General features: G+C 55.6%; 47 protein-coding genes (1 of these 47 running past the window's edge). 17 read left to right on the top strand and 30 right to left on the bottom strand.

The features are described 5' to 3' along the window. Positions 1 to 85 precede the first annotated feature (85 nt). From AC13D2_RS07870 to AC13D2_RS07880, 3 genes are all read right to left on the bottom strand, one after another. Positions 86 to 364: a hypothetical protein gene (locus tag AC13D2_RS07870; protein ID WP_300500604.1), complete on the bottom strand. Its 279-nt coding sequence runs from the start codon at positions 362 to 364 to the stop codon at positions 86 to 88. Positions 365 to 398: 34 nt separating this feature from the next. After that, positions 399 to 1,691, bottom strand: coding sequence for a tyrosine-type recombinase/integrase (locus tag AC13D2_RS07875; RefSeq protein ID WP_482938442.1), 1,293 nt, complete (start codon positions 1,689 to 1,691; stop codon positions 399 to 401). 282 nt (positions 1,692 to 1,973) lie between these two features. Next, a complete protein-coding gene (locus AC13D2_RS07880) occupies positions 1,974 to 2,720 on the bottom strand; it encodes an NYN domain-containing protein (RefSeq protein ID WP_041333893.1) in 747 nt (248 codons plus the stop codon). Positions 2,721 to 2,899: 179 nt separating this feature from the next. Here AC13D2_RS07880 and AC13D2_RS07885 point away from each other — a divergent pair, with 179 nt between their 5' ends. Then, the gene (locus tag AC13D2_RS07885) at positions 2,900 to 3,871 is read left to right on the top strand and encodes a calcium/sodium antiporter (RefSeq protein ID WP_300495461.1); all 972 of its coding nucleotides are present in this window, start codon (positions 2,900 to 2,902) and stop codon (positions 3,869 to 3,871) included. A gap of 7 nt (positions 3,872 to 3,878) precedes the next feature. Here the strand turns inward: AC13D2_RS07885 and AC13D2_RS07890 are convergent, their stop codons facing one another. From AC13D2_RS07890 to dctP, 8 genes are all read right to left on the bottom strand, one after another. Beyond that, positions 3,879 to 4,328 carry a DUF4124 domain-containing protein gene (locus tag AC13D2_RS07890; protein ID WP_300495464.1) on the bottom strand — a complete coding sequence of 150 codons (450 nt, stop codon included), beginning with the start codon at positions 4,326 to 4,328 and terminating at the stop codon, positions 3,879 to 3,881. Between the two features lie 94 nt (positions 4,329 to 4,422). Next, complete coding sequence (gene glcF / locus AC13D2_RS07895; RefSeq protein WP_300495467.1) at positions 4,423 to 5,631, bottom strand: glycolate oxidase subunit GlcF; 1,209 nt, start codon at positions 5,629 to 5,631, stop codon at positions 4,423 to 4,425. 196 nt (positions 5,632 to 5,827) lie between these two features. After that, the gene (gene glcE / locus AC13D2_RS07900) at positions 5,828 to 6,892 is read right to left on the bottom strand and encodes a glycolate oxidase subunit GlcE (protein WP_482938443.1); all 1,065 of its coding nucleotides are present in this window, start codon (positions 6,890 to 6,892) and stop codon (positions 5,828 to 5,830) included. After that, positions 6,885 to 8,357: an FAD-linked oxidase C-terminal domain-containing protein gene (locus AC13D2_RS07905; protein WP_292050220.1), complete on the bottom strand. Its 1,473-nt coding sequence runs from the start codon at positions 8,355 to 8,357 to the stop codon at positions 6,885 to 6,887. The genes glcE and AC13D2_RS07905 overlap by 8 nt, the downstream gene beginning before the upstream one ends. Before the next feature lie 39 nt (positions 8,358 to 8,396). Further along, positions 8,397 to 8,822 carry a GlcG/HbpS family heme-binding protein gene (locus tag AC13D2_RS07910; RefSeq protein ID WP_007153417.1) on the bottom strand — a complete coding sequence of 142 codons (426 nt, stop codon included), beginning with the start codon at positions 8,820 to 8,822 and terminating at the stop codon, positions 8,397 to 8,399. Positions 8,823 to 8,842: 20 nt separating this feature from the next. Next, on the bottom strand, positions 8,843 to 10,381 hold the full coding sequence (locus AC13D2_RS07915; protein WP_300495477.1) for a TRAP transporter large permease: 1,539 nt from the start codon (positions 10,379 to 10,381) through the stop codon (positions 8,843 to 8,845). Next, positions 10,378 to 11,091 carry a TRAP transporter small permease subunit gene (locus AC13D2_RS07920; protein ID WP_007153419.1) on the bottom strand — a complete coding sequence of 238 codons (714 nt, stop codon included), beginning with the start codon at positions 11,089 to 11,091 and terminating at the stop codon, positions 10,378 to 10,380. The genes AC13D2_RS07915 and AC13D2_RS07920 overlap by 4 nt, the downstream gene beginning before the upstream one ends. 99 nt (positions 11,092 to 11,190) lie before the next feature. Next, the gene (gene dctP, locus AC13D2_RS07925) at positions 11,191 to 12,330 is read right to left on the bottom strand and encodes a TRAP transporter substrate-binding protein DctP (protein ID WP_041333885.1); all 1,140 of its coding nucleotides are present in this window, start codon (positions 12,328 to 12,330) and stop codon (positions 11,191 to 11,193) included. A 249-nt stretch (positions 12,331 to 12,579) separates the two neighbouring features. Here dctP and AC13D2_RS07930 point away from each other — a divergent pair, with 249 nt between their 5' ends. The 6 genes from AC13D2_RS07930 to astE all read left to right on the top strand — a co-directional run bounded on the left by AC13D2_RS07930 (position 12,580) and on the right by astE (position 17,691). Continuing rightward, positions 12,580 to 13,338, top strand: coding sequence for an FCD domain-containing protein (locus tag AC13D2_RS07930; RefSeq protein WP_041333883.1), 759 nt, complete (start codon positions 12,580 to 12,582; stop codon positions 13,336 to 13,338). A 152-nt stretch (positions 13,339 to 13,490) separates the two neighbouring features. Further along, complete coding sequence (locus AC13D2_RS07935; RefSeq protein ID WP_041333880.1) at positions 13,491 to 14,261, top strand: ABC transporter ATP-binding protein; 771 nt, start codon at positions 13,491 to 13,493, stop codon at positions 14,259 to 14,261. Positions 14,262 to 14,398: 137 nt separating this feature from the next. Further along, positions 14,399 to 15,151: a transporter substrate-binding domain-containing protein gene (locus tag AC13D2_RS07940; RefSeq protein WP_292050223.1), complete on the top strand. Its 753-nt coding sequence runs from the start codon at positions 14,399 to 14,401 to the stop codon at positions 15,149 to 15,151. 51 nt (positions 15,152 to 15,202) lie between these two features. Further along, positions 15,203 to 15,907, top strand: a complete 705-nt coding sequence (locus AC13D2_RS07945) for an ABC transporter permease (RefSeq protein ID WP_482938444.1) — start codon at positions 15,203 to 15,205, stop codon at positions 15,905 to 15,907. A 3-nt stretch (positions 15,908 to 15,910) separates the two neighbouring features. Beyond that, positions 15,911 to 16,633 (top strand): ABC transporter permease, encoded by a 723-nt coding sequence (locus AC13D2_RS07950; protein WP_041333874.1) that lies wholly within the window; start codon positions 15,911 to 15,913, stop codon positions 16,631 to 16,633. A 38-nt stretch (positions 16,634 to 16,671) separates the two neighbouring features. Further along, positions 16,672 to 17,691, top strand: a complete 1,020-nt coding sequence (gene astE, locus AC13D2_RS07955; RefSeq protein WP_482938445.1) for a succinylglutamate desuccinylase — start codon at positions 16,672 to 16,674, stop codon at positions 17,689 to 17,691. 8 nt (positions 17,692 to 17,699) lie between these two features. On the opposite strand, the gene AC13D2_RS07960 is transcribed toward astE, so the two are convergent. Together AC13D2_RS07960 and AC13D2_RS07965 are read right to left on the bottom strand one after the other, a co-directional pair. After that, positions 17,700 to 20,729, bottom strand: coding sequence for an efflux RND transporter permease subunit (locus AC13D2_RS07960; RefSeq protein ID WP_482938446.1), 3,030 nt, complete (start codon positions 20,727 to 20,729; stop codon positions 17,700 to 17,702). Next, a complete protein-coding gene (locus AC13D2_RS07965) occupies positions 20,729 to 21,808 on the bottom strand; it encodes an efflux RND transporter periplasmic adaptor subunit (RefSeq protein ID WP_482938447.1) in 1,080 nt (359 codons plus the stop codon). The genes AC13D2_RS07960 and AC13D2_RS07965 overlap by 1 nt, the downstream gene beginning before the upstream one ends. Positions 21,809 to 21,971: 163 nt before the next feature. Between AC13D2_RS07965 and AC13D2_RS07970 the strand changes: the two genes are divergently transcribed. Beyond that, complete coding sequence (locus tag AC13D2_RS07970) at positions 21,972 to 22,613, top strand: TetR/AcrR family transcriptional regulator (protein WP_482938448.1); 642 nt, start codon at positions 21,972 to 21,974, stop codon at positions 22,611 to 22,613. A gap of 21 nt (positions 22,614 to 22,634) precedes the next feature. On the opposite strand, the gene astB is transcribed toward AC13D2_RS07970, so the two are convergent. The 5 genes from astB to AC13D2_RS07995 are packed head-to-tail and all read right to left on the bottom strand — an operon-like array spanning position 22,635 to position 28,829. Beyond that, entirely contained in the window at positions 22,635 to 23,975 is a 1,341-nt protein-coding gene (gene astB, locus AC13D2_RS07975; protein WP_482938449.1) for an N-succinylarginine dihydrolase, read from the bottom strand. Positions 23,976 to 23,988: 13 nt separating this feature from the next. Then, complete coding sequence (gene astD / locus AC13D2_RS07980) at positions 23,989 to 25,464, bottom strand: succinylglutamate-semialdehyde dehydrogenase (protein WP_292050230.1); 1,476 nt, start codon at positions 25,462 to 25,464, stop codon at positions 23,989 to 23,991. Positions 25,465 to 25,469: 5 nt separating this feature from the next. Next, a complete protein-coding gene (astA, locus tag AC13D2_RS07985; RefSeq protein WP_292050231.1) occupies positions 25,470 to 26,516 on the bottom strand; it encodes an arginine N-succinyltransferase in 1,047 nt (348 codons plus the stop codon). A gap of 28 nt (positions 26,517 to 26,544) precedes the next feature. After that, positions 26,545 to 27,561: an arginine N-succinyltransferase gene (locus tag AC13D2_RS07990; protein ID WP_292050232.1), complete on the bottom strand. Its 1,017-nt coding sequence runs from the start codon at positions 27,559 to 27,561 to the stop codon at positions 26,545 to 26,547. A gap of 50 nt (positions 27,562 to 27,611) precedes the next feature. Then, on the bottom strand, positions 27,612 to 28,829 hold the full coding sequence (locus AC13D2_RS07995; RefSeq protein ID WP_292050233.1) for an aspartate aminotransferase family protein: 1,218 nt from the start codon (positions 28,827 to 28,829) through the stop codon (positions 27,612 to 27,614). A gap of 202 nt (positions 28,830 to 29,031) precedes the next feature. Here AC13D2_RS07995 and AC13D2_RS08000 point away from each other — a divergent pair, with 202 nt between their 5' ends. From AC13D2_RS08000 to AC13D2_RS08010, 3 genes are all read left to right on the top strand, one after another. Continuing rightward, positions 29,032 to 31,173 carry a TonB-dependent receptor family protein gene (locus tag AC13D2_RS08000; protein ID WP_292050234.1) on the top strand — a complete coding sequence of 714 codons (2,142 nt, stop codon included), beginning with the start codon at positions 29,032 to 29,034 and terminating at the stop codon, positions 31,171 to 31,173. Positions 31,174 to 31,494: 321 nt separating this feature from the next. Continuing rightward, positions 31,495 to 32,166 carry a response regulator gene (locus AC13D2_RS08005; RefSeq protein ID WP_292050235.1) on the top strand — a complete coding sequence of 224 codons (672 nt, stop codon included), beginning with the start codon at positions 31,495 to 31,497 and terminating at the stop codon, positions 32,164 to 32,166. Positions 32,167 to 32,402: 236 nt separating this feature from the next. Then, on the top strand, positions 32,403 to 33,518 hold the full coding sequence (locus AC13D2_RS08010; protein ID WP_292050236.1) for an ATP-binding protein: 1,116 nt from the start codon (positions 32,403 to 32,405) through the stop codon (positions 33,516 to 33,518). A gap of 76 nt (positions 33,519 to 33,594) precedes the next feature. Here AC13D2_RS08010 and AC13D2_RS08015 read toward each other — a convergent pair whose 3' ends face one another. From AC13D2_RS08015 to AC13D2_RS08040, 6 genes are all read right to left on the bottom strand, one after another. Then, the gene (locus AC13D2_RS08015; protein WP_292050237.1) at positions 33,595 to 35,091 is read right to left on the bottom strand and encodes an ArnT family glycosyltransferase; all 1,497 of its coding nucleotides are present in this window, start codon (positions 35,089 to 35,091) and stop codon (positions 33,595 to 33,597) included. Next, complete coding sequence (locus tag AC13D2_RS08020) at positions 35,075 to 36,103, bottom strand: glycosyltransferase family 2 protein (RefSeq protein WP_292050238.1); 1,029 nt, start codon at positions 36,101 to 36,103, stop codon at positions 35,075 to 35,077. The genes AC13D2_RS08015 and AC13D2_RS08020 overlap by 17 nt, the downstream gene beginning before the upstream one ends. After that, complete coding sequence (locus AC13D2_RS08025) at positions 36,087 to 36,527, bottom strand: GtrA family protein (protein WP_292050239.1); 441 nt, start codon at positions 36,525 to 36,527, stop codon at positions 36,087 to 36,089. Before AC13D2_RS08025 ends, AC13D2_RS08020 begins: the two co-directional genes overlap by 17 nt. A gap of 76 nt (positions 36,528 to 36,603) precedes the next feature. Continuing rightward, a complete protein-coding gene (locus AC13D2_RS08030; RefSeq protein WP_292050240.1) occupies positions 36,604 to 39,801 on the bottom strand; it encodes an efflux RND transporter permease subunit in 3,198 nt (1,065 codons plus the stop codon). 14 nt (positions 39,802 to 39,815) lie between these two features. Next, positions 39,816 to 41,063, bottom strand: coding sequence for an efflux RND transporter periplasmic adaptor subunit (locus tag AC13D2_RS08035; RefSeq protein WP_482938450.1), 1,248 nt, complete (start codon positions 41,061 to 41,063; stop codon positions 39,816 to 39,818). 24 nt (positions 41,064 to 41,087) lie between these two features. Continuing rightward, positions 41,088 to 42,224, bottom strand: coding sequence for a TolC family protein (locus AC13D2_RS08040; protein WP_482938451.1), 1,137 nt, complete (start codon positions 42,222 to 42,224; stop codon positions 41,088 to 41,090). 356 nt (positions 42,225 to 42,580) lie between these two features. Between AC13D2_RS08040 and AC13D2_RS08045 the strand changes: the two genes are divergently transcribed. Further along, positions 42,581 to 43,312 (top strand): hypothetical protein, encoded by a 732-nt coding sequence (locus tag AC13D2_RS08045; protein WP_482938452.1) that lies wholly within the window; start codon positions 42,581 to 42,583, stop codon positions 43,310 to 43,312. Positions 43,313 to 43,362: 50 nt separating this feature from the next. On the opposite strand, the gene AC13D2_RS08050 is transcribed toward AC13D2_RS08045, so the two are convergent. The 5 genes from AC13D2_RS08050 to AC13D2_RS08070 form a co-directional block, all read right to left on the bottom strand. Continuing rightward, positions 43,363 to 43,707 (bottom strand): P-II family nitrogen regulator, encoded by a 345-nt coding sequence (locus AC13D2_RS08050; RefSeq protein ID WP_482938453.1) that lies wholly within the window; start codon positions 43,705 to 43,707, stop codon positions 43,363 to 43,365. 17 nt (positions 43,708 to 43,724) lie between these two features. Continuing rightward, positions 43,725 to 46,832: an efflux RND transporter permease subunit gene (locus AC13D2_RS08055; protein WP_482938454.1), complete on the bottom strand. Its 3,108-nt coding sequence runs from the start codon at positions 46,830 to 46,832 to the stop codon at positions 43,725 to 43,727. Positions 46,833 to 46,846: 14 nt separating this feature from the next. Further along, a complete protein-coding gene (locus AC13D2_RS08060) occupies positions 46,847 to 48,031 on the bottom strand; it encodes an efflux RND transporter periplasmic adaptor subunit (protein WP_475102122.1) in 1,185 nt (394 codons plus the stop codon). A gap of 49 nt (positions 48,032 to 48,080) precedes the next feature. Continuing rightward, positions 48,081 to 49,382 carry a TolC family protein gene (locus AC13D2_RS08065; protein ID WP_475089108.1) on the bottom strand — a complete coding sequence of 434 codons (1,302 nt, stop codon included), beginning with the start codon at positions 49,380 to 49,382 and terminating at the stop codon, positions 48,081 to 48,083. A gap of 282 nt (positions 49,383 to 49,664) precedes the next feature. Continuing rightward, positions 49,665 to 50,393: a TorF family putative porin gene (locus tag AC13D2_RS08070; protein ID WP_482938455.1), complete on the bottom strand. Its 729-nt coding sequence runs from the start codon at positions 50,391 to 50,393 to the stop codon at positions 49,665 to 49,667. Between the two features lie 280 nt (positions 50,394 to 50,673). On the opposite strand from AC13D2_RS08070, the gene AC13D2_RS08075 reads away from it, so the two are divergent. The 5 genes from AC13D2_RS08075 to AC13D2_RS08095 all read left to right on the top strand — a co-directional run bounded on the left by AC13D2_RS08075 (position 50,674) and on the right by AC13D2_RS08095 (position 57,353). After that, positions 50,674 to 51,759, top strand: a complete 1,086-nt coding sequence (locus AC13D2_RS08075) for an OprO/OprP family phosphate-selective porin (RefSeq protein ID WP_482938456.1) — start codon at positions 50,674 to 50,676, stop codon at positions 51,757 to 51,759. A gap of 392 nt (positions 51,760 to 52,151) precedes the next feature. Then, positions 52,152 to 53,570, top strand: coding sequence for a hypothetical protein (locus AC13D2_RS08080; RefSeq protein ID WP_300495535.1), 1,419 nt, complete (start codon positions 52,152 to 52,154; stop codon positions 53,568 to 53,570). Between the two features lie 86 nt (positions 53,571 to 53,656). Further along, a complete protein-coding gene (locus AC13D2_RS08085; RefSeq protein ID WP_482938457.1) occupies positions 53,657 to 55,012 on the top strand; it encodes a hypothetical protein in 1,356 nt (451 codons plus the stop codon). Positions 55,013 to 55,326: 314 nt separating this feature from the next. After that, the gene (locus AC13D2_RS08090; protein WP_482938458.1) at positions 55,327 to 56,682 is read left to right on the top strand and encodes a hypothetical protein; all 1,356 of its coding nucleotides are present in this window, start codon (positions 55,327 to 55,329) and stop codon (positions 56,680 to 56,682) included. Between the two features lie 455 nt (positions 56,683 to 57,137). Further along, a complete protein-coding gene (locus AC13D2_RS08095; RefSeq protein WP_292050406.1) occupies positions 57,138 to 57,353 on the top strand; it encodes a YncE family protein in 216 nt (71 codons plus the stop codon). A gap of 138 nt (positions 57,354 to 57,491) precedes the next feature. On the opposite strand, the gene AC13D2_RS08100 is transcribed toward AC13D2_RS08095, so the two are convergent. Continuing rightward, positions 57,492 to 57,671 carry the 3' end of a hypothetical protein gene (locus AC13D2_RS08100; protein WP_292050405.1) on the bottom strand. The gene runs 282 nt beyond the window's last position, so the window shows 180 of its 462 coding nt (coding positions 283–462); its start codon lies beyond the right edge, outside the window; its stop codon occupies positions 57,492 to 57,494.

A 57,671-nucleotide genomic window follows, 5' to 3' on the forward strand; every position in this document is an offset into this window, starting at 1 on the left:
ACCGGTGGAAACGCATCAAGGGCTTTCAGCTTCTGGAGCTGGTCGTTAACAACGTCGAGTTCCGGGACGGAGAAGCGGTAGAAGGTCAATCAGACAGGAACGCTGCTTGATGGCTATACACCAGATTTGACGATAACTCCATCAGATCCGTTACCCGCCGGTGTGCTTCCAAGGCTTCCCGCAAGTCCGCCAGCGAGTCGGACGCATAAAGCGAGTCATGCTCCATTTCTTCCTTAAGATCGCTGTCTGTCTGCATCATCACAGTGAAGGCACCGAGTTTGCCTGACCGGGCATCCAGCAATGACTGTTCAAGCTGGCAGGCTTCCTGTTCGGTGATAACACCGGGTTGGCTCTTCTGCATCATGGCCTGTTTCTCCTATTGTTCTCGGCTGGCGGGTTTACTGTTTTACGGCTCGCAGGCGCTGGCCTGTCACCGGTGGTTCAAACTCGATTCCGGCCTGTTCCAGAACCCAGCTTTCTATTTTCGTGTGCCACTGTTTCAGCAGGTCCAAGGGACGCTGGCGGTAGTGTTTTTCAACGGTGGCACTCGGTTTGTGACCTTGAATTTGGGCAACGATACCGGCGGGCACTTCTACCCATTCCGACAAGGTGCCGAAAGACCGCCTCAGACCATGTAGGGTCAGCCCTTCAATGCCTGCCACCTTTAAGGCCCGTGTGTGTTGTGCCCTTGGTTCGACAAGATGCCCGCTCTTTGCCGTGGGACTGGAAAACACCCATTCATTCCGCCGTGGTAGAGAATCGATCAGATAGGCCACATACGGGGTCAAAGGTATTACCCGCTCCCCTTCAACCTTGTCATGGATTGCCAGGCTTCCCCACCGATCATCAACGTCTGACCATTGCAGAGTTGATAACTCTCCCCGCCGGGCACCGGTGAGTAATAGGATTTGCAGGTAAGCAGAAATCACGGGGTTGTGGATTTTTTGGACCGCCGAGAACCAGGCGGGTAACTGTTCCCTTTGCAGGCAATCGACCTTCACCCCTTTACGGGGCAGAGTTTGCTTTGCCAGTCGGTTAGAACAGGCATCGGGGCTTGCCAGCCCCTGAAAGCGGGGCTGATCACCACACCAGTGCAGGAACGCCCGCAGCAGGGCAAACGCCAACCGAGCTTGTGTGGGTCGGTCTTTCGCTTCCCTCTGCAACCATTGCCCCACGGTGTGGCTATCTATGTCCGCCAGCTTTATCGGCAGTAACGGGGTCAATACACCGGGTTGTGTTTTACCCTTCCCTCGTTTGCGAGGTTCGCCACCGGGCTTGCTGATCTTCAGGTGGTCTTTCAGGTGGTGATCACCCCAGCGGGCCTCTCGGGCATCAATGTATTCTGACCAGGCATCACCCACAATGGCATCAGCGCGCTTTGCTTCCTTCTGAGCTTCCCTGACTTCCGCCAGTCGCTGTTTCTTTTCCAGGCGGGGATCTATGCCCTGATCAACCAGGGTACCAAGTCTACGGGCCTCAGCGCGGGCTTCGTCGATCCCCCACGTTTTCACGTCCCCGATAGTCACCCGCAAGGCTTTACCATCTAACCGGTTCTGGTAGATGAATGCTTTGCTCTTCGCGGTGGCGCGAACACCCAACCCCGGCACCGTGGAATCCCAGAGAAAGGCTTGCTTCCCATCAGCACCGGCTTTGAATCCGTCTACCCTGCCCGCGGTTAGGTTTACTTTCACCCCTGTTACCCCTCGAAAACGTGTAAGCAATTTGTAAGCAATATGTAAGCAGATTTCGAGAATACGGGTACATTTCGATCAATGCAACAGAGGACGGAAGTAGTCAACTAATTGTTGATAATAAAGGGTTTTGCTGTATTTTCGGAATAGTCAATCAACATCGGGAAATGTCGATTTTTAGGGATTGAAAATCCCCGTGTCGGTGGTTCGATTCCGCCTCCGGGCACCATAAGATTCAATGACTTAGCCCGCCCTTGTGCGGGCTTTGTTGTTTCTGACGTGCTATTTTTGCTCAACCGGCTTATACGCCCGATACCCCTGTCCGCTTGTCCCCTTCTTCACCGTAAAATACTCGGATCTTTCGACTAACAAATCAGAGAACTTCTTTGCTCCATACGTTCTCGGATCAAAATCCGGGCGGGTGCGCTTCAGGAATGAGCCGGCGGCGGAGAAGGTTGCCCACCCCTGGTCGTCCTGGGTTTGCTCCCAGGCCCGTTTTAGCAGCGCCACTTCCTCGGGAAGCTTGTCCTGTTTCTTACTTGGGGTTTCGGATTTGGCGGGCTCGTCGGGCACGGTTTCTTCCGGGTAATCGAGGTTCTCGGTAAACAGAAAATCGTCGCAGGCGCTTCTGAACGAGACCGGCGTCTTTTTCTCGCCGAATCCAAATACGTATATCTCGGACTCCCTGAGCCGGGAGGCCAGTTTGGTGAAGTCACTGTCGCTGGAAACCAGGGCGAACGCGTCAAACTTGGAGGAGTAGAGCAGGTCCATCGCATCAATGATCATTGATGCATCTGTTGCGTTCTTGCCTTTGGTATAGGCGAATTGCTGAATGGGCTGGATCGCCAGTTCGTTCAGAACGGTTTTCCAGTTTTTGAGGCTGTCTATGGACCAGTCACCATACGCCCGCTTTACAACCACGTGGCCATGGGAAGACAGCTCTTCGATTATCAGTGGCAGCTTGGTCAACTGGGCGTTATCTGCATCGATCAGAACGGCTATTTTCTTGTGCTGTTCAAGGTCCTTCAATGTAATTCTTCCTTTCTTGTTGCCACACACGGGAGAATACCTGCTTTTATCCTCTACTGCTCCATCCGCATAACTGCTGAGATAACAACGCTCGTATTTGCGTCTAATATTCTCTGGAACCAGAATGACTTACATCATCAACACCACTGCCAACAGCACCGTTTTTCGGGGAACTATCCATGCTTCTCTCGTTTATCGCCATTGCAGTCGGCCTCACCCTTCTGGTGTGGAGCGCCGGTAAGTTTGTCGAGGGTTCTGCGGCCACGGCTGGATACTTTGGCATGCCGCCGCTGCTGATCGGCATGGTGGTGGTTGGTTTTGGTACATCAGCACCGGAGATGGTGGTGTCTGCCCTTTCCGCCACTCAGGGCAATCCGGGACTGGCATTGGGTAACGCTTATGGCTCGAACATCACCAACATCGCCCTAATCCTGGGTATTACGGCGTTGATCAGTCCAATTTCGGTTCACTCGCAGGTAATGCGCAAGGAGTTGCCTATTCTCGCCACTGTGACGGCTCTGGCGGCCTGGCAGGTGTGGGACGGTGAGCTGACGTTTGTGGATGCCCTGGTGCTTCTGGGCGTGTTCTTGCTGTTGCTGGCCTGGTCCATCCGCCAGGGTATGACGCAGAAAGCAGATGCTCTGGGCGGGGAAATCGCGGAGGAAATGAGCCACCGAGTTATGCCGCTTCGCAACGCGGTGTTGTGGCTGATTGTTGGCCTGTTGCTGCTGATCGTGAGTTCGCGGATTCTGGTCTGGGGCGCGGTTGAGTTGGCGCTTGGTTTTGGCGTTAGCGACCTGATAATCGGGCTGACGATTGTGGCGGTGGGGACTTCCCTTCCTGAACTGGCGTCGTCGGTTATCGCGGCCCGCAAGGGTGAACATGACATTGCCCTGGGCAACATTCTCGGCTCTAACCTGTTCAATACTCTGGCGGTTGTGGGCATTGCCGGCACCATCAGCCCTATGGTGGTCGCGCCAGAGGTGTTCTACCGGGATATCGCGGTGATGGCGGCGCTGACTCTGTCGCTGTTTATATTGGGTTATGGCTTTCGCGGGCCGGGACGGATTAACCGGTTGGAGGGCGGGCTTCTGCTGGCCTGTTTCGTAAGCTACACCGTCTACCTGATTTCAACCACGTTCTCGTCCTAACCGGAGTCTAGCCAAGCAGACACTCCCGCGAGAGCTTCTGGCTGACTTCCCTGCGCTGTCGCCGCAGGCGGTTGCCCTGATCGTTGGAGTAGCCTGCGCGCAATTGCTTCTGGATACGGTCCAGCTTTTCCCGATACTCCTCACAGCGGGCGTTCTTGCGCTCACGCTCACGGGCTTTCTGCTTGTTGGATAACGTTCGCCCGCCACCGCTGTCCGCTTCCAGGCTACGACTCACCTGCTGGTTGATGGTGCTTACCCGCTTGCCTCGAGTGATGTTCTCCCGCATGGGAATAAGCGAGGGGCGCTTCAACTCCACATGCTCATGTTCACGAGCCACTGGCTTTATGTCGGTAAAGTGCGCAACGCCCTGGTCATCAACCCAGGTGTACATTTTTTCGGCTGTAGCAACAACGGGAATAACGAGAAGTACAATTAGTGCGGCCTGCCTCCATGGCATTGGTTTCCACTCCCTGTGGTTTGTGTGTCGGCCCGGGCATTATAAACAAAACCAACGACGTGTGAGAGGGCCAGGATACTTCCTGACCCACAAATTACGCATCCAGTAGCTCAATCCAGTGCTGAACCGGCACCTGGGCCTTGGTTTCCAGGTGCATCTGGCACCCAATGTTGGCGGTGACAATGCGGTCGGGGTTGTCCACGGTCAGGGCCTTGAGCTTGTTATTCAGCAGGCGCTGGCTGAGCTTGGGCTGGAGAATGGAGTAGGTGCCGGCGGAGCCGCAGCACAGGTGTTTCTCCTTGGTTTCCGCAAGATCAATACCAGCTCTGCGCAACACCTGGTCTACCACACCGTTCTGCTGCATGGCGTGCTGCAGGGTGCATGGGCAATGGAAAGCGACCTTACCGGCACCCTGGGGCACCTTCAGTTTTTCCAGATCCTGTTTGAGCAGGAAAGCGCCCAGGTCAATGGTCATGTCGCTGACCTTCTGCGCCTTGGCGGCATACATCGGGTCATCCTTTAGCAGGTGGCCGTACTCCTGAACCATCGCCCCGCAACCGGAAGCGGTCATGATGATGGCCTCGGCTCCGGCTTCTATGGCGGGCCACCAGGCGTCGATGTTACGGCGCATGGCGTTGAGGGCTTGATCATGTTCCGAGAGGTGATGGTTCACTGCACCACAGCATCCGGCTTCCGGAGCTTCCACCATGGTGACGCCCAGTTTGTAGAGCACCCGGGCGGCAGCGGCGTTGGTGTTCGGCGTGGCCGAAGGCTGAACACAACCGGCAAGGGCCAGCACGATGCGGTCGTGGCTGGCAGCCGGCCAGGGGCTGGCCTTTTTCCTGGGCGGTACTTTGGTGCGCAATACGGATGGCAGTACCGGGCGGAACAGTTGGCCCATGCGCAGCAGGAAGCCGAACAGTCGACGGTTGGGAAGCACCCGCGCCAGCGACCAGCGTATCCAGCGCTCTTTGGGTGGCCGTGGCATTTCCTGTTCCATCAGGCCTCGGCTGATGTCGACCAGGCGGCCGTATTTGACACCCGATGGACAGGTGGTTTCGCAGCTGCGGCAGGTGAGGCAGCGGTCGAGGTGTTCGCGGGATTTTTCGGTGACTTCTTCGCCTTCCAGGAACATTTTCATCAGATAGATGCGGCCACGAGGGCCGTCACGTTCGTCGTTCAGTTCCTGGTACGTTGGGCAGGTGGCGGTGCAGAAGCCGCAATGCACGCAGGCGCGCAGGATGGATTCGGCTTCCTGGCCTTCTGGGGTATTGGCGAATTGTTGGACTAAATTGGTTTGCATCTTATACCTGCTTTCTGAATATTGGTGCACAAGTGAGCGGATAGGGCGTCTCTGAAACACGCTCCTTCGGCACATCCATGTGACGCTTGGACTCCGCCATCCATGGCTCCGTACAGTTTCAAAGACGCCCTATCCGCTCACTTCCCCGGCATCTTCGTAGCCCTCACAGCCACATATCAGATTCCGGACTAAATTATTAAAGCCAGCTGTACAGTCGCCCGGGGTTAAAAATACTGTCGGGATCAAACGACTTTTTCAGCCGTTGCTGGATTTCTTTTAGCGCCCTTGGCTGGTGGTGCATCACTTCATCCGTGCGATCCCCGCCGCGAAACAGGCTTACCTGGCCGCCGGCGCGTTGCGCCATCACTTCCAGTTGAGCAATGTCGGCTTCGCCCCGATACCAGCGCTGGGAGCCGGCCCAGTCGATCAGCCAGTGGCCGTCGAGTTTCGGGGTATCGGCCGTGGAGCCGACGGAGAAGCGCCACAGTGGTTCGTCTCCGGCAAAGAAGTCATGCTGCATGTGTTGTAGCTGTTGCCAGAATGAGTCGCCCTGCTCCATCACCTCACCGGACCACTTTTCGGCAGTGGCCTCGACGGCGGATTTGGCGCCAGCGAGGCGCAGGTACACTTTGCCGTCGACCCAAGCGGCGCCGGTAATGGGCTTGGGTTCTTTGGCGCGGCTGTTCATGTAGTGGATGACTTCGTCCATCGCCATGTCCTGCACCAGGGTGAGGGACATCGCCGGTTTGGGCATGACTTTGAGGCTGATCTCGGTGATCGCTCCCAGTGTGCCCATGGCACCAGCCTGTAGCCGGGAGGTGTCGTAGCCGGCCACGTTTTTCATCACCTGGCCGCCAAAGCGCAGGTGCTCACCTTTGCCGTTGAGCAGGCGGATGCCCAGCACCTGGTCCCGTACCGAGCCGGACCAGGGCCGGGCGGGGCCGGACAGGTTGCACGCGAGTGTGCCACCGAGTGTGGAACCATCACCAAATCTGGGCGGTTCAAAGTGCAGGCACTGGCCTTCTTCAGCCAGGGTGGCTTCGATCTCCGCAAGGGTGGTACCGGCACGCGCGGTCAATATCAGTTCCACAGGATGGTATTCGACGATGCCTGTGTGCTCGCCCATTTTCAGATAGCCGGCATCGGCGTCGGCGGCCCGCCCCATGAAAGCTTTGGTGCCACCGCCTTCGATATTCAGTTTCTGGCCCGCCTTGCGGGCCTGGAGAACCTGCTCCTGCAGCTCTTGAGACAGATCAGCCATGCGCCGCGTCCACCGTGTCGTGCTTGTGTTGTTTGTGCTCGAGAGAGCGGTATTCCTGACAGAAACGCAGGGCGGGGACGCCCTTGCCTGGGTTGAGAATGCCAGCCGGGTCGAAGGCGGCCTTAACGTCGTGGAATTGTTGCAGCTCCTCGTCGTTGAACTGCACGGCCATCTGGCGGATTTTCTCAACGCCAACACCGTGTTCACCGGTGATGCAGCCGCCCACTTCCACGCAAAGATTGAGAATGCTGCTGCCAAACGCTTCAGTGCGCTCAAACTCGCCGGGCACGTTCGCGTCAAACAGGATCAGCGGGTGCAGGTTGCCGTCGCCGGCGTGGAATACGTTGGCTACCCGCAGGCCAAACTCTTCGGACATTCTCTCCATTTCCAGCAGCACGTGCGCCAGATGCCGGCGCGGAATGGTGCCATCCATGCAGTAGTAATCCGGCGAGATACGGCCTACTGCCGGGAAGGCCGATTTACGACCTTTCCAGAGTAGCGCTCTCTCCTCTTCGCTCTGGGAGGTTTTGACCGAGGTGGCGCCCAGCTTGCGGAACACGTCCTCGGCCTGCTCAATGTGTTCATGGACTTCCTCTTCCGTGCCGTCCACCTCACACAACAGCAATGCCTTGGCGTCACGCGGATACCCCGCCTGGGCGAAGTCATCGGCCGCGATAATGGCGTGACCGTCCATCATCTCCAATCCACCAGGGATGATGCCGTGGGAAATAATACCTCCCACGGCATCGCCGGCCTTCTGCACACTGTCGAAACCTGCCATCACCACTTGGGCAATTTCCGGTTTTGGCAGCAGCTTGACCTTCACTTCGGTAACAATACCCAGTAAGCCTTCAGACCCGGTCATCAGCGCCAGCAGGTCCATTCCACAGGCATCCAACGCGTCATTGCCGATGGTCACCCGGTCACCCTCGGCCGTGATCATCTCCACGCTGAGAATGTTATGAACCGTCAAACCGTATTTCAGGCAATGCACACCGCCCGAGTTCTCCGCCACGTTGCCACCAATGGTGCAGGCAATCTGCGACGAAGGATCCGGGCCGTAATAGAGACCAAACTGGGCTACTTCCTCGCTGATCGCCAGGTTACGCACACCCGGTTGCAGTAAGGCTGTTCGCGCCAGCGGATCGATGTCCAGGATGCGGTTGAACTTGGCCAGCGACAACACCACGCCTTCCTTGTGCGGCATGGCACCCGCACTCAGGCCCGTTCCGGCACCACGGGCCACAACGGGCACTTCGTGCTCGTTGCAGATGCGCATCACCCGTTGCACCTGTTCGGCGGTCTCCGGTAGCACCACGAGCATCGGCATCTCGCAGTACATCGACATACCGTCGCATTCATAGGGCTTCATGGTTTCGTCATCGGTAATGACGAAGTCCGGGTCTATGAACGCACGGAACTGTTCCGCCAGCTCCGCTGCGCTGATTTTCGGTTTGCTGTTCATATCATTCTCTGAGCGTGATGGCTTCCTGTGAGACAACCATCAACCGCGTTTGGTTTCAAAATGATCAATCCCGGCCTGGGCACAGTCCATATCCTGCTGAGGCGTACCGGAGCTGATTCCGATACCACCAACAACCTCGCCATCGACCATTACCGGCAGGCCACCACCAACAGAACTGATACGGCCACCCACTTCAGTGTGGATGCCGAATGCCAGCTTTCCGGGTACGTTGACCGCGTTATAGTCGTGAGTAGCCTTTTTCGCTGCCGATGCCGTGAAGGACTTGTCTTGGGCGATGGTCACACTGGTGATCTTACCGCCGTCCATACGCTCAAATGCGATCAAGTTACCGGACTCATCGGTGATGGCGATGCACATGGGCACGCCGATTTCGCGGGCCTTTTCAGCCGCACCTTCGATCAAAATTCTGGCGTCCGCCAGATCAAGCCGCTTAACCGTCAACATAATCCATTACTCCTCTATTTTTAGCCGTAAACCAGATTGGGTAGCCAAGTGACGACACCCGGGATGAGCACACAGATAAACAAACCGAATGCCTGGATGGCCAAGAATACCAGAGACGATTTGAAGATAGTTCCCATTGTGATGTCCGGCGGGCACACGCCCCGAATGTAGAAGAGTGCGTAGCCGAACGGTGGGCTGAGGAACGACATCTGCATGTTCACCAGATAGAGCACGCCAAACCACAACACCACATCCTCACCGGGCACGGCCGGGAAACCCAGCAGGCCGGGGAACTCCAGCGCTTCCACAATCGGGATGAAAATAGGCACGGCCAGCAGCAGGATACCAACCCAGTCAAGGAACATCCCCAACACAACCAGCAGGACCATCAACAGCAGCAGGACGGCGTAGGGTGACAGGCCAATCCCCAGAATCGTTTCGGTAATAAAGTCCTGACCACCCTGCAGAATGTAGAAGCCGACAAACACCGACGCACCGAACATGATCCACAGCACCATGGCGGAAGCCTTGGCAGTGGTTACCGACGCATCGCGCAGTGTGGCGACAGAGAACACCTTGTGTTTCATGGCCACCAGTATCGCCCCGAAGGAGCCAATGCCTGCAGCCTCGACCGGAGTGGCGACACCGCCGAACAGTAAGCCAAGTACCAGGAAGACCAGCACCAGTGGAGCGATCAGGTCTTTCAGCAGCAGGAGTTTTTCCTTGAGGCCAATCCGCTCTTCCTCCGGCACTGGCGGCCCGAGCTCCGGATTGATCCACGCACGGGTACCTACATAAATCACGTACAGGCCAGCCAGAATCAGCCCCGGAATCACCGACCCCAGATACAGCTCACCCACCGACTGCTGCGCTACAACCGCATAAAGGATCGCCAGGATGGACGGCGGAATCAGGATGCCCAATGTGCCCCCGGCCATGATCGAGCCCAACGCAATCTTCTGGTCGTATCCGCGTTTAAGCATCGCCGGTAGTGCAATAATGCCCATGGTCACCACGGCCGCACCAATAACCCCCACCATGGCGGCCAGAATCGTGGAAGCGAGTATGGTGGCAATGGCCAGGCCGCCACCCAGGCCACCCATCCACTTGTAAACCACGTTGAACATCTCTTCGATCAGCCCGGCCCGTTCCAGCATGGAGGCCATGAAGATGAATAGCGGTATCGCTGCCAGGTCCGAGTTGGTCATCATCGGGAAGATCCGGCTGGGGATGATGTTCAGCATCATCGAATCACCCACCAGATAGATAAATGCCACACCCAGGCCACCGGTCACAAAGGCCAGGGGTAACCCCATCATCAACAGCACGGCCAGGGAGCCGAACATGATGTAGGTCAGTGGTCCAATCTTCACATCCGACAGCATGCCGGACAGCTTGAACAGGAATTTTTCGTCGCTCCAGGGGTCGTAAAACAGGATATTGATCACTTCCACCACTACGACAAAAGCGAGAGCAATCGTGGCGACGATCATCAGCCAGGTGCCGAGCTTGCCGATCAGGGAGCCTGTGGCCTGGTTGGTCATGGTTTCTGAGCTCATGCGTGTTGCTCCCGGCCAAGTTTAATGAAGATCGTGATGTCCTTGAGCAGTTTGGACAGGCCCGCCAGGAACAGCAGCGTAGACCCCAGGAGCATGACGCCCTTCACCGGCCAGTACTGAATGCCCCATGTCTCAACGGTTCGTTCGTCCATGGAATAAGAGTTCTCAAGGAAGGTCCAGGAGGTAATCATCAACGCAATCGCGAACATGAAGAAGAACATGGAGGTGAAAATATCCATGCCCACGCGGCCCCGGAGTGGCAGGAAGTTGTAAACCACGTCAACCCGCACATGAGCGCCGTGAAGCAATGCAAACGCACCCGCCATCAGGTACTGCATGCCGAACAGCAGAAAACTGGCTTCGTGTACCCAGATGGTGGGCTGATTGAACAAATAGCGCATCACCACTTCGAAGAAATAGAACACCACCGCGTTCACGGTCCAGAAGGAAATAAAGACACCGGATTTCTCGCTGATCCAGTCCACCGCCTTGGTAAACCCGTTACTCGCATCGCTGTAATCAACGCTTTTTTTCAGTTCCGCTTCAATCTGTTGAAGCTTCTGGTTGGCCTCGGCATTTTTGTCGATGGCTTCGACCCCGCGTTGGGACAACCAACGATCCAGCGCCATCATGATCAGCGGCATGACCGCCAGCCAGCCCCAGTAAAACCAGTGAGGCATTACAAAGCCGAACGCACTCAGGTCAGACATGTTTTATCACCTTTAATCACAGAGCGGGGAAGGCCAGCGAGCGTGCCATCGGCGCACTCCCTGCCTTCCCCGTGATCGGTTTGTTATGGTTATGCAGGCTTACATGCCTTTGATGTCTTCCTCGTTGAGGTAGCCAACAGTCTCGTTCATCATGTATTCAAGCTGGATATCCAGAATCGCCCTGGCATCCTCGTTCTTGCCGGCCCAGTTGAACCAGATCGGGATGGCAGCCTTCCGGAACTCCTCCAGGTCTTCCTGGCTCAGACGAGTCACCTTCGAACCATCTGCCTTGAACTTCTTCATCGCTTCAATATTGCGCTTTTGAATAGTCAGGTAGTGCTTCTGGGAGTAGATGCGAACCTCGTCCTCAACCAATTGCTGAAGCTCCGGATCCAACGCATTCCAGGCACGCAGGTTGACGGTCAGGTCCATCAGATCCACCGGCTGGTAGATGGACATAACGCCAGGAGGCCCGAACATGATGTAGTCGGTCACCTGGGAGAAGCCCAGCTCGTAGTTCACGGCAGGGCCGACGTAATCAGCGGCATCAATAGTGCCCTTCTCCAGAGCGGGGAAAATATCCGAACCGGGCAGGCTCACCGTAGACACACCAAACTGCTGGAATACCTCGGCGACCATGCCGCCAGGCACACGCATTTTCATGCCTTCCATGTCCGCCAGGCTGTTAACCGGCTTTTTCGAGTGAATGATGTTGGCGTCGTGCTGAATCGGGCCAACGTAAAATAAACCGAACTTCTTGTAGATCTCACGGGTCTTTTCCAGCATACCCATGGAATAGAACATGATGTCCCACTGGTGGGGCTGGTCGGGACCGGCGGGGTATGACGACAGGAAAACGGAGGCCGGAATTTTTCCGGACCAATACAGGGTGAAGGGGTTCATGCCCTGCAGAACGCCGTTGCGCACCGCCTCGAAAAGGGCGTTGTTATCCGCGGCAACCGACTTGGCCGGGTAGGGCTTGATGATCAGCTCGCCGCCGGATTTCTCCTCCATGCTATTAGCCCATTCCTCGAACAGGTCATAGCCTACGGTGCCGGCATCCCATACTGACTGAATTTTCCAGGTGGTGGCCGCCTGGGCCTGGCCGACACCCGCAAGCGCGACACCGCAGAAGGCAGCGGCAAGGGCGACTGACTTCAGGAAACCCCGCCGCGGGGCAACGTTTCCGGCCTGCGTATCTGGAGCGCTTAATTGCTCGCTGTTCTCGTTGGTATTCATCGACACATCTCCGTTGACATTGTTTTTATCGGGGTCAGGTCAACACCAGCAACCGCTGGTATTAGATCGATATTCGTAGTCCTGCCGGGTTTAGTCCAGAAGATTGCCAACTGGTCAGACCAGTTTTGTAAATACCAGATAGACGAAAACGCTGTTATGAGCCATATTTACTGGTCCCGAAAGGGATTCTTCAATTCAAGGCACGACAAAAACAACTGGTCCGACCAGTGACTCCTGGCAGGAAACATCATGGCAATCGCACAGGAAATTTCCTATCGACTCGAGCGGCTCATTCTCGACGGCGGACTGGCGCCGGAACAGAAAATGCCGTCGGAACGACAACTGGCTACCCGGCTTGGTGTGTCTCGGGCAATCATCCGTGAAGCCCTGCACGAACTGCAGGGGCGGGGCGTGATTGAAACCCGGCATGGCAAGGGGTCTTTCGTGGCTCGCATCGTGCCCGGCAATGAAAATGAGGGCGAGGACAGCCCGTTATTGCAGATGTTTACCGGCCACCCCCGAACCCTGTACGACCTGCTCGAGGTACGGGAACAACTGGAGGGCCAGGCCGCCTACCTGGCCGCGCAACGGGCCACCGCATTGGACCTTCATCGCATTACCAAGGCCTACTCCGCACTTGAACAGACCGATCCACTCACCAACGCCCGGCCGGACCACAGTTTCCATCAGGCCATCGTGGAAGCGTCCCACAATCCGGTACTGGTGCATGTTCTGAATGGCTTGAAGAACCTCATGCTGTTGACCGTGGAAGCCTCCGTTGCCAACCTGAATCCGCGCGAGGAAATGCGCAACAAGATCTCCCGGCAGCACAAGCGAATCTACCAGGCGGTGATGGCAGGAAAGCCTGAAGCGGCAAAACGCATCGCCATGGCCCACGTGCGTTTTGTCAGTGACGCCATGCGTACGATCGAGCAACAGGGAACGGCCATTATCCGGGTCTCCCTGCACGCATCGGCAACACCGGATAATCCATCACAACGGACCTAAACGGCAAAAAGCTTGCATCGAACGTTCAATAATCCACAATTAATAGGCGGTATGTGTGGTGAAAAACGGCAAAACCCCGCTTTAGGGGATTGATTTCCGCATCTACAGCCCGTAAAACTTGCGCCTTTGTTATATAGCCTCGGGAGCCACCTATGGCGGATTCAGCGCCTCTGATCTGCAAGGACATCCACAAGACCTTTGATCAACTGGAAGTCCTCAAGGGCATTTCACTGGAAACAAAAAAAGGGGATGTCGTTTCCCTGATCGGCAGCTCCGGCTCAGGTAAAAGTACGTTTCTGCGCTGCGTCAACATGCTCGAAACACCCACCTCCGGCGACATCATCGTGCATGGCGACCCGATTCGGTTCACCACCAATCGCAAAGGCGAACGAATTCCCGCGGACAACAAGCAGGTTGAACTGATTCGCGCCCGGCTTTCCATGGTCTTCCAAAGCTTCAATCTCTGGTCCCACATGACCGTTCTGGAAAACATCATTGAAGCTCCTATTCACGTGCTCAAGGTGCCCAGGAAAGAAGCCATTGAAAGGGCCGAAGCATACCTTGAGAAGGTCGGCATCTATGAGCGCAAGGACTACTACCCCGCCCAGATGTCAGGCGGGCAGCAGCAGCGTGCGGCCATTGCCCGTGCCCTGGCCATGGAGCCGGAAGTGATGCTGTTCGACGAACCCACTTCCGCTCTGGACCCCGAGCTCGTTGGCGAAGTCTTGAAGGTCATGCAGAACCTCGCGGAAGAAGGCAGAACCATGATCGTGGTAACCCACGAGATGTCGTTTGCGCGGGATGTGTCATCCCAGGTCCTGTTTTTGCATCAGGGCGTGATTGAGGAGCAAGGCACACCGGACAAGGTCTTCGACAATCCGGACTCGGAACGAATGAAGCAGTTCCTGGCTCCCAAGTTCTGACGTGCAATGCTATCTTGAAACCATGTTTCATTATCGGGGCATATATCCGCCCCGGAAGAAAACGCCAAAACCAGCAAAATAAGGCAAATCATTGCCGATAATAATGCCCACAAGGCTGACTACTGGAGAAGTGACTCATGAGAAAACTGATTGTTGCAGCAAGCGTCGCCCTAGCCATGATGGCCGGTATCGCCCACGCCCAGGAACGTAACCTTCGTATCGCCTTCGACGTGCCCTACGAGCCGTTCGAATACAAGGATGAAAACGGCGAGCTGACCGGTTTCGAGGTGGAACTGGCCGAAGCCATGTGTGAAGAGATGAACGCCAACTGCGAATTCGTCATCCAGGCATGGGACGGTATGATTCCGGGCCTGCTGGCACGCAAGTTCGACCTGATCATGTCTTCCATGTCCATTACGCCCGAGCGTGCTGAGCGTGTACTGTTCTCCGAGCCGTACTACAACACTCCGGGTGGCTGGTTCGGCCCCGAGAGCTTCAACACCGACGTAACCGACATGGCCGCCATGGAAGGAATGACCGTTGGCGTACAGCGCGGTACCACCATGGATACCTTTGTGACCGAAGAAATGGGTGGCGTTGTGACCATCAAGCGCTACACCACCGCTGACGACATGGTCCTTGACCTGGAAGGCCAGCGCCTGGACGTGGTCTTTGTGGACTACCCGGTTGGCGAGCAGACCGTCCTGAGCAAGGATGGCTTCAAGGAAGTTGGCGAGCCGGTCAAACTCGGTCAGGGCGTGGGCGTTGCTATGCGCAAGCGTGACGAGGAACTGGCGCAGGAAGTAAACGAGGCGCTTGCCACCTTAAAGGAAGATGGTACCTACAACACCATCATGGATAAGTACTTCGCTTACGACATCAAGATGTAAAACTGGCCCGGGGGCGGCTGCTTTGGCTGCCCCCGCTTACCGGATGTACCCATGATTGACTTGAAAGGCTACGGCCCGGCCCTGCTGGAAGGGGCTGTGGTCACCATTGAACTGGCCTTCTTTTCCCTTGCTCTCGCGCTGGTTCTGGGGCTGGTTGGCGCTTCCGCCAAGCTGTCCAAAAGCCGTGTAGCCATTGGGATTGCGACCACCTACACCACTCTGGTCCGCGGCGTACCGGATCTGGTCATGATGCTGCTGTTTTACTACGGTGGTCAGGTCGCTGTGAACAACCTGTCGGATTATCTCTACGACGCCTACGACATAGACTTCTTCTTCCAGTTTGACCCCTTTATCTCTGGCGTCATCACCATTGGTCTGATTTTTGGTGCCTACATGGCGGAGACATTCCGTGGTGCCTTTCTCGCAGTGGAGAGCGGACAGATTGAAGCGGCCCGCGCCTATGGCTTCAGCCAATGGCGTACCTTTCACCGAATCATCTTGCCGCAAATGCTGCGCCACGCCCTTCCCGGCATCGGCAACAACTGGCAGGTACTGTTAAAAACCACCGCACTGGTATCCATCATCGGCTTGACCGATATGGTGCGCGTCGCTGAAGAAGCCGCCAAGGCCGAACGCATGCCGTTCCATTTCTTTATTCCGGTGGCGTTTGTCTACCTCAGCCTGACAGCCGGTTCCGAGCTGTTTATCAAGTGGCTCAACAAGCGCGCCAATGTTGGCGTGGTACAGGGGAGCTGAACCATGCCTGAATTTCTTGCTGAACTACTAAATCAGAACGATATCTTCACTGGCCCCACGATCATGGAATACTGGGGCGGGCTGGTCACCACCGTTCAACTGGTTTTTCTGTCACTGATCCTGGGCCTGCTGGTTGCCGTTCCCCTGGCGATCATGCGCACTTCGAAGAACCCACTGATCAACGGCCCTGTCTGGTTCTATACCTATATTTTCCGGGGCACACCGTTGTTGATCCAGCTGTACATCATTTACTACGGCCTGGCTCAGATAGAGGGTATCCAGCAAACCTTCTGGTGGGACATCTTCCGTGAAGCCTTCTACCCGGCCCTGCTGGCCTTCACCCTGAACACCGCGGCCTACACCACGGAGATCATCCGGGGGGCCATTGTGGCCACACCCAGTGGGGAGATTGAGGCGGCAAAGGCCTATGGCATGAGCTGGGCACTGCGGATGCGCCGGATTATCCTGCCGAGCGCGGCGAGGCGGGGTGTGCAGGCGTACTCCAACGAAGTCATTTTCATGCTTCACGCCAGTGCCATTGCCAGCGTGGTGACTCTGGTGGACCTGACCGGGGCGGCGCGGAACATTTATTCCCGATTCTACGCCCCCTTTGATGCCTTTATCTTTGTGGCGCTGCTCTACATGGCTTTGACGTTCATGTTGGTATTCGCCTTCCGCAAGCTGGAAAACTATCTGTTGCAACATCAACGGCCGGTGAGTGGCTGACAAATCCATAGTGCAGGGAAGTCCGGAGCGCAGGTGAAATGATATTTGGTCCTGGCCTTGATTGGCTTTCTCACACGCTCACACGAACAGAGCACGCAACATCTGAAAAGATTGTTGTTCTGGAAGACGGCACGGGGTTGCAGCTGCAGGACTCAGGGCTCCTCTATCTGGAACCCCCTGCTGGCCGCCCCAACCCCAACCATGAATCGCTGATTGTTTCCGCTGGCATCCATGGTAATGAAACCGCCCCCATTGAGGTTCTGAATCATCTATTGAATGAACTGATCGATGGCCAATGGCAACTGGCCTGCCCGGCACTGTTGATTCTTGGCAACCCAAAAGCAATGGATGCTGGCCAGCGCTTTATTGACGTGAACCTCAACCGCCTGTTCGGTGGCGCCCACCGTAAACCGGAATACCGGAAACTTCCCGAGGCGGAAAGAGCCCGGTTGCTGGAGGACGCCTGCAGGGCCTTCGCCACCAGGCACTCTGCCAATGTGTGCCACTACGACCTGCACACCGCCATTCGCCCGTCATTGCGGGAGAAGTTCGCACTCTATCCGTTTGTTGAGGGAAGGGACATTCCGGATGGGCAGATTGATTTCCTGCTGGAGGCGGAAGTAGAAACCTTGCTATTGCAGCACCGTGAAGGCACCACCTTTGCCTCGTTTTCCTCGTCCAAACTGGGGGCCGAGAGTTTTACTGTGGAACTTGGCAAGGTACGGCCTTTCGGGCAGAACGACCTCAGCCGCTTCACGGGCATAGCCAATGCCCTGCGGCGACGACTGAAAGGCGAAGAGCCGCCAAAAAGGGACAAGGGAGCAGCACCCATAACGGTGTTTGAAGTCGTGCACGAAATCCTGAACACCGGCGACAGCTTCCAATTCCACGTGCCAGACAACGTCGCCAACTTCACCATGTACGACCCGGGCACGGTCATCTGGGAAGACAATAACACCCGCTACACGGTAGACGACGCACCCGAAGGCATAGTGTTCCCGAACCGCGACGTACCCGTTGGCCAGCGTGTGGGCCTGATGATCAGGCCCACACGCTAGCGTCAGCGTCAGGCCGGAGCGTTCTCTGGCTCTGCCACCTTACAGCTGATCACGTGGGTGCAGACCGACGGCACCACCAGCAACGTGAGTACCGTGGAGGCCAACAGGCCGGAGATAATGGCCCAGGCCATCGGCGGCCACAGGGTGGAGCTGGAGAACGCCAACGGTAACAAGCCGGCTACCGTCGTTGCGGTGGTCAGAAGGATGGGCCGGGTGCGCTGCTCCACCGCCTTGCGAACAGCGTCGCGGATGTCATTGCCTTTTTCCAACTGTCGATCCATCACATCCAGCAATACGATCGCGTTGTTCACCACAATCCCCACCAGGGCGATGACACCCAGCAGCGACTGAAAGCCGAAAGGTGAGCCGGAGAACACCAACCCCGGGAAGATACCCACGGTGGCCAGTGGCACTGTCAGCAGGATGATGCCGACACGCCGGAAGGAATTGAACTGAATCAACAGGAAGAACAGCAACAGCAGCACACCAATGGGTGCCGTGGTCAGCAAGGCGTTGTTGGCATCGCCGGAGCCCTCGGCGTCACCGCCCATGTCCAGCCGGGTACCTGGAGGCAATGGGTTTTCTGCAAGCCTTGCTTCCAGTCCCTCCAGGGCCTGACTGAAACTGTAACCTGCCATCAGGTTGGACCAGACGGTATTCATCCGGGTGCCATTGCGCTGGAACAGGGCCGCCGATTGCCAGGACGTTTCCACCGAAGCAATAGCGGAAAGAGGCACCGCGTCGCCCCGATCATTGTAGATATTCACCGACAACAACCGTGGCAATGACAGGCCGGTGCCTTCCCGGGAGCGCAACACCAGGGGAATCGGATCCTCTTCCTGTCGATACTGTTCAGCCACCACCCCAAAGCTCTGACCATAGAGGCTCTGGGCAACATCGGCACGATTCAGGCCGTAGCGGGCCGCGCTGGCATCGTCCACATTGATGGCGATGCTCGGTACGCCGATATCCAGGTTGTGGCGTACATCCACCGTGCCCTTAACGCTGCGCAACGCCGAGAACACCTGTTCCACGGCACGCGCACGGGTGTCGTCATTGGCGTGATAAACCCGCACTTCCACTGGCGCTGCCCGTGGCGGCCCCTGCCCCAAGATTCCTGCCGTTAGCTGCAACTCCGGCATTTCGCGCCCGGCGTAGTCGCGTATCCACTGCACCAGTCCGGTGGTGTCTTCCAGGGTGGGTGTCGATACCACGATCCGCCCGCGGTTTGGCGCCTGGGGCTCGCGCTGCAGGTTGTAATAGAAACTGGGGCCGGTAAAGCCAACAAACCGGTGCACTTCCAGAGCCTCCGGTCGGCCGCGGATGGCGCGCTCAAGATCGGCCGCCACACTGGACGTGCGCTCCTGATCCGTACCTTCGGGCATGTACAGCTCAACCACCACCTGGGGACGATCCGCGTTAGGGAAAAACTGCTGCTTCATGAATGGCGTCAACGACAGGCTGAACACCACCAGGGCTGCACCTGCGAGGATCAAGGTTCCCGGGCGCCTGGCCACCAGATCGCCGAGAAAACGGGACAGCCCAACCAGCTTATCTTCCCGCGCGTCTGTCTTGCGAGGTCTCAGGAAACGGGCCGCCAGCAACGGCACGGCAGACACCGCCAGCAGGTAACTGACAGAGAGGGTGAGCATGATCATGACTGGCACACCACGGGTGAAATCCGCCGTCCCACCCTTGGACAACAACAACGGCATGAACGCCGCAATGGTCGTACCCGTGGAGGCTCCCAGCGGCCCCGCCAGTTCCTTTACGGAATGCTTAAGGGCATCCAGCCTTCGCATGCCGTCATCCAGGTATCCCTGAATGCTCTCGACAATCACAATGGCGTTGTCGATCAGGATACCGAGAGAAATCACCATGCCAATGACCGCTATCTGGTGCAGTACGCCACCCCCCAGGTCATAAAGACCAATACTGATCAGCGCCACCATCGGCAGGATCGACGCCACCAGGAGCCCCATGCGGATGCCCATACCGGTGAACACCACGGCCACAATGATGATGACGGACATCACCAGGCTCCAGGCGAGGTTGTCGAGCCGTTCTTCCACCTTATCGGGCTGGAAGAACATCTCGCGGATGTCATAGGGAGCGAACTCCTCACGGATCGTCGACAACCGCTCCCGCACACGCTCACCAAACCGAATGGCGTCGGTACTACCCTCCTCCATAATCATGGAAACCAGTACCACCCGTTCACCGTCGTACCAGGCCTCCGGCTGTCGTGGTTCCGCCGGGCCGCGCCAGACTTCGGCGGCAGCAGCCAGTGGCACCTGAGAGCCGTCCGGCAGTTCAATGGGCGTCGCGCGAATGGCATCCATACTGGTGAATTCGCTGTTTGGCAACACCGATAGACGACGACCGTCGGCGACAACAAAACCGCCCGGTGTGGTCTGGTTGCGGCGCGCCAACGTGTCCAACACGCGTGCGGGGGAAATGCCCAGCCGGTACATGGCTGCGTCGTCCAGCGCCAGGGTGATCTGTTCGTCCGCGTCACCCTCCAGCTCAATACGGGACACGCCGGAAATGTCCGCCAGGTTCTGTTTCAGGCGCTCCGCCACGTCGCTCAGTTCGGTGACCGAACCAGCACCGCTGACCGCAAGAATAATGGCGGGGATATCAATCAGGCGGTCGTCGAGCACCATCTGGCCAACGTCATCGGGAAAATCCAGACGCGCCCGGTCCATGGCCTGGCGTACGCGATCCCAGGCGGAGTCGGTATCGTAGATGGTGTCATTCAGGCGCACGTTGAAAATCGCCACGCCGGTACGGGCAGTGGCCTGGGTATAATCGACCTCCTCCACCTGGCGCAACTCGTCCGACAATGGCTGCAGTACCAGCCGCTCAACGGCTTCGGCGCTGGCGCCTGGGTAGTTAATGCTAATCAGACCGGCGCGATAGGGAAATGAAGGGTCTTCCTGGCGCGGCATGGTACTGTAGGCCGCAATCCCCAGGAGGCACAGCATGGTCACCACCATGCCCAGCAAGCGTTGAAAGTTCAGCAGGCGCAGTGACATCAGCGCACCTCCACGGCATCACCGTCGGAAATACGGGTCATGCCGGCAAAAACCACCTGATCACCAGCGCTAAGATCAGCGGCATCCACCACCACACGCTCACCGATGATCCGCTGCACCGTCACTGGCACCCGGCGGGCAACGCCATCGGAAATGCGGAACACGCTGGCGCCTCCGTTGGATTTCATCACTGACAACAGCGGCACCGTCGTGGCCACGGTTTCACGGGGCGTAATACCCACTTCCACCGGCTCCCCGGGTTCGAGGGTATCTGCCGGCAGGCTGACCAATACCGGATGAAGCTCGCCGCGAACACCTCCGGGCTGGGCAATTTCCACAATGGAGCCGGTAACCGGCGCACGGTTACGATTCTGCACCGACCAAACCGGCAGCAGTTGCGACAGCGACACATGGTTGAGCATGTACGCCGGCACCCGCACTTCCACTTCGCGCCCCTCCGGGGACGACAGACGCATCACCGGCTGGCCGGAGGCCACAAACTCATCCCGTTCCACCAGCAATGCTTCAACCCGGCCGTCGAACGGTGCCCTCAGTTCACTTTCTCGCAGTAAGCGTGTGGCCTCGGCAAGAGATGCTTCGGCCGTTGCCATACTGGCTTTCAGGCTGTCCCGCCGGGAGGCCAGTTGCTCAAGCCCCTGCTCAGACACTACCTCGCGCTCGTGCAGTTGGCGGGAGCGCTCCCATTCCCGTTTGGCCTGATCATATTGGGTTTTTAGTTCGTCCAGCCTGGCGGCTGCGGAATCCCGCGCCGGTTCCAGTGCGGGGTTATATACCCGCGCCAGCAGGTCACCGGTCTTGACAGTCTGCCCCAGTTCAACCGCGCGCTCTCGAAGGGTGCCACTCACCTGGAACGTCAGCGTTGCCCGTTGGGCCGCCCGAACGATACCGGAAAAGCGTAGCGACACGCCCTCTGTCTTGCCGCCCGTCACCTCGGCAGCACGCACCGTCACCGGGGCATTGCCCTGTTCAGGCGCCGGTTCACTGGATTTACAGGCGCTGACAAGGAGGCTTGCAGCGGCCAAGAGGGAAACGATGGCGGAGCGCCGGGCGATGTTCATTGAGAAGTCCTCTCTTCCATGGTCACGGTGTTTTTTAGCATCCATCCGGTGGACAAAAGTTCATTATCAGACATAATGTCATTCTTTGACAATTTGTCAATAATCGGATTTCATCCCTAACCATGTATCATGAGAGCGCAGCCTCAATTACCCGGAATCCCCTATGAGTGAGCCGTTAAAAACCCGTAGAGAGAAAGAGAAGCAGGCCAGGTACGACAGCATTCTGGATGCTGCGGAACTGGTGTTTTCGGAGAAGGGCTACGAGCGCACATCCATGGACGACATCGCCCGCACGGCCGCACTCAGCCGGGCATTGTTGTACGTGTACTTCAAGGATAAGGCGGCGATCCAGCGCGGCATCATGCTTCGTGCCGGCCACAGCCTGTGCCGCCGCTTTGAGGAGGCTCGCCAGACGGCGGATACCGGGCTGGCCCAGATATCAGCCATGGGAGCGGCCTATTACAACTTCTACCGCGAACAGCCGGATTACTTCTCCGCACTGACGACAGCCTCCACGGCGATGTCAGAAGCAGATGACGAGCTGGCAGGCGAGATGTTTGGCTGCAAGGCAGAAACCATGGAGCTGATGGTTGGTGCGATACACCTGGGGCTGGAAGACGGCACCATGAACCGCGAGCGCATCCACAATCCGGTCGAAACCGCGCTCTACCTCCGCGGCGCTCTCCACGGCGTCATCATGCTCTGTCAGAGCGAAATGACTGAGAGCGGCCAGGAAGACAACGTTTCTGCGGAATCACTGATCCGCCATACCATGGAGATGCTGACCTCCTCTATCTCGTCCTGAGAAAAGAGGGCGATGACCGGATTAGAGCTGGAAATCGTAGATAGACCCAAGCCCGAGAATCCCGGTCAGCTCATCCAATGCCTTACGGACTTCGTCAAGCAACATCGGGTCGCCCAGATCCTCCTGCGACAGCTCCTCCCGGTAATGCGCCTCGACCCAGGTAGTCAGGCGTTCATACAAGGCGTCGGTTAGCAATACGCCGTGGTGCATGGCCTTGAGCTCGTCGTCGTTCAGCACCACCCGCAAACGCAAACACGCCGGGCCGCCGCCGTTGCGCATGGACTGTTTGACATCGAAAACCTCCACCGACGTAATCGGCCCCGAGTCATTCACCAGCTCGTCCAGGTAGCGGCTGACCGACTCGATCTCACGGCACTCACCGGGCACCGCCAGCATCATGCCATCGGGCGTATTCAGCAACTGGCTGTTGAACAGGTAGGAGGCCACAGCGTCCTCCAGCGGAACCTGTTCACTGGTGACACGCACGGCTTCCAGTTTTGCACCCGTCAGGCGTGAGCGGATATCAGCCAGCACGGTTTCTTCATCCAGAAACGCCAGCTCGTGGTAGAACAGCGCGTTGCCATTACCCACCGCGATGACATCATTATGGAACACCCCGGCATCAATCGCGGCCGGGTTCTGCTGGGCGAACACCACGTGGCTGTCTTTCAGGCCATGCAGGCGGACGATGGCCTGGGAAGCCTCCAGTGTCTGGCGTGCAGGATAAAGTTTCGGGGCCGGAGCCTGTTCGTTAAAGGCGATCTGGCCGTAAACAAACAATTCAACTCCCGGCTCGCCATACCCGCCGCACAGACGGGTGTGGTTGGCAGCGCCTTCGTCACCAAACTGGCTGACCGACGGCAGCGCCGGGTGGTGGGCAAACCAGGCTTCGTCCGCGAAGATGGATTTCAGTGCCCTGCCGGTGACCACGTGCTCGATGGAGCGATGGAACTTGGCGCTCAGGTTCGCCGGTGTAAAGTGCACCCGGTGATCCGACGTGTCCGCGCTCGGCGACACCGTGGCGGCGTTGGCCGTCCACATGGTGGAGGCCGACGATGCCGCTGCCAGGATGGACGGGCTCTGTTTGGCGGCAGCGCTGAGAACGTCGCGGTCCGAACCGGTAAAACCCAATGCCCGCAGGGTCGGAATATGCGGGCGTTCGTGGGGCGGCAGAACACCCTGGACAAAACCGCGATCCGCCAGACGCTTCATTTTCGCCAGCCCCTGCAGGGCGGCTTCCTTCGGATTGGACACCGAGCGAATGTTGGACTTGGACGCCACGTTGCCCCACGACAGCCCGGCGTAGTTATGGGTAGGCCCTACCAGGCCATCGAAATTGGCTTCTACTGCGTGCTTGGCCATGACTCGTCTTCCGTCAGTCGAAATTTAACCCGGGCGCCAGGCTCTCCGGCACTTCGCTCCTCTTCGCCTCCAGCGAGGCCATCGGCCAGGCGCAGTAATCAGCGGCGTAATAGGCACTGGGTCGATGGTTACCGCTGGCGCCAACACCGCCGAACGGAGCGGCGCTGCTGGCACCCGTCAACGGTCGGTTCCAGTTCACGATGCCGGCGCGCACTTCGTCCGTCAGCCGCTCGTAAAGTTTGTGGTCATCCGTCAGGATGCCCGCGGAAAGTCCGTAGCGGGTGTTGTTCGCAAGCTCCAGGGCCTCGTCAAAGCTCTTGTAGCGGTAAACCGTCAGCAACGGCCCGAAGAACTCCTCATCCACCAGGTCCAGACCGGTTGCGTCCACAATGCCCGGCGACAACAGGCCAGTGCCTTCCCGCAGACGCTGCATCTCCAGTAGCAGTTGCCCACCCTGCGTCACCAGGCTGTTCTGGGCCGCCAACAGCTTGTCGGCCGCTTCTGTCGAAATTACTGACCCCATGAACGGTTGCGGATCCGCATCAAAATCGCCCACGGTGATTCGACTGACCACTTCAACAAAGCGCTCCAGGAACTGGTCGCCCTTGGTACCCTTTGGTACCAGTAAACGGCGTGCACAGGTGCAGCGCTGACCCGCCGACAAGAAGGCGGACTGGAGGGCGTGATGCACCGCACCATCCAGGTCATGCACATTCTGGACGATCAGCGGATTGTTGCCGCCCATCTCCAACGCCAGAATTTTCTCGGGCTGGCCACCAAACTGCTTGTGCAACAAGTGCCCTACCGTGGAACTGCCGGTGAAGAACAGCCCATCAACACCCGGATGTGACGACAGCGATTTACCGGTCGGCATCGCCCCCTGCACAAGATTGATGACTCCGGGAGGAAGGCCGGCCTTTTCCCACAGCTTCACGGTCAGCTCGGCGACACCGGGGGTCAGTTCACTGGGTTTGAACACCACAGTGTTGCCCGCCAGCAACGCCGGTACGATATGCCCGTTGGGCAGATGCCCGGGGAAATTATAGGGGCCGAACACAGCCACCACGCCATGGGGGCGATGCCGCAATACAGCATGACCGCCAGCAACGTCGGATTCGGAGTGGCCGGTGCGGTCGTGGTAGGCGGCAACGGAGATTCCGATCTTGCCAATCATCGCCGCCACTTCGGTACGGGATTCCCACAGAGGCTTTCCGGTTTCCGAGCCGATCTGGTGCGCAAGTTCTTCCTTGTGTTCCTCCAATAACGTACCAAATTTTTCCACCAGGACCTGGCGCTCACTGAACGGGCGCTTACGCCAGTGAACAAACGCTGAGCGGGCCTCACGCACGGCGGCGTCCACATCTTCGATACTGGCGCTGACGCCGTCCCAGACCGTCGCGCCGGTAACCGGCTGGAGGGATTCGAAAAAGTCACCATGGCCTTCCAGCCAGAGTCCATCAATAAAGAGTTGACCTGTCAGGTTTGCCATTGTCATTACCTCCTTCCGGTATCTTTCAAAGGGGCCAGCCGCACGAGGTCTCCGGATTCTACTTCCAGCGCCTCGGCCACATCGGCCGGAATACTGACAGTATCGAGTCCTATGCACTCGGCCGGTATGGTGGTTACCCGAAAGTCCCGGAACGAGCGGTTGGATATCATTACCTGTTGCTCCGCCGGGACATCCGTCACCAGCGGCTTCTTGCGGATCATTACGTGGCGGTTTATACCTTCGCGCACGGTACGAATACTGTGAATAAAAGCCTCAACCGCCGGGCCACCGTCGAAGATGTCCACCATGCCGTTAAAGTTAAAGCCTTCGGCCTGCAGCATTTTCAGCGCCGGCTCGGTGTTTTCATGCACGCGACCAATAACGGCCCGCGCAGCGTCCGGCAACATCGGCAGGTAGATGGGGTATTTGGGCATCAGTTCGGCAATGAACGATTTATTGCCAAGGCCCGACAACATGTCCGCCTCACTAAACTCCATGTCAAAAAACTTGCTGCCAAGGGCATCCCACAGCGGGCTCTGGCCGTTGCTGTCGGACACTCCCCGCATCTCGGCGAAGACTTTCTCGGAAAAATGCGAACGGAAGTCGTCCAGGAACATAAACCGGCAACGAGACAACAACAGGCCGGTGCCACCGCCGCGATGGGAGCTCGAAAGCAGCAGTGAGCAGACCTCAGTGGTACCGGTCATGTCATTGGACAGGTGCAACGTCGGGGTGCGCACATGCACGTCCAGCTCGCGGGAAGCATTCACCGTCACACTCAGTCGGTAATTGTAGAACACTTCGTCCAGGCCCACTCGCGCCTGTATGCCACTGATGCCCACACACCGTTTGAGCTCAGTATCCTCGAGAGCAAACAAGTACAAGCCAGCCTCTGGCGCGCAGCGCTGGTTGAAGGTTTCCTGCGCATGCTGGATCTTTCTTGCCAGCAATGCCCTGTCCGCCGGTAATGTCGTCAGCCCCTTTCCGGCGCCCTGAGCCATGGCGTACAGGGCGTCGAGGTCGTTCTCCTGCAAGGGTCGGATTACCAGCATTCCGGCCTCCTGTCTTTGATTGCCCTGTTCATAATGGTGTCACCCGTACCGTGTTACCGGAGCTCAGGCCCAGGTATTCCCAGGTTTTCGGCGACACTTTCACTTGGTCCTGCAGGCTCTCGGCGAGTGGCGTCAGCGTGCTACGAAAATCCCCGCCGTCACCGCCGCAAATCAGGCAGGTTTCGCCATCGTCGGTAGAGGCGGCATGGAGGGTTTTCGGATGACTGGTCACAACAGACTTGAGCGCATCGGTGCGCGCTTCCAGTACCGGCCCGGCATCGAAAATATCGAGATAGCACCCAGCCCGGAATCCTTCGCGCTGCAGCAACTCATACGTCGCCTGGGTTTGTGAATGAGGTTGCCCGAGCGCGTCCTGAGCGGCTTGACTCAGCAGCGTGACGTAAATCGGGTTGGGTGGCATCAGTTCTGCAATAAAGGTTTTGCTCAACAGCCCGGAGTATTGATCGGCGGTTTCAAAATCCATATTGAAGAAATGCCGCCCCAGACTGTCCCAGAACGGCACCTCGCCGTCTTGTGTCTGCACACCCTGAATTTCCACAACCACCTTATCCGTGAACAGCGAGCGATGGCTGGCGATAAACAGCATCCTGGCGCGGGACAGCAGTTCGAAGGCGTCAGTACCACGTAGCTCCGGCCGGATCGCGAAGGAGCACAACAGCGTGTGGTCCGTCAGCGCATGGGACGGGTACAAAACCTCCACCCGGCGCGAAACGCCCAGCTCATGGGAGGCATGGATAAGTGCGTCCTGACGGTAATTGTAGAATGGCTGCCCATTACCCGCCCGCGCATCGATACCCGATACGCCCTGCACCTTACCTGTACGGGTGTCTTCCAATACGAACAGGAACCGCTTGGGTTCGTCAGGTTTGTTTATGCCGGCAAAGGAGCGGGTAGATTGATCAATCTTGGTGGACAGCGCGTCCTGTTTTTTGGGCAGGGTGGATGACATCCGGGGGCCCTGGCCCCCGGCGATGTCGAGTATGTCGTTCAGGTCACCCGGCTGAGCCGGACGTACCAGCCACATAGGCGGCTCCTGTCATCATGCTTGTGGTTACTATCGCGGATTAACGTCTGCTACTTACCACAAACCTTTTTCACACCAGCCTCAAACCGTGCCAGCGCTTCATCAATGTCAGGCTCTGGAATGATCAGTGACGGCGCAAGCCGAACGACATTCGGGCCGGCAATCAACACCATCACACCTTCGTTCAGGCCGGCATTGAGAAACTCCTTCGCCTTGCCTTTCCAGTCTTCCGTCAGTACACAGCCAAGCAGCAAGCCAGCGCCACGAACCTCACTGAAGATGCCATAGCGCTCACCAATGTCCATCATCCCCTTCCGGAGGCGCTCCGAACGCGCCGCAACGCCCTTGAGGATATCCGGCTGGCTCACCGTATCAATCACCCGTTGGGCAACCGCACAGGCCAGGGCGTTCCCGCCATAAGTGCTGCCATGGGTACCGATACCCAGGCTTTTCGCCACTTTTTCCGTGGTCAGCATGGCCGCCACCGGGAAGCCACCGCCAAGCCCCTTGGCCGTGGACAGGATATCCGGCGTTACACCATACATCTGATAGGCATAGAGGTGCCCGGTGCGGCCAACGCCGGACTGGACTTCGTCGAACACCAACAAGGCATCGTTTTCGTCACAGAGCTGGCGCAGGCCCTTGAGGAAATCCGGATCGCCGGGCATGACGCCACCTTCGCCCTGGATAGGCTCTACCACCACTGCGCAGGTCTTGTCCTTAGAGATCAGCTTTCGAACAGACTCCAGATCGTTGAAATCGGCGTGATGAATACCTCCAGGCGCAGGCTCAAAACCTTCAAGGTACTTGGGCTGGCCACCGACGCTGACCGTAAACAGGGTGCGACCGTGGAACGAGCTCTTGAATGAGATAATTTCGTTCTTTTCCGCGCCGAAATGTTCCCATGCATAGCGACGGGCCAGCTTGAACGCGGCTTCGTTGGCCTCGCCACCGGAATTGGCAAAGAACACTCGCTCGGCAAAGGTCAGATCACACAGGGTCTTGGCCAGTCGAAGGGCAGGCTCGTTGGTCATGACATTGGACAGGTGCCAGATTTTCTCCGCCTGCTCCATCAGCGCACCCACAAGGCCGGGATGATTGTGACCGAGGCAGGTCACCGCAATACCACCCGCCAGGTCGATATACTCTTTACCTCCCTGATCCCATACGTGGGAGCCTTCACCCTTGACGGGAATCACAGACCCTGGTGCGTAATTGGGGACCATTACCTCATCGAACAACTCACGGCTGACAGGTTCTCTGTTCATCGGTGTCTCTCAAACAAAACGTGAAAAGGTACATTCCATCATACGCCACTATAAGGGCATCAGCACATCCGGCACACTCACCGTCCCTACCCGGTCATTAACACTGATTATTGACTTAGGCATAAACAATTCGTAAATTCTTATTTGCAATTGTAAATCATTAACATTTATATATTCAAATACGAATATTGCGGAGAAACACATGTCTAAACCTTCCCAACTATCACTGGCTATGGCGATCAGTCTTGCCCCGGGCATGAGCTGGGCCGTCGGCGATGATCAGCCCCAGATGCTTGAACCTATGGAAATCATTGGCGATGCGTCTGCAGCCCAAACTCTGCCGGGGTCAGGCTATGTAGTTGGCGATCAGCAGTTGAAAACTGAGGTTGAAGCCGACATCAACCAGGTATTGAAAACCGTCCCAGGCGTGTATGTACGGGAAGAGGAAGGTCAGGGCCTGCGCCCTAACATTGGCATTCGCGGTGCCACCGCCGAACGCAGCAGCAATGTCACGCTGATGGAAGATAGCGTTCTGATCGCGCCGGCACCCTACTCCAATCCGGCCGCTTATTATTTCCCGACGCTGAAGCGCATGTCCTCGCTGGAAGTGCTCAAGGGTGCCCCGCTGCTGCGCTATGGCCCACAAACCACCGGCGGTGTGATCAACCTGATCTCCACACCCATTCCCGACGAGCAAAAGGGCTACGTCGAAGCCGTCACCAACGACCGCGGTTCCACCGACGTTCATGCAACCTATGGCGACACGAACGGTGACTGGGGTTACCTGTTTGAAACGGTTCAGCGCTCAGCGCAAGGCTTCAAGGACATTGACCGAAGCAACCGCAACAGTGGCTTCGACATCAGTGATTATGTCGGTAAGCTGCGCTGGCAGGGAGATCGCCAGAGCGTGACCGCCAAGATCCAGTATTCGGAGGAAACGTCCAACTCGACCTATGTCGGACTGACGGATGCGGACTTCAACCAGGATCCCAACCAGCGCTACGGGCTCTCCAGTCCCGACCAGATGGATAACACTCACTCCGGTGTCAGCCTGACTCATCAGTTTGAGTGGAGCAACAATGTAAGCAGCACCACGACCCTCTATCGCAACGACTTTAAGCGCAATTGGTATAAGCTCAGTGGCGCCGGAAACATCATCGACCAGGCAAACGCCGGAGACACCAATGCCCAGGGTATTCTCGACGGTACCGTTGACACCAGTGGCCTGAATTACAAGAACAACGCCAGGGACTACCTGTCCGAGGGTGTGCAGGTAAACCTTGATGTCGACATGGGCAGCCATCAGTTTGATTTCGGCGCCCGCTACCACGAAGATGAAATGGACCGCTTCCAGCCGGTCGACGTTTATGATCAGGTCAATGGCTCCCTGGTGTTCCAGAACACGGTCGCCCCCACCGGTAGCAATAATCGCTTTGAGACCGGCGAAGCCCTGAGCTTCTGGGCACTCGACACCTGGCAGGCGACGGACAAGCTCAGCATAAATCTCGCCCTGCGCTACGAGGACATGAAAACCGGTCGCACCCAATACGCGGATCCCGGCCGCACAACCGTCGACAGCACCCGCGCCAATGACAGCGCTGAACTCCTGCCTGGTGCTTCCTTTACCTATGACCTGTCCCAAAGCTGGCAGGTTCTGGGTGGCGTGCACCGGGGTTTCTCCCCTCTTGGAGGTGGTGCCAGGGCCAACGAGGAACCGGAAACCAGCAAGAACTGGGAAGCTGGCCTCCGGTACTTCGGCAATGCGTTCTTCGCGGAAATGATCGGCTTCTACAGCGACTTCTCCAATAAGGCCGAAAACTGCTCGGTAGGCTCGCCGTGCAGCAATGGCGACACCTCTGGCAGTTTCGTAACCGGCGAGGCTGAAATTTCCGGTGTTGAGTTCCAGCTCCAGACCGGCACCCAGGCGGGTGAATTCTATCTTCCGGTCAGCCTTACCTACACCTTTACCCAGGCGGAAATCAGCAAGGACAATGCCGCCTCGGGCCTGAAAAAAGGTGAACAGCTCAAGGACGTACCTGAAAATCAGATGAGCTTCCGCACAGGCATGGAGCACCCGAGTGGCTGGGACAACTACCTTGTGGCCACCTACGTCGATGAGATGTGCGTCAGCGCGGGATGCAACAATACCGCCACGAAACTGGACGAGACCGAGTCCCTGTTCCTGGTCGATTTCATCAGCCGCTACGCACTGACCGCCAGTGCCGATGTCTTCCTGAAAGTGGACAACCTGTTCGATGAGCAGCAAATTGTTTCACGCTTGCCTGATGGTGCCATGGCAAACCTGCCGCGCACTGCCTCACTGGGGGTAAGTGTCAATTTCTGATGAGTGAACGGGTTGTGCCTGAATCCCGGGTGCATTCGCGTTTGCGTCAAGATGTCAGGAACGGAGGTTGCTGAAAATCCGGCTTCCACTCATCGGGAGCCGGTTTTTTGTGTCACTCCGGCAACCTCTTTTTCACACTCAGACGCCACATCGCCTGAGAACTTCGCGCCATTGATGAACTAGACCGCAGCGTCGCCAACCTCGGAAGAGCCAACCTGGACAACGCTAATAACCGGCTTTTCAGATCCTGATTCTTTCGTTACTGTTACAATCCATAGCGGACGAGCGAAACTTTCCCACCACGAAAAACGGCGCTTACAAATGAAAATTCTGATTGTTGAAGACAATGCTGTACTTGCCAAAAAAATATCGGACTGGCTTGCGCAGGCGCACTACACAGTAGATATCGCCAAAACCGCCAAAGAAGCCGACTCGTTGATTGAAACAAGTTCCTACCAGGCCGTTATTCTCGATATCGGACTGCCCGATGAAAATGGACTTTCTTTAATGCAAAGATGGAGAAAAAACGGGAAAAAAGAGGCGATCCTTATTCTGACCGCACGCTCCAACTGGACTGAGAGAGTAGAAGGGTTGAATGCGGGAGCAGATGATTACCTTCCCAAACCGTTTGAGTTTGATGAACTGAAAGCCCGGCTCAGTGCGATTATCCGAAGAAAGGACGGCAGAACGACAGACCAGATCAGTGTTGACGGATTCAGTCTCAACGCCACCTACCGAACGTTTACCACGCCCGACCAAAAAGAGTTCAGACTGACAGCTACGGAATTCCGCCTTTTACAGTGCTTCCTCCGTTCACCGGACCGAGTGTTTTCCCAGGACGAACTGGTTGAAACTCTCTACAACATAGAAAGATGCCCCACCAGAAATGTCGTTCAGGTTTACATAACCCGGCTTAGAAAAATAATAGGGGTCAATAAAATAAAAACATTGCGTGGCCAGGGCTACTACTTCGAAAAAGACTCTACCCGCTGAACGCCCGAATGGACCAACCAGGTTAAAATATGTCTGCGCCAAAAAGTATCCGAAGAACAGCCATTCAGTATGGTGCTGTTTTCAGCCTCGTATATTTTACTCTGATATTCTTTTCACACACCTACGTGATAAAGCAATTATCGGACGAGTCTAGGAAGCAGCACCTGAACAAAGAGCTGAAAAACTTTCAGGCAATCATTGAGGCTGAATCTCCCACATCTGACGACCTCAGCAACATGATCATTCAGTTTGAAATGCTTCTGGGGCATGCCATCGTCATAGAAACGGCAAGCGGAAGCGTCCTGGCGAGCCCGAACTTTGACCAGAGCCAACTGCAGGGTGCTGCGGAGAAGCCCGAGGGGTTCATCCACATAGTGCAGGGTGCGAACACGCTTTTCGGGCTCAAACGCATTTTCTCCGCCAGTGAAAAACTGGTCTCAATCACCGTTCTGGAAACCGAGGGGGCGCTCTCTGAGCGACCGATGAAGGCCCACCTGACATTGCTCGGCGCCTCGGCGGTTCTTCTGGCGATACTGCTGGCCCTGATTGGAACCACCACACATCTGACGTTAAAGCCCATCAGTAAGATAAAAGAGGATCTGAGACGCCTCCAATCCGGAAAACAAAGTCGACTGAACCCTCACGTACCGGAAGAGTTTCGTCCACTGATCCGGCAGCTCAATGATTTGCTTGAGCTGTCAAACCGTCGACTGGACCGCCACCGCCGCCTGAATTCTGATCTCTCTCACCTGGTCAAAACCTCTATCTCTGCCAATCTTGCCATTTTGTCGGACATCGACACCTTGCCTCCGTCCCGGGAGGATGTTGTGTTTATGGCCTCTAACTTGCGGGAGCTTGACAAATCCCTGAACTACAGGATGAGCAAGGCAGACATATCAGGCAGACAGATGGGACGAACGTGCATGCCGGTTGAAATCACGACAAGTGTCATCACCGTCATGGAAAAAATATTCCCTGATACGGTTTTCCGCCTCCACACCACCTTACCTGAAAACTTCAGTTGGCCAATGGAGCGCCAGGATCTTTCAGAGCTGCTTGGAAATTTACTCGAAAATGGTGGGAAGTGGTGCCAGACAACCGTAGACGTGTCAATTGTCCGCTCGCCATCAGGACTCACCATAAAAGTAACGGACGATGGCCCCGGAATTTCTCCCGAGGCGGCAGCCACTGTCATGGACAGGGGCACCAGGCTGGATGAAACGGTCGCCGGTTTTGGGCTCGGATTGTCCATCGTGTCCGAGATTGTCGAAGACAACCTCGGACACCTGGAAATCGGATCCTCGAAAAAGGGAGGAGCCAGAATACTGATTTTACTGCCATTTCCGGACTAGATTACGACCGAAAGGCCAGTCATCATAAAATATCCGGCCTTCAAAGACTCAGTTTTAGCAGTAATCAGCTGCGTCACTAATCATTCTTCGAGTTTAAATCAGAATCAACGGAGTCATTCTGGCTGTTGGTTGGCGGAAGATTGATCGAGAATAGCTGATATCGTTTGTTCTCCCCCAACTTCTCAGCGTCGGCGGATTGCCGATTGAGAAAATCATTCACTTCATGATTTGGTATCGCTGCAAAGACCCTGTCGTAACCATCAGTTTCCAGCAGGCTGTCGAACTCTGTTGGGGTAACTTCCACTGCGTCGCCCAACGAATAAAAGCGTGCCGAAAACGGCATCTCACCGATGTAAAAAATTGGACTGTCTCCCTCTCGACGAATACTTTCATAACGGCTGATCAATTGCTTTTCGGTTTTTAGTGGTTTTACGCCACTAACACCAATGAAAACAAAAAGGGTGATGACGATGGGCGCAAGCCAAACGGCGCCCAACCTGATTCTGGACCAAGGACGTAAATCGAGGTGCGACACCCATCCAGCAATCAGAATTGCAGAAAAGGGCAGAGAAGGCAGGACGTACGTCCAAAGCGTGTTGCCTGCCAGGGTGAAAAACAGCATTGGCGTTATCGCACAAAACACCAGATACAGCGTTGAGGCATCCTGAGCAGCATCAGTGAAGATATCCTTTGTTTTGCCTCTCGCTGCTGCAAATCCAAAGCCAACCAAGCCAATGATACCCCACGGAAATGAAGCCCAAAGCCAGAATATCCAGATCATGCCCTTGGGCCGATTATGGGCACTACCGTATAAATCGCCTGCCCATCCGGGATCCAGAAACCGGCTAAAGTGCTCGCCAATAATGAAGTAGTTGAGAAACCCCGGCGTTTTCAATTCAGCGAGCACGTACCATGGCAAAGCAATCAATAGTGTTAGAAGTGAACCAAGGAGCCAGGGTAGTTTTTTCAGTGGCTGTAACCGCTGCCTGAAAATAGCAGCCCAGAGCACCAGCGGGGTAACCGTCAATACAACAGCCAACGGTCCCTTTGACAACAAACCGATAGCCAGGCCCACGAAAAACCACCAGCGCCAGTACTCAGAGCGCCCTGAAAGCACAAACCACACGCTCACCAGCGAGAGGGTCGTTCCAAAAACCAGGAAGGTATCAGTCATTACTGCGCCGGCACTGATATAGGTGAGTGCCATGGTAGAAAGCACCAGAATAGACCATCTAGCGACCACAGCACCCCGCGCATGTTTTGCAAGGCACCACGTCAGCCAGACGATTCCGATCGTGGCGAACCACGCCGGTAGCCGGAGGGAAAATTCAGACAGTCCAAATAGCTTTAGAGAGGCAGCCTGAGCCCAGAATGACAAGGGAGGCTTTCCCCAGAACGGAGTTCCGGGTTCGAACCAGGGTGTTATCCAGTCCCCGGTTTCAGCCATTAAGCGAGCGATCTCCGCGTATCGGGGCTCGGTTGTATCCACAAGGGGAAACAGCGTCATCCCGATAAAGCGACTCAACAATATGGCGGCCAGCACCCAGAACCAGGGCTCAATTCGCTTTAGCATTCTTGACGCCCCTGAAGTTACTGAATTGGTCTCGGCTCGACACCTCCCGGTTCTCGACCACTTCTTCGGTCAGATACAGGGGGCGCAGTTTCGATTCGATGTAGGTTTTGCCCACATACTCACCGACGATGCCAACGCTCACCAGCTGTATGCCACCCAGAAAACTGATGAGAGCGATTAAAGATGGATACCCGTCAGTCGGGTCCCCAAGCATGATCGCTTTCGCGACAATCCAGACCCCGAACAATCCACCGACGGACGCAGCCAGCAAGCCAACCAACGTTGCCCATCTGAGAGGTGACACTGAAAAGGAGGTCAACCCTTCAAGAGCTAAGCCAACCAGGCCAGGATAATCCCACTTGCTTTCTCCTGCCGCTCTCAATGCCCGGTCGTATTTGATGATTGTCGTTGGCATACCGACCCAGGCAAAGAGTCCCTTCATATAACGGTTGCGCTCCCCCAACCGGAGAAGGGCATCAACCGCCCGCCGGCTCATCAACCGGAAGTCGCCCGTATCGACGGGTATTTCAGTGCGACTGGTCCTGTTGAGCAAACGATAGAAAAGGTGTGCACTCAAACGTTTGAAAAAACTCTCACCCACGCGCGATCGACGTTGCATCAGGACGACATCAAAGCCTGACTTCCAGCTCCTGACCATCTCGGGAATATACTCAGGTGGGTCCTGAAGGTCTGCATCCAGAACGATCACCGCATCTCCCCGTGCATGCTCCAGCCCCGCCGTAACGGCCGCCTCTTTACCAAAGTTGCGGCTTAACTTGACCAGGCGAATGCTCGACTTGGTTTCAATAATCGTCTTCATGAATTTGGCACTGCCATCTTCACTGCCATCGTCTACGACCACGATTTCCGAGCGAATATCCAGGCTCGCAAGGACTGGCAATACATGATCAAAGAATATGGGGAGCATCGACCGTTCATTGAAAACCGGAACCACCAGAGAAAGCAGCTCTGATTCGTTCAGTGCGCGGGAAGTCTTAAGAGATTTGTTCACGGAACACCAGCCTTTGGTAGACAACATAGTTAAATGCAGCGACAGCGACGGTGGTTAGAAGCTGTGCAGGAGCAACGGGGATTTCAAACAGTTGATGCAGACAGAAAAAGATCAGAACGTTCAGGAGAGACGCGAGTGAACAGGAAACAATGTATCGCCAGATGGCCTGGATGTGTGGTCGCGCATTTGGAAAGACCAAAGTCCTCTGCAACCCGTAGTTGGTAACAGCTCCGACGACGCTTCCAGAAAAGGTGGCCGCTACGGGGTCCATGCCAAGCAAAACCAAGCCGGACATGGCCGCCCAATGGAAAAGGGTGGCCATTCCGCCAGCGGCAAAAAATCCACTTATTCGTTTAAAGGAAACCTTCTTCATCCTGGCCGACACACCCGTGGCTAACCATTGAGTCCGATGTTTCAACAGCAAGACCCTCGTCTCCGTTGAAACGGGCGGAATTACACTTCCATGCATGTAACCGCAACTATGCATTTCCGCCTCACATCTACCGCTGAATATCACCCACCTTGGCTCTAGAGAAGCGACCGAACAGAACCGGCAAAACAAACAGCGTCAGGAAGGTTGCAGTGACAAGGCCGCCAACAATCACGCTGGCTAACGGCTTCTGGATTTCCGCCCCCACGCCCGTCGACAATAGCATTGGTATCAAACCGAGCGCCGAGGTAATCGCCGTCATCAATACAGGGCGCAACCGGGAGACGGCACCTTCAAACACCGCGGTATCCACGTTCAACCCATCCTGTATTCGCTGATTGATGCTTTCGACCATAACGACCCCGTTGAGCACCGCCACACCAAATAGAGTGATAAAGCCCACCGAACTGGGCACGGAAAGATACTGGCCGGAAATCCAGAGCGAGAAGACGCCACCAATGACAGCAAGCGGCACGTTGACCAGAATTAACAGTGCCTGACCAACCGAACTGAAAGCAAAGTACAGCAGCAGTGCAATCAGGCCCAGAGATACAGGTACCACAATGGTCAATCGCTTCTGAGCTCGCTGCTGGTTTTCAAACTGACCACCAATATCAACCGAATAGCCGGGGGGAAGGTTCACTTCTGACGCGATGGTATCCTGAATATCGGCAACCACACTGCCCATGTCACGACCCTGCACATTGGACTGAATAACCACACGGCGCTGAACGTCATCGCGACGCACCTGCGGTGGGCCGGACGCAATAGACACATCGGCCACATCACCGAGTCTCACCCAGGCTCCGGACGGCGCCTGTAACCTGAGATCGGCAATGGCATCCCGGTCTTCGCGGAAACGTTTGGCCAGACGCACATAGATATCGTACCGCTCATTTCCGTTGATGATCTGGCCTGCAGCGGCACCACCCAGTCCATCGCGGACGACACTCATCACATCAGACACGGCGAGTCCGTACCGGGAGAGTGCCTGACGATCAGGCTGAACCACCAACTGCGCTTCACCGGCGATCTGCTCCATGGCCACATCCCGTGTTCCCTGAACGGTTCGGACCGCCGCTTCGATCTGCTGGCCTTTCTCCGCCAGTACGTCGAGATCCGGGCCAAAGAGTTTGATGGCCAACTGCGCACGAACACCTGACAACAATTCATCAACCCGAGTCGCGATAGGCTGAGAAAAGTTAAACAGTAGTCCCGGGTGCTGTTCGAGCTTCTCCTCAAACAGAGCCTGCAATTCATAGCGATTACTGGCGCTGGTCCACTCCGAAGTTGGTTTTAAGCCAATATAGATCTCTATGTTGTTAACTGGCTCCGGGTCGCCGCCTATTTCTGCTCGGCCAGCCCTGGACAAAGCGTAAGTCACTTCTGGAAATTCCATCAGCATGGCCTCCAGTTTTGGCGCCACTTCAAGCGCCGTATCGAGGCTTGATGAGGGAGCCAGAGTCACCCGGAGGTTAATCGTTCCCTCTTCCAATTCAGGCACGAACTCAGTGCCGAGTCGTGGCACAATCAGCGCTGCCAGCACAACAAGAACAACTGCCGCGCCAACAACGACGCGGCTATGCTTCAGTGACCAGGCAAGCCCCATGCGATAGAGCTTTTCCAGGGGTTTTAGAATGAAGCTTTCCCGCTCCCGAATACCCTTGCGAAACATAAACGAAGCCAACGCAGGCACGACCACCAGAGCAACAATCACAGCGGACACGATGGCCAGCATGATGCTGATCGCCATTGGCTGGAAAAGCTTGGCTTCCACACCTTCAAAACTGAACAGAGGCATGAAAACAACCAGAATAATCGCCGTCGCGAAAAAGATGGGGCGCGCCACTTCCCGGCCGGCTTCCTGCAGTCTAAGCGCAATGCCATGATCATCGTGTGACGCGTCCAACGGATCGGGGTCATTTTCAACCAACTCGTCCCGGTGGGCGTCATGCTCAGCATCAGGATGGGTCAGATGTTTGAACATGTTCTCGACCATAACGACAGAGCCGTCTACCAGCATGCCGATTGCCACAGCAATGCCACCCAGAGACATCAAATTGGCCGAGAGACCGAACCAGGCCATGATCATTAACGCAATACCGATGGAAATCGGTATTGAAAGCAGCACGAGCGTTGTTGCCCGTAGATTCATCAGAAACAGGGCAAGCACGACCGCAATAAACACAAAAGCCAACAAAAGCGCATTGGTCACCGTCTCTACGGCCTTGGTCACCAGATCCGCCTGGTTGTAATAGGGCTCAAAACGAACCCCACTCGGAAGCGCCTGGTTTATGCGATCAATGCGGGCCTCAATGCCGTCGATGGTGGCTTTCGTGTTGGCCCCCATTCGTTTGAGTACAATACCTGAAACCACTTCACCCAGTTGTTCCACTTGACCGCCTTCATCCTTCCGGGTCATGGTCACCGCACCCTGGCGAATTTCAGTGCCCAGCGCCACCTGGGCGACATCGCTCACCGTCACAGTAATGCCTTCACTGGTTTTTACGGGCACCTGACGGATCTGCTCCAGTCCCTGCTCGCCATTACCCAGCCAGCCCATACCGCGAATAACCAGCTGCTCCTGTCCGCGGCCCATGTACCACCCCCCAACATTGGAGTTGTTGTTCTCCAGGGCGTCCATGACGTCATTCTGTGATAAGTCATAGGACAGCATTCGCGCCGGGTTCAGGTTGACCTGATACTGTCGTACTTCTCCGCCAAACGACAGGATCTCTGTAACGCCCTCAGCAGGTATCAGCAGCAGCTTGACCAACCAGTCGTGCAAGCTGCGTAGTTCCATTGCGTCGTACCCCGAATCCGGGCTCGCTATCAACAAGTACTGATAGACCTGGCCGAGACCGGACGTATTCGGGCCCATTTCAGGCACCCCGACGCCGTCCGGAATCAGCTCCCGCGCGGCCTGCAACCGCTCGAACACCAGTTGGCGCGCGAAATAGATATCCGTGCCCTCTTTAAAAACCACGGTGACACCAGACAACCCGGTTTTGGAGATGGACCGAACCTCCTCAACATCCGGCAAGGCATACATCACCGCCTCAATGGGATAGGTGATCAGTTGCTCGACTTCCTCAGCCGCTAGTCCGGGCGCCTCAGTATTAACAGCCACCTGGACGTTTGTAACGTCAGGGAAAGCGTCAAGATTCAGTTTTGGGATCTGAAATGCGGCAGTGGTTATAAGCACCGCGAGTGCAATAAGAACCAACAGGCGGTTCTGAACCGCCCAATCGACTACTCGGTTGAACATAATGGTTCCCTGAATCAGTGGTTGTGCGGATCAAAGCCGCCTTTGGCAATCTCAGAGGCCACAAAAAATGCGCCCCGCAAAACGACTCGTTGGCCCGCAGCCAGGCCGGAAACCTCACGGAGCCCGCCAATTGAACGACCCAGTTCTACTTCCACGGGTTCATACTCGCCTTCGGCCTCTTCCACATAGACCGTCCAGTCGCCGTCTGCGCCACGCATCAATGCAGTCTCCGGCACCGCAAGCACCGGATCACTGGTTTTAAAACGGAAATACACATCGGCGAACATTCCGGGATGAAAACGATCTTCAGGATTGTCCAGCTCCAGCCTGACAATCCGTGTACGGGTAACGGGATCAATGGTGTGGGCTTCCTGAGACACCGTTGCCATGGCCACACGACCAGCTGCTTTGACGACAGCTTCCGCGCCCTTCTCAAGAACAATGTCGGAGCTTGCTGGCAGATGGGCCTCTACCCAAAGTTCACTCTCGTCAGCAAGAGTCACCAGCGGCTGGCCAGCCTCAACTCTCTGTCCTTGCTCAAACTCATCGGTTAGTACTGCGCCATCCACGCGAGCTCTGAGCATGTATTCACCGAGGCTACCCACACCACTGGCCTTCAATGCACCTATGTCATCACCGTTTAGCCCATAAGCAAGCAGAGTCGCGCTTGCCGCTTCAATATTGGCTTTCGCTGTATTGAATCGCTGATCGCCAACCACAGAACGACCCAGCCCGCTGATTCGCTTCCATTCAGGATAAGCTTTCCTGTAATCTGCCTGCGCCTGTGCCACCGTCTCACTGAACAGGGTTACCAGAGGCTGGCCTTTGGTTACGTGCTCACCCAATTCTACGTGACGCCGCAGCACCACTGAGGCAACCCGGGGGGACACGTGATAGCTGGTATAGCCGTTGGTTAGCAGCTCACCGGGCGCGTATATTTCATAGTCAACGCGCTTGCTTTCGAGCGTTGCCACTTCAATGCCGGCCAGGTCTTTCTGTTTGGCATTGAGGCTCGCGGTGGCTGTTTCTTCATGGCCACCGTTCTCATCTTCGTGGCCGTGCCCCCCTTCCTCTTCATGCTCACCTTCTTCACCATGCTCTTCCTTATGCTCGACCTCTTCACTGGCGCCTTCTTGATGATCGTCGCCACCGGCAGCATGATCATGGCCGGTTTCCTGATGAGCGTCTTCCTCTGCCTGTGCAAATGAAAATGGGGCTATAAGCAACGTCAATACAAATACAGAAATCAGAGTTGTCTTCATAATGAATATCCAGTTTCCAGAATATTATTGAAAGGGGGCAACCAGTTCGCCAGACCGTTGTAAGAGTTCAATCAGGCCCAACTGCGCTTGCTTTTCCAGCTCAATGCCGGTTTGCAGGCTCTCCGCGCGCTGGCCCAGTGCCTGGAGATATTCAGATGTGGAAAGATCGCCGACCTGCCACTGCTTCCCGAGCAAATCGGCACTTCGTTGTACACGCCCCTGGGAGAGTTTTGTCCATCGGCTGAGTTGGGTGTCGTATCGCTTCCAGGCAGCTCGGGCGCCCGCCAGGTCATACTGCTGCTTCCGATAAAGTGCCTGAAACCGAGCCTCGGCCTCCAATGATCGTCGGTTGGCAGCTCGGATTTCTGCGCGGTAGTTATTACGGACGTTCAGAGGGATCGAGAACGTCAGGCCAACCAGATTCTCGCCGCCATCACGCCCTCCGCTAAGCCCGACCGTTGGCGATGCCGCCGCTCTGCGCCTGGCCACCTCGGCTTCGCTCCGCAGCACCTGCCACCTCGCGCGGGCAGCAGCAATTGACGGATGAGCCAGCAGATTGTCATTGTCGACCCTGGATTCAAGAGCCGGCCAAATGTGCCCGGGAATCCCCCCATCCTGAGGCTGCCAATCCGGCAGAAGCTCTCTGACCCGGGCTTGCGCCTGATCAACTGCAGCCTTTGCCTGAGCGAGTTCACTGAGCTGTTGAGAAAGGCTTAAAAAAAGCAGCTCTGCGTCGGTACGCCCCAGATCGCCTGCCTGCTGGCGTTGCTCAACCTGGTCCAGCAAGGCATCCAGACGGTGTTGTTGAGATTCCGCAATTTCTTCGGCACGCGTCGCCGCGCGCCACTCGACAAGCGCAAACAGCGACTCAGACGTTTGTGCCAAAATCGTCTCGTTCAAATCAGCTTGTGCGGAAAGCCTGATCAGCTTTGCCTTATCCTTTAGCGCACCCTGTTGATCAGACCAATCGATCGTTTGTGACAGCCCTGCCTCAAAGTTGTTTTCACTGCCCGTTCTGTCTGCTCCAACAGACAGCTCCGGGTTATACAGCGGTTGTTCGCTTGCCTCTGCATCCGAATTCCGGGCTGCCGCCTGCTCTGTCGCCGCCATTACATCTGGATGCTTGCTTATCTGGCCAGTGAGCCAGTTTGTCCAATTCACAGTCTCCGCTTGACCGAACAGAGGAATGGACAATAGTACTGAACACAGCAACGCCCTAGGCGAGTGCTTGCTTGCCTTCATCGACTTTCTCCCGAAGGGGTTAGTAGCCACAATTCATAGGCGCGAGGCGTCCATGATGAGGCAGGAAGAGCCCGAGATAGTAAGTGAAAAGATTGAAATGAACTTGAATTCGAAGCGTCATCCACAAAAGAAACCGCTCTCCGGCTCCACCAGCATTCCCGGACCGTCCTTTTGACGGACAAAATGAGCACCAAAGGCTTATGTTTCTGCAGCGTTCAGATCAATAGCATGTCATTCGATGCCCCTTACTTTCCAACACTTTATCAAGGTGATCTATGTCTGGAGCAACGAATAAAGCATGCGCACCGCGCCACGTATTCAAACTCAAACTGGCTTTCCTGGTTCTGTTATGGCCCCTCACGGTCAAATCAGAGCTCGCAGTGGATGAAATATACTCGCCCCGAGTAACTGCCGGGGATCTCGAAATTGGAGTGGTTGGGGCGCTTCTGGACAGTGAGAGGGCCGAGATCGACAACCTTCGTGCCGATCAATGGGAGGTGGGTTACGGGCTATCTGAACGCCTGAGCGCCGAACTTAACCTCAACGCGATCAAGAGACCGGGAGGCGCCTATTCACTTGAGGAATACGAAATCGAACTGATTGGAAACTTTTTTCAAGACAACAAGAGCGCTGCGGGTTTGTTCATTGAGCTGTCAAAAGAACATGGCCAAAAAGCCGGTGGAGTGACCCTTGGGTCACTTTACGAGAGACAGCTATACGCGCATTACAGCATCCTGACGAACCTTCTGGTTAGCCGCTCATTTGGCGAAGACGACGAGCAGCTTGAGCCCACGGGCTCATTACAGATCGCCTACACGAAGTCTGACACGTTTCAGCCAGGTCTGGAGTATTACGGGGCCGAAAATAATCATTTGATGGGACCTGCGATCCTGGCTGAGTTCAGAATGGGCTCCAGTATTCTGGAACTCCAGGCGGGCGTTGCATTTGGCCTCACCAGGGACTCAGACGATATGATCTATCGCTGGGAACTGGGGATAGAACTGTGATGGCGGCCCGCAACCAAAAGCCGCAAAACCGCCATCCAGTTTCCGGAGCACTAGCTTGAAGCAGGCTCCAGTGCACTCTCACCGGTTTCGCCGTCCTCGATACGAACAGCCCGAACCAGGCGGGATACAAGTACCTTGCCGTCACCCGGGTGCCCATCCTGGGTTCTGCCCGTTCTGACAATGAGTTCCACAACTTCACCAGCGACATCATCGGTCGCTACGTCTATCTCCAGCTTGACCATCTTCACTTTCTCCAGAGGCGACTCATCGCCGACCAGATGACCAAATTCGTTGAGAGACACGACGGCAATGCTTGCCACTCCCTTGACTCTGGCCAGAGCATCAACCACATGCTCTGCCATAACCTCTCTGACATAAGCCTTTATTTCATACATAAGCCTTCTCCTGCCTATCAGACTTCAACGTCACGACGTTCGGATGCAAACCACTGATACACGCTGGGCAACACTACCAACGTCAGCAACGTTGACGTGATCAGACCGCCAACCACAACCGTTGCCAGTGGCCGTTGGACATTAGAGCCAATGCCATCGGCCAGCAGCAGGGGAATCAGCCCCAGAATAGCCACAGAGGCGGTCATCAGAACCGGCCGCAAACGGCGTTGAGCACCCAACTTGACTGCTTCAATGACTTCGTAGCCTTCGTCCCGCAACTGATTGATGTAGCTCACCATCACCACACCGTTCAGTACGGCTACGCCGAACACCGCGATGAATCCCACGGCAGCGGGCACAGAGAGGTAAAGCCCCGTCACAAACAGCGCGACAATGCCACCAGTAACCGCAAAGGGCACATTCATGAAGATCAGCGCCGCATAGCGCAGACTACTGAATGCCGAAAAGAGAAGCAGGAAAATGAGCGCCAGGGTAATGGGCACAACAATCGCAAGCCGCGCCATGGCCCTTTCCTGATTCTCGAACTGACCGCCGAACTCCACGAAATAACCCGGCGGCATGTCCACTTGCTCATCTATCTGTTTGCGCAAATCCTGAACGACACCGCCCATATCGCGACCACGTACGTTCATCTGCACATACTGGCGGCGACTGGCATTGGAACGTGAAATCTTCTTCGGGCCAGCGTACATTTCAACATCAGCCACTCGTGAAAGCGGGATAAGCTCGCCACTGTTCCCCCTGAGGGGAAGCTTTCTGATTTCATCGATGGACCCGCGATAGGACTCTTGCAGCCGGGCGAAAATCTCAAATCGACGGACACCGTCAAAGACAAGTCCGGCGCCTTTACCGCCAATTCCGGTTTCGACCGTACTCATCAGGTTATCTATGCTGATGCCGAACTGCGCCAGCACTTCACGGTCGGGGCGAATAACAATCTGTTTCTTGCCCGCACTCTGCTGGGCGCGCACATCCGTCGCACCCGGCACATCTTTCGCGAGGGCCGCCACTTCCTTGCCGATACGGCCCAACTCGCCCAGGTCGTCACCGAAAATGCTGGCAACCAGTTGCGCCTGAACACCTGACAAGAGCTCGTCGGTTCTGAGCTGAATCGGTTGGGAAAGGTTATTGGCAAGCCCTGGAACCCGCTCATTCAAGGCCTTTGCGATCTCGCCCTGAAGATCCTCATAGCGCACATCCGCTCTCCACTGATCCAGGGGCTTCAGATTCACAAGCGTCGCGACAACGTTCACAGGCTCAGGATCACCACCCACTTCGGCACGACCGATCCGGGCATAGGTTCCGGTGACCTCTGGAAATTCGTCTATAACGGACTGTATCCGTTTGCCATATTTAATGGCGGATTCCAGACTGGCTCCGGGCGGCAGTGTTGAGCGAATCTGGAACGTGCCTTCCCGGAGCGTGGGCACGAATTCGCTTCCGAGATAGGGAAACAGCAGGAGACTGCCTGCAAAGGCAATGACGGCAACGCCCATCACAACCTTAGGTGCTTTGACCACAGCATTCACCACCGGTTTGTATAACCGGTTCAGGAACAGAACCAGCTTCGGCTCCTTATGGTGCCCGCCCATCTTGAATGAGAGAGAGGCCAGAACCGGCACCAACGTCAACGCGAGCAGCAATGCGCCGATCAGAGCGAAGCTGATGGTATAGGCCATGGGCGAAAACAGCTTGCCCTCAACGCCCTGCAGCGTAAACAGCGGCAGGAAAACGATGATAATGATGCCGATGGCAAATACGATCGGACGAGCCACTTCCCGGGCGGATTCACCCACGAGCCTCAGAACACTGACCTTTTCCTCCGATCGTTCTTCCAGATGTCGGAAGATGTTCTCTATCATCACGACAGCGCCGTCCACCATCATACCGATGCCGATAGCCAGCCCGCCCAGACTCATCAAGTTGGCGGACATGCCTGAAATGCGCATCGCGATGAATGCGACAAGTACAGACAACGGCAAGGTTGCGACCACAATCAATGTTGAACGAATGTTTCCCAGGAACAGATAAAGGAACACCAGCACCAGAACCGAGCCCTCAAGCAACGCTTTCTCGACAGTGCCTATGGCCTTGCCCACCAACTCCGCCTGGGAGTAATACGCTTCGATCTTCAGACCCTCCGGAAGTGACTTGTTCAGGTCGTCGATTTTTGCATTGACGTCCTCAAGTACCTGGCTGGTGTTGGTCCCGATCAACTTCATCACGTAACCGCCAACGGATTCCTCACCTGAGGACACCTCTGCACCACGGCGAATTGCCGGTCCAAGACCAACCTCCGCAACATCCTTGACGTAAATTGGGGACTCCCCCTCACTCTTGGACACAATGATGTTCTGGATGTCTTTGATGCCTTCGGAACCAGAGTTGACCCAGCCATAACCGCGAACAATATATTCTTCACCTCCCCGCGTAATGAAAGAAGCGCCGACGTTACGATTATTCTGGGTGAGAGCGCCGCGAATATCTGACACCGTTAGATTTCTCGCCTGAAGCTTCTGCGCATCAATATTGACCTGGTACTGCTTTACCTCGCCGCCGATGGACAGCACACCGGTTACGCCCGGCACGGTCCTGAGCTGGGGTTTGACAATCCAGTCCTGAATCGTGCGAATTTCCTGCAGGCTGTATTGATCTTTATCCTCAGCTTCCAGGGAATACATCAGGATGCGCCCAAGACCGCTTGCGATGGGCCCGAGTTCGGGTTCCCCCATCCCTTCGGGAATCTGGCGCTTGGCCTCGGATAGCCGTTCGTTAACTAGCCGCCTGGCGAAGTAGATATCGGTGCCATCTTCGAAATAGATGGTCACCCGCGAAAGCCCGAAGATCGACGTGCTCTGCACTTTTTCCAGTTTAGGGATTCCGTACATGCTGATTTCAACGGGATAGGAAATCAGCGTTTCGATATCAACCGGCGACAGACCAGGACTGGTGGTAAACACCTGAACCATAGTCGGCGTCGCGTCGGGAAACGCGTCCACCGGCAGTTTTTGAAATGAAAATACGCCGGCAACGATCACGGCGATAGCAAAAACAAGCGTCATCAGACGATTGTTCAGCGCATAATTCACAATTGCGTTGATCATGCTCCCCCCGGGGTTTAGTGTCCGTGAGCGGCGCTGCGGCCACTGGCGGTAATGGCCGACATCAGATCAAAAGCGCCTACTGAAACCACTTCCGTGTTTGCGCTGATGCCGGACTTGATCTCAATCCAGTCGTTTGCCTCCTTGCCAAGCGTGACGGGAACCGCCTTGTAAGCCCCTTTCTCATCGCCCGGAACAAACACAACAGATTCATCGCCAATGGTTTGAACCGCATCATCCGGAACCAGCGGCAGTGATGCCTCCGCTTCCGTCATGATTCTGGCCGTGGCATAGGTATTCGGGCGAAGGTCGCCCCTGGGAGACTTCAGCACAACGCGAACCGGGATAGTGCGGGTCTTTTCATCCAGCATGCTCGACACCCAGGATACCTGCCCACTGTGAAACCGGTCAGAGCTTGAATCCCTGGAGGAAATCTGAACCTCGTCTCCCATTGAAATCTGGTCAATATCGGATTCCGACACCTGAAGAATGGCCCACAACACCGAGGCATCAGCCACGATGAAAGGCGTATCCGACGGACTCAACGTCTGCCCCAGACGAACATGCATCTGCTCGACACGCCCCTCAATGGGTGAGCGGAGCGCGTATTGCGCCAGGCCCCCACTGTCACCTGACGACTCGCTGCCATAAACCGCCAGTTGTTCCCGCACGGAATCGTACTCCGCTTTTGTTTCAAGAAAGGCAGCCTTGGCATCAAGGAACTCTTCTTCACTGGAAATACCCTGTCCCTGCAACTCTCTTTCACGATTGTAGTCAGACTCGGCCGCTTCTTTGCGGGCCTCCAGCGAAATCAACCGGGAGCGAATCCGGGCCAGCTCCACACTGTTCAGGGTCGCCAGCAACTGCCCCTTATTGACACGATCCCCCAGATCAACCGTCAACCCTGTCAGTTTTCCCTCCAGCAGCGGACCAACCTCGGCCACGCGATCCGGCACATACTGAATCTCGGCAGGTGCCGTGACAATTGCGCCAGCGCGCCCCTTAGCAGCAGCCACAGTCTGAATGGACAGTAACTTTGTCTGCTCCGGCGTCAGATGGATCTGTCGGGACTGGTTTTCCTCTCCGGCATGCTCGGCTTCTTCATTTCCGTGCTGGTCACCCTCGGCTTCTCCGGCAGCGTATGCCTGCTGCAAGCTCAGAATGCTGACAACAATTAAAAATATCTTCAGATTGCGAATCATTCATTCACCCTCAATATTTAAAGAACGGTCAATTTTGAGTTTTATATTCTCAGGACCCGGCTGACATCGACAGAGCACCTCCTGTGCTTATCTCCAGCGCCCGGACGGCATCGATATAATCATTCTGTGCCTGAACGTATTCCTGCCTTACCGACAGGAGATTGTCCTGTGCCGCCAGAACATCCGAGGCACCGACCTTGCCCGCCCGAAGTGCTTTCTGCATCAGCTGTAATGTTTCCTCTGAACGCTCCAGGATCGACTCGTTCATCTGGCGCAGCCGAACGGCGGTGGATTCATACCGGGCCACAGCCGACACAACCTGACGCTCTGTAGCCAGGCGCAAGGCCTCTGCCTCAAGCTCGGAGGTTTTCAGCCGCGCAGCAGCTTGTCTCTGCTCACCGGAATAATCATGGAAAACGGTCAAAGGCATCGACACCCCTGCACCGAAAAGGTTGGAGCCTTCCTCACGATCATAAAATCCGAAGACTTTCAGATTTGGAATCGTCAGGCTTTTCGCAACTTCAAGGCCAGATTCATTTGCTGCAATTCTGGCGGCCGCCGCTTTCAGGTCCGCTCTCTGACTCTGTGCCATCTCGACAAGCTGGCTGGTTGGAGGCAGGTCTTCGAGCGTCACATCAAGCTCGCCGGTCACCCCAACGGCATCGGAGGGGGACACCCCGAGCACTTCGGTAAGATCAATTTTTGATTGCTCGAGCTTTTGTTCCGCCGAGGCTTTTTGATTCCGGGCCCTGGCAAGCCCAATGACTGCGGTATTGAGATCAATCCGGGTTTGTTTACCCTGTTTTACGGACATTTCAACCAGGTCTTTGGTGCGTTGCATAAGATCAACGGCACGGGTTGCAGTTTCCAACTCTTTCTGAGCCAGCAGTATCCGGAAATAGGCGGCCCGCACCCGCGCCTTGGTGGCCACCTTCAGATATTCAAGCTCCTGTTGCCGGGACGAGAGATTGCTCTGGGCACGCGACTGGCCAAGGTCGCCGCGATTACCCATCCAGATCTCCTGAGTAACCCTAACCCCATATTCCAGGGACTCGTCGGCCTGATTCGGGGCCTGACGGGCCCCCAACTCAAACTCTGGATTGCTGGGCGCCCAGCGGCTGGCATGATCAAGCTGCCCCTGCTGTATCGAGACCGCAGCCCGCCTCAAAGCCAATACCGGGCTATTCTCAAAAGCCATCACCATGGCCTCGTTCAGGGAAACAGCCTGGCTGGCTTTGGCCTGCTGATATTCTTTCAGCGACACACTCTCTTTTGCCTGGGCCGACACCATAGGAGAGACGGCCAAGGCTCCCGGAACTATCATCGCGCACAACAAGAATCGTTTGTTCATTCAGTATCATCCTGGCTGTTTGACTGAGGTCAGTGAGTCAGCATTTTTGCGTGGGAATCTGGAACGACCTTACAGACAAACCTTTAATACAGTTTGAAATTCAGGCACCGGATAAAGTGTGAGGTTGGCAGCACGAGGCAGAGGTAAGGGCGAGGATGTCGAGTCACCCGGCTATAAGGCAGGCGCACGATGGTGGGTTCTTGCTCGATAAATAAAAAACCGGCCCGTCATTTGGGCCGGTTTTTTATTTTAGATCTGAATTGCTTGTGATCGCTGGTCCGATCAGAAACTCTTGCTCCAACCCAGCCAGAACTTCGGGTCATCCGAGTTGACAGAGCCAAGCGCGTCAGTTGAATCAATGTCCGCGTACTCGACGTTAACGCTGAAGGAACCGAAGTTTCCCGCATCCTTTGTAACGTTGGCGGCGACGTGTGAATAACTTGCCTCGCCGACAGAAGTCTTGCCGTCGTCAGCGAAGTCGTAATAGCCGAGCGTCACACCGGCACTGTAACTGTCTTCCAGAGGCACCCCAACAGAGGCGTAGTAATAGGCATCCCCCTGTACGAACACCCCATCACCACTGGTGTCGCTGTTGATCGTGTAGGCCAGGCCGATGGCCGCAATGCCATAACTGATCTCGCCGTACAGTTCGCCGAAGTCGATGGAGTCCGGCGCGTCAGGATACGCATAATAAATGTACCCAACGTCATAACCCAGTTCTTCCACAGAGCCGGAGAATCCGGCATAAAGATCAAGCTCATAGCTGGTGCCGTCACCAAAATCGACATTGGAACCCCAACCACCGGCGTAGAAGCCCGACGCATGCTCATAATCCAACCCTCCCTGGACAGCCGCAGCCCCGTCTGTCTGGGTGACGCCCCGGAACAGATAGTTGCTGCTGGCGCTCACATTTGAGCTGACGTCAGCGCTAACAATGGCGGGCGCAGCCTGAAGTGCTGCAAGCAAAGTGATACTGATAAATCCGGATTTGGTGAAAAACTGCTTCTTCATAATGGATACCTTCGGTTGGGTTTCATTGCTCCAAATATGATTTAGCAAAAGTCTTGCCACATCTTATTTATTCTTGTTTATCATTATTATAGAGACAAATCGGCACATTCTGAGCTTGCCCCCGAAAAACGACCCAACACCTAGCGCCCCAGAACCTGTCACCGGCCCGGACCAGCGCCCTGTTTTGATGCATTCTCTGTAACCATTCTGTAATCTTTGCCAAATAGACTTTAATAGCGCTTCAACACACACAAGCAAACCGAAAAAGGTGAGACAGATCATGAGCAAGAAATATTTGGGCTTGGCTTTGGCGATTTCTGCCGCTTCTGCTGTACAGGCCGGAAACGTTACGACCAGCGGCGAAGACCTTGTGATCGATACCGAGAGCGGTATCAAGGTGAAAACGTCGGATAAATCGGCGTCTTTTCAGCTCGGCGGGCGCCTTCAATGGGATTACGACGCCACGCAGTCTGACGACAACGGTGTTGACACAACCGATTTCGATGTGCGCCGGGCACGGCTGTACGCCAAGGGCCACTTTGGCGACTGGGCGTACAAGACCCAGTTCAACGTGGCTGAAAGTGATGGCGCCGACGGCGGTACTGCTGAAGACCTGTACATTCGTTACCTGGGATTTGGCTCAGCTGCAACCGTGACTATCGGTAAACAGAAAGAGCCGTTCGGCCTGGAAGAATTAACGAGTTCAAAAGACATCTCAGCGCTTGAGCGATCTGCCGTGACCGAGCGCTATGCCCCCGGCCGTAGCGGCGGCATCCAGCTCAGCGGCAAAGGCAGCAACTGGACCTACGGTATCGGCTATTTCGAGGCAGACGGCAATGGCAGCGACGACTTCAATAACACGGCAGTAACCGCACGGGGCACGTTTGCACCTGTTCAAACGAATAATGCTGTTGTTCATCTTGGTGCGGGCTATACCACGCGTGACGCCGACATCCAGGCCGATGAGGTCGACACGCTTAATCTGGAACTGGCCGGCGCTTCCGGGCCCTTCCATGCCCAGGCCGAATATTTCGATTCCGAAGAAGGCCAAGTGGATGTTAATGGTTATTACGTGCAGCTTGGCTGGATCATCACCGGCGAAAGCCGCCCTTACAAAGCCGGAGCATTCAAGCGGGTAAAACCGGCATCGCCCAAAGGGGCCTGGGAAGTTGTTGCCCGCTTTGAAGATGGTGACGGAAAATACAGTGACGTGGGGCTGACCACGACCGACGGCGAGCAAACAACACTGGGCGTTAACTATTACGCCAACAAGAATGTTCGACTGGGTATGAGCTACATGGATGGCGAAGAAGCCAATGGCGCGAGCGGAGATGAAGTTCGCGCAAGGTTGCAATACGCATTTTGACCGCACGGGATCCCCGGTCAAGCATATATTTGGCTGAAAACCGATGCAGAAAACATCACCATTAAAAAATAATCGGAAAATTCAGCTCTGGTTAAGGTTGGCTTGATACGCTTTACCCGAGTCGAGTCAAGTCGATCATTAATGACGTGCTCTGATTTTCAGGGCAGGCACTGGCCTGCCCTGTTTTTTTAATGCCTGCCCCGCACCCCTGCCAGCCGGCTTTCGGGCGCCGACTGCCAGCATCTGTAAATTTGTTTTAGTGCAACACTGCCAGACACATTTTGCCGTGCCGTAAACTTGCCGATTTCAGGCTTTTCTGCTAAATAGAACACAGCCTTATTGTTTTTGGGCTGCAATAACTACAATCTCGTTTTAGAGACGTTGGAGGATTGATGAAAACAATACAAAAGCGAATCAGTCAGGGATTTTTGGGGGCGCTGATAGCCGCAAACGGCATACCTGCTGCCTTAGCGGTGGAGGTCCCGACAGCTTCAGGAGTCAAGCTGGATATACTTACCCAAGGCAAGTTTCAACCAACCTATTTTTCTAATTTCGATCTGGACAGCAGCGTCGACGATGGCGCTACCGGCACTTCTGCTGGCGCTGTTCAGGTTGGAGATGAGCACGTCAGGGCTGAGGTCAGGCTTGGAGTGGTGGCGACTGGCGATAACTGGACGGGTAAACTGCTTCTCGAGAATGACTTTGCCCTTGATGCCAATTCGGTCGATCGCGCATACCGAGGCGAGAGATTTGGCTTGGAGCAGGCCTTCTTCACTTACACCTTCGATCCGGCCTTTACACTTCAGGGTGGCTGGACTTTCAAGAATCTGGACATGGCCTCAGGCGGCCTTCTATATGGCGACGACCACCCCTTGTTCGGCGCCACCGGCAAGACCTCGTTCGGTAGCTACGATGTTTTCTGGATGCCGATTACAGATGGGCTGATTTCCAACCTCCAGGCTCCTGGAGCAAACCCTGCTAACGGTGAACTGGACTGGGACGTGTTTGCTTCAAAGTTTGATTTTGATCTGGGAAAAGGTAGTCGTATCTCCCCGATCCTGACATACAGCGACAACCAGCAGCAAGGTGCAAAGGCAACCTATTACGGTGTCGAATACATCGGAAATATTGGCGCCATAAAGGTACGGGCCGAGGTGCTGGGCGTGACCGGTAGTTTCGACAATGGCGATGACATCAGTGCCTATGCCGGTTACGCGGGCCTTGAGTACCCGGTTAGTGAATCCTTCAACCCCTTTGTAGCACTACGCGTAGCAAGTGGGGATGACGATCCTACCGATAATGATGTAGAGGGCTGGCTGGGCATCACCGACATCGGTAGATTCTCGCCCCTGATCGGTATTGATGGCCAGTTCTTGGGATGGCAGCCGAACTCTAACCAAGCGATAGCATCGGGCCTCTTCGGCCTCGCCCTTGACCAGGCTGGTCCTGGTGGCGCTGGGTATGGTGGTATTTCCAATGCCGGTACTGGTAACAATCCGGGCCAAATCATGCTCTCCGTTGGCAGTTCGGGTAATTTAGCGTCGATCTCGCCTAAGCTGTCTTATCAGGCGCAGATTTTCCCGATGTGGTTCCAGCAAACGGGGGGGCTTGAGACGCTTAGCACTGCCAGTGGATCTGTGGATAGTTATGCCGGTACCGAACTTGATGTGGCTGTAAAATACCAGGCCAACCAGTACTTTGCTCCAAGACTGGTGCTCTCCAGTTTCCTGCCCGGCAAGGGCGTTGAGGATGCCACCGGCGCAGACGATGCGGCCTATGTTGCAATGCTCGAGCTGAACTGGAATTACTGAGCCCGGTTGATAAATGACGACTGGAAGCAATCAAGTTGAGGCGCCGGTAACCGGGGCCTCAACTTTTTTAAGGGGGCATAGATTTTATGAAGCTGTTTTTCGTGATCTTCCTGATTTTTTTTGCCGCATCCAATGCTCAGGCCCAAGGCTACGATGTACCATTGGATTCGCTGTCGGAGTGGACAGGAAAGAAGAGCATCAGGGTGGTATCGAATATTGAGGGCCTGAACACCGATAAAGAGTTTCTCGCACTGCTGGGGCGCCTCACCGTCAAGGGATTCGATGTAAAGTTTGGCAGTTCCGGACCCATCGATGAAGGCCTGACTCTTGAGGTTCTCCAGGTCAGAGATAAGACTGCACTCTCTATAAAGTCCACCGATTCTCAAAAATACTTTCTTTCCGTCCTGATTGACAAAGCCAATCAGGACGGGGGTGAAATACGGGCCGAAGCCTACACTCCGAGTATTCTCCCACTGCCGGAAGATTTCAGCCCTAAAATGATTGAGGCGCTGCCTCGGCCCAGCCAGAAAGACAGTCAACTGGTTTTCCTGTCAGATTCGGCATTGGTACTGGGACTCTTCGATGGCGGCAGGGTTAAAAGAATTGATGAACTGACATCAGGCATCAAAAATTCGAAAGCCATTTTCTTGTCAGTTGGCCAGTCAGACTCAGATCCGAACCCGGAGGTTGCCGTAGTATGGGGTCAGGACCGGGATATTTCAGGCAAGGGACAATACACAAAGATCTACTCTCAGCTTTTTGAAATCTCGGGGCAAACGCTGCAGGAAGAATCCGAAAAAGCCGAGAATGTGGCGTTACGGTTTATCAATAATCAACTGCACACCCAACGATACGAGTTGCTGCAAGGTGACATTGGAAAAATAGCAGTTACTTCCGGGAAACAGACCAATGCTCGAAATGACTCCGTTGTCCCGGCCGATGCTGGAAACATGATTTTTTCCTACTTCCCTATCGACAACGCTACCTCAATCATAGTAAATGAAGCCAATCTTGAATTGCGGAACTCAAGCTGGAAGTCTTCGCCACAACTCGGGCTCGGCAAGGTATCCTCGCCAAGACTAACGAAACGCCTGAAGGACAGGAAAATCATTACATCACCCGATTACGCCTTTTCCGTTAACGAGGAACATCTGTCCATTCCCAGGAAAGCGGTTGTGAACAATGGATCGGTTGTAACCTATCTCAGAAAAAGAAGGCCTGGGCTTTCTGGCTTAACATCCGCTTCAGGACCAGATTCGTTAATCAAAGCAAGCTGGGACAGTGATACGCCCGAATCCGGGTTTTCGATTTCACCCATGCATGAAATAAGCTCTTTTATTATTGATTTTTCATATGTGAAAAATAGGGGAGCGTTTCGATTACTCGTATTAACTAATGAAGAAAGTGATAACCAGGGCGCAAGAAAAATATACATATATTGACAGGCTCAGAGCCCGGCGATGCCATCCATTGCCTACCCTGAAGACACCCTCAACACACGGCTCGCACTGACACAGATGGGGCCAAAAAACGCGCGCTTTCCTATCTTCACCGGGCTTTGCTGGGGCACAAATGCCCGGAGAGCCGCCGCACCTGCATGGTTTCCGCACACGGCGACTGGTAACAAAAAGTCTAACAGACAAAATGTTGCAATTCGACGGACAGTAATCTAATGTCTTTTTTGTAAGAAAAACAACTATGTTGTGGCTCGAAAAAAATAAATGACTTGACAAAAAGACTAAAAGGGAATGTGCACATGCGCAATAAGCTGAGAACACTCGCCGCTCCGCTGGCAATGGCTGTAGCAACAACGCCGGCTTTGGCCGCAGAGCCGGTCGGACGTGCGTCACCGACTGTAGAAGACCTGAAGGTTGAAATAAATCAACTGACAGCAGAAATGGAGAAACTTAAGAATGGCGATTCGCCCTTCACAGTGAACGGTTATTACCGCCTTCAGGCCACGTCGCAGAGCCTGGACGAGACCAACGACAACAGCAGTGCCTTTGTAGATCAGCGCCTGCGCGCAAAGATCAGCGGCGACCTCAACGATAACGTGACTGTAGTCTGGTACGGTGAGTTCGATTCTCCGTGGGGTGAGACGGGAAGCTGCCAGGGTGACAATTGCGGCAAGCTCAGCGCCGATGGCGTTGGCGTTGAAACCAAAAATGCTTACGCTGAACTGAAGGTGCCAAACAGCGACTGGAAGGTACGGGCGGGCATCCAGGGCTATGGCTTCGGCAAGTACGAGAGTTTCGTCACCAACGACGACATGAATGGCATTTCCTTTGCGGGCAATGTTGGCATGGCCACGCTGACAGGTGGCTGGTTCAAGTGGGAAGAAAACGATAGAGATTCCGCGGACGACGTGGACTTCTACACGGTGAGCGCCGAGCTTCACCCCAGCGAGGTTTTCCACTACGGCCTTACCGGAGCCCAGATCAGCAACAGCAGTCAGGCTGCTCTGAATGGCACGGCGGCTCGAACGGATGACAACTATTTCGGTGCCTACGCCGATTATACCTATAACCAAATGGCCTATAGCGGTTCGGTACTTTACAAAAAGTCGTCCGGACTCGACTCTGACGCAACAGATGGCGACACATACATGTTGAACCTGTATGCCCAGAGACACTGGGGCAACGCGAGCCTCAAGATTCACGGCATCTACATTCCGGCTGACGACAGCAGCAATGGCGCAGATCGCTTCGCGGCAAACCAGTCAGGCTGGGAGCTGAATAGCAGTAATCTGCAAATCTTCGGAACAGACGTCTACTACAACAATGGTTCCCAGGGGGCTAAATCCGTTTCCGATGCAGCTTACCAGGGATACGGTCTGATGGGGCTGATCGTCTCGGGTGATCAGAAGCTTTCCAACGACTACTACCTGAAGTACGGCACCGGTTACTTCCGCGTTGCCGACGACGCGCCCGACAGCGCCACTCAGGCTAATGGCTCGAGCCTCGGCACTGAAGTCGCTGCACAGTTCGGCAAAAAAATCGCCGGTTTGTATGACCTCAGCCTGCGTGGATCCTATGGCTTCATGGGAGACTTTTACGGAGACAACCCTGAGGACACCTATAAGGTTGTCGCTATGGTCAACATTAGCTACTGATGATCGTGTAATCTCATGATCCTTACTATAACGGCCGGGCAATAGCCCGGCCGTTATTTGTCTCGCGCGCCAGGGATTGATACCCAGCGTAAGCGTCCCTCCTACTACGTAATCGACTTACCCCGCATCCCCAAGCGGTCGTAATAAGTCCGGCGAGACCTTATATTCCCAGGTACCGTCGTCACCCAGTACAATGATACTTTTGCGGTTGATCTTGGTAATAATCCCCTGCACCGGCCCCTCCTTAGATTCGAAGGTCTGGAATCATTGAACCAATACAAACGGCTTTGTCGTGATCCACGAAAGCACGCCGGAAGGAAAGCCAGTGGTGCAGGCACCCTCCGAAGGGCTCGCACAGGCCATATCCAGCCGGGACAGCATTTATACGGCAGACCAGACATCCAACACTTGAGGTCAACGTTCATGGACTTGGCTTTTCACGGGATGGGCGCCAGTTGCTGGCCGTCAGTGTCACCTCCAATGCGGCACAGATTATCGACACCCAGACCAATACCGTGGTCCGCACCCTTCGCACCGGCAGGGCGCCCCACGAGGGCTTTATCAGCCCGGACGGAGAGACCACCTGGGTGGCCATACGGAGTGAAAACTTTGTCGAGATTTTTAACACCGACACTGGGTCATCCTATTACAGGGCATACCACAGTCATTGATGCCGACACACTGGATGTGAAAACCGTTCTTGAAACAGGGCCACGTACGAACCATCCCAATTTTTTGACACTTGACGGTGTCAACTATGCGTACGTAACGGTCGGGGGTGAGAATGTGACCAAGGTTTTCGCCGCCTGTCAAATGGTGAAGCCCCAGTTCAAATTGATACCATCAAACATAGCGGTGTTGGCCACCACGGAATATGGCCCAGCCCTGACAATACTCGCATCTAAGTCGTACTTCAGAAATCGGATGCTCTGGATGTCATCGACACCGCAACACGCAAAATCATCAAGACATTGCATGTTGGACAGGAC

It is taken from the genome of Marinobacter sp. B-12, from assembly GCF_056857915.1.

Coding starts and splice junctions, on each gene's coding strand:
- AC13D2_RS07870 (WP_300500604.1), bottom strand. CDS start 364: ATGATGCAGAAGAGCCAACCCGGTGTTATCACCGAACAGGAAGCCTGC.
- AC13D2_RS07885 (WP_300495461.1), top strand. CDS start 2,900: ATGCTTCTCTCGTTTATCGCCATTGCAGTCGGCCTCACCCTTCTGGTG.
- AC13D2_RS07890 (WP_300495464.1), bottom strand. CDS start 4,328: ATGCCATGGAGGCAGGCCGCACTAATTGTACTTCTCGTTATTCCCGTT.
- glcF (WP_300495467.1), bottom strand. CDS start 5,631: ATGCAAACCAATTTAGTCCAACAATTCGCCAATACCCCAGAAGGCCAG.
- glcE (WP_482938443.1), bottom strand. CDS start 6,892: ATGGCTGATCTGTCTCAAGAGCTGCAGGAGCAGGTTCTCCAGGCCCGC.
- AC13D2_RS07905 (WP_292050220.1), bottom strand. CDS start 8,357: ATGAACAGCAAACCGAAAATCAGCGCAGCGGAGCTGGCGGAACAGTTC.
- AC13D2_RS07910 (WP_007153417.1), bottom strand. CDS start 8,822: ATGTTGACGGTTAAGCGGCTTGATCTGGCGGACGCCAGAATTTTGATC.
- AC13D2_RS07915 (WP_300495477.1), bottom strand. CDS start 10,381: ATGAGCTCAGAAACCATGACCAACCAGGCCACAGGCTCCCTGATCGGC.
- AC13D2_RS07920 (WP_007153419.1), bottom strand. CDS start 11,091: ATGTCTGACCTGAGTGCGTTCGGCTTTGTAATGCCTCACTGGTTTTAC.
- dctP (WP_041333885.1), bottom strand. CDS start 12,330: ATGAATACCAACGAGAACAGCGAGCAATTAAGCGCTCCAGATACGCAG.
- AC13D2_RS07930 (WP_041333883.1), top strand. CDS start 12,580: ATGGCAATCGCACAGGAAATTTCCTATCGACTCGAGCGGCTCATTCTC.
- AC13D2_RS07935 (WP_041333880.1), top strand. CDS start 13,491: ATGGCGGATTCAGCGCCTCTGATCTGCAAGGACATCCACAAGACCTTT.
- AC13D2_RS07940 (WP_292050223.1), top strand. CDS start 14,399: ATGAGAAAACTGATTGTTGCAGCAAGCGTCGCCCTAGCCATGATGGCC.
- AC13D2_RS07945 (WP_482938444.1), top strand. CDS start 15,203: ATGATTGACTTGAAAGGCTACGGCCCGGCCCTGCTGGAAGGGGCTGTG.
- AC13D2_RS07950 (WP_041333874.1), top strand. CDS start 15,911: ATGCCTGAATTTCTTGCTGAACTACTAAATCAGAACGATATCTTCACT.
- astE (WP_482938445.1), top strand. CDS start 16,672: ATGATATTTGGTCCTGGCCTTGATTGGCTTTCTCACACGCTCACACGA.
- AC13D2_RS07960 (WP_482938446.1), bottom strand. CDS start 20,729: ATGTCACTGCGCCTGCTGAACTTTCAACGCTTGCTGGGCATGGTGGTG.
- AC13D2_RS07965 (WP_482938447.1), bottom strand. CDS start 21,808: ATGAACATCGCCCGGCGCTCCGCCATCGTTTCCCTCTTGGCCGCTGCA.
- AC13D2_RS07970 (WP_482938448.1), top strand. CDS start 21,972: ATGAGTGAGCCGTTAAAAACCCGTAGAGAGAAAGAGAAGCAGGCCAGG.
- astB (WP_482938449.1), bottom strand. CDS start 23,975: ATGGCCAAGCACGCAGTAGAAGCCAATTTCGATGGCCTGGTAGGGCCT.
- astD (WP_292050230.1), bottom strand. CDS start 25,464: ATGGCAAACCTGACAGGTCAACTCTTTATTGATGGACTCTGGCTGGAA.
- astA (WP_292050231.1), bottom strand. CDS start 26,516: ATGCTGGTAATCCGACCCTTGCAGGAGAACGACCTCGACGCCCTGTAC.
- AC13D2_RS07990 (WP_292050232.1), bottom strand. CDS start 27,561: ATGTGGCTGGTACGTCCGGCTCAGCCGGGTGACCTGAACGACATACTC.
- AC13D2_RS07995 (WP_292050233.1), bottom strand. CDS start 28,829: ATGAACAGAGAACCTGTCAGCCGTGAGTTGTTCGATGAGGTAATGGTC.
- AC13D2_RS08000 (WP_292050234.1), top strand. CDS start 29,032: ATGTCTAAACCTTCCCAACTATCACTGGCTATGGCGATCAGTCTTGCC.
- AC13D2_RS08005 (WP_292050235.1), top strand. CDS start 31,495: ATGAAAATTCTGATTGTTGAAGACAATGCTGTACTTGCCAAAAAAATA.
- AC13D2_RS08010 (WP_292050236.1), top strand. CDS start 32,403: ATGATCATTCAGTTTGAAATGCTTCTGGGGCATGCCATCGTCATAGAA.
- AC13D2_RS08015 (WP_292050237.1), bottom strand. CDS start 35,091: ATGCTAAAGCGAATTGAGCCCTGGTTCTGGGTGCTGGCCGCCATATTG.
- AC13D2_RS08030 (WP_292050240.1), bottom strand. CDS start 39,801: ATGTTCAACCGAGTAGTCGATTGGGCGGTTCAGAACCGCCTGTTGGTT.
- AC13D2_RS08035 (WP_482938450.1), bottom strand. CDS start 41,063: ATGAAGACAACTCTGATTTCTGTATTTGTATTGACGTTGCTTATAGCC.
- AC13D2_RS08045 (WP_482938452.1), top strand. CDS start 42,581: ATGTCTGGAGCAACGAATAAAGCATGCGCACCGCGCCACGTATTCAAA.
- AC13D2_RS08050 (WP_482938453.1), bottom strand. CDS start 43,707: ATGTATGAAATAAAGGCTTATGTCAGAGAGGTTATGGCAGAGCATGTG.
- AC13D2_RS08055 (WP_482938454.1), bottom strand. CDS start 46,832: ATGATCAACGCAATTGTGAATTATGCGCTGAACAATCGTCTGATGACG.
- AC13D2_RS08060 (WP_475102122.1), bottom strand. CDS start 48,031: ATGATTCGCAATCTGAAGATATTTTTAATTGTTGTCAGCATTCTGAGC.
- AC13D2_RS08065 (WP_475089108.1), bottom strand. CDS start 49,382: ATGAACAAACGATTCTTGTTGTGCGCGATGATAGTTCCGGGAGCCTTG.
- AC13D2_RS08070 (WP_482938455.1), bottom strand. CDS start 50,393: ATGAAGAAGCAGTTTTTCACCAAATCCGGATTTATCAGTATCACTTTG.
- AC13D2_RS08075 (WP_482938456.1), top strand. CDS start 50,674: ATGAGCAAGAAATATTTGGGCTTGGCTTTGGCGATTTCTGCCGCTTCT.
- AC13D2_RS08080 (WP_300495535.1), top strand. CDS start 52,152: ATGAAAACAATACAAAAGCGAATCAGTCAGGGATTTTTGGGGGCGCTG.
- AC13D2_RS08085 (WP_482938457.1), top strand. CDS start 53,657: ATGAAGCTGTTTTTCGTGATCTTCCTGATTTTTTTTGCCGCATCCAAT.
- AC13D2_RS08090 (WP_482938458.1), top strand. CDS start 55,327: ATGCGCAATAAGCTGAGAACACTCGCCGCTCCGCTGGCAATGGCTGTA.